Origin of the sequence: Paracoccus tibetensis (assembly GCF_900102505.1) — a bacterium.
Lineage (GTDB): Bacteria > Pseudomonadota > Alphaproteobacteria > Rhodobacterales > Rhodobacteraceae > Paracoccus > Paracoccus tibetensis.
In genome coordinates this window covers 1-41,590 of the sequence record NZ_FMVT01000019.1, presented here as the reverse complement: position 1 = coordinate 41,590, position 41,590 = coordinate 1, and the positions used below count along the sequence as shown (strand labels likewise).

The following is a 41,590-nucleotide window of genomic DNA, read 5'->3' as shown; positions in this document are numbered from 1 at the left end:
CATCCGGAGCCGCTTCGCCGGCCACCCCCACCATAGCTCCTTGGCCCCTCATGCACTAAGACTGAAACCGGACCACTTCATTGGGGCAGGTCAGTGAACGGGCTCTGTTATAGGGCCTGCGTTATTCCCTGCCGGCAACACATTTCACTTAGACGACGACAGCCGATGTGCAGGAGGCATCATTATTTACATTCGTGTATCGCAGGCTCCCTAGATATCAATAGGTTGGAGTACATGACAATTTTCCCGCCCCTAAGAGCGGAATTATATTGTCGGTGGAACTTTAGGCTGCCACTATTGAGCAATCGGCTTGATGCGGGGGCGCTTCATGTCGCGCTATATCGCTTTTCTGAGTTACTCTTCGGTTGATCGGCGGGCGGGAGAGCTTATGCACTCCGAGCTAGAAAAATTTCGTACGCCGGCCCCATTAATAGGTCGCGAGACCCCCTCGGGACGTCTAGGGCAAAAGCTCGGTCCTATTTTTCGCGACCGGAGCGATCTTGCGGCCTCCGGCGACCTCGGTCGAGCTATCCATGAAGAATTGTCCGCAGCGCGATTTCTGATCGTCCTGTGCACTCCTGCGGCTGCTGCCTCACGATGGGTAAATGCTGAGATTGAGGCGTTTCATCAACTCGGGCGTTCGGATACAATTTTGCCGATTTTGGCGCGTGGTCTCCCACGGCGCTTTGATCCTGTGAGTTGTCCAGAGGGCGCTTTTCCTCCAGCGCTTCTAGCAGTAAGGGCCGAAGAACCCTTCGCACCGGACATGCGAGCCGTCGAGGATGGCGGTGATGGCCTCGAGATGGCGCGCCTTAAAGTCATTGCTGCCATTACTCGCATCCCTCTGGCGGAACTAACGCAGCGGCATGTTGCTGCCGAGCGCGTGCGGCGGAGGCGGGCTACAGCAGTCGCCGCCGCGATGGTCGTCTTAGCTCTAGGCACGAGCGTCGCGGGAACCGTAGCTTGGCGACAATCAGAGCGGGCGAATGCAAGGCTGATTGAAGCGATTGAAACTGCTGCAAGACAGGTCGAAACTGCGGCCCAGTTCCGTGACCGCTTTGGCGTTTCCACAACTATTCTCGCCGAACTTTATGAAGGGGCGACGCGCGACTTCGGTTCACTTGTGACTGAAGCAGCCGAGGCGCCACGGCTTCGCCTCGCCCAGCTTCGGCTGAACCTCGAGTTGGCTGCATTCGCTCGTCGCGCTGAAGGAGGAGCTAAAGGCTCATCGAAATACTTAGTTGAAGCTCAAGCGTTGCTGGAAATGCTCAGGGCGCCCCCGCCATTGTCAGTGCGCGTCGGGCTAGTAGACGGAGTCGGAGCTGACGAGCTTGCGGTTGGTATGTCCTCGTACCTAAAAGCAATAAGCCTAGAACGTCTGCGCTTGGGGGATGCCGTCGGAGCCGTAGCGGCGGCCGAGGGTGCAAACGCGATAGCCGGCCTTCCATCCACCGCGCAGCTGAGCGCACTCTGCCACCTATCCGAGATCCGCTACAGAACGGACGATCTGGAGGGCGCCGAACTCGACAAGCGAGCATGCGTGGACTCTGCTCGGACCCGCTCCGAGACTACGCGAAACCCGTTCTACATGAAAACTCTTGTCGCAGAACTGGCTGACTATGCCAAAGTCCTCCGCGCGCTGCTGCGTTATACGGAAAGCTTCGAGGCACAGGCCGAGGCGGCAAAACACGCCGCTGCTTTGGAGTCTCGTGCAGGCAGTGATCTTTCGGCCGCAGCTATAATCCACCACGCCCACCTTCTCTATGGTGACGCACTGACAGCGGCAGGCCGGCTAGACGATGCGCAGAGGAGCTTCCAAGCGGCTTTGTCTATCGCGATCCGTGGCTCGTCTGGAAATCCGACCCGCACGGACTGGAAGCGCAACCATGCTCTTGCACTGGAACGTCTAGCGAGCGCGTCACTACAGAGCCTTTGCACCTTGGGTGCGGCGGAGCGATCCTTGCAGTTCGCTACTGCACAGCAGCAGATTGCAGAATCGATCTCCTTGATCGAAACGCTGCTGTACGTCGACCCTCTAAATTCTGTTTGGCTAAGAGATCTTGCTGCCGGGCTCCAAGTCCAGGCGGAACTTCTTTCTAGTGGTTCGGCGGCAGCGGGGCAGTGGCCGACAACAGCCGAAGCGGCGCTAGACGCCGCTAAGGAGGCAGTCGCAACGCGCGAAGCACTCTGGAAAGCCTCCTCTGGCGAAGTCCACCTCCAGAATCTGGCCGCTGCGCAGGCGACACTGGCGCTGATCTCGGCTCGGTCAGGAGCTGCGGCGACCGAGACCTACTTTGACAAAGCGCGAGAGGCTTACGACACTCTGCTCGCTACGAAGAACCGCGATCTTTGGCAGGCCGAGAGGCTTATGCTTGCAGCATACCATGCAAAATTCTTAGCCGAAACCGCCCGATCTGATGAGGCCCTAGCGGTACTCGCGAACGCGAAAGCTGAAGCCGAAGCGCTTGCCAAGCGCCACCCAGACGCACCGGTGTTTACAGATCTTGTCGTGCGCCTGCCGACAATGCTTGCCCCCCCTCATTTGGGAGAACCTCCATGCTGAAATATCTCTGCTTCACAGTAATGGTCCTGCCTAGCGTCACAGTTGCCGAACACGAGCGAGGTCCTAGACAAGTTCACGATACGAACTTTGACACACGGCAAGAGGCACTAGAGACACTCCTGCCCAATGATGTGCGCGGACCTGGAGAGGACGCCACGCAAACAGGTTGCGCTATCGGAGTTACACCTGGCGATCTGACTGGGCGCAGCTTTCTGACTGGTAAGATGGTTACCGGCCCGATTGGTCGCAACCTCTCTCGCCACTGCGCCAATGGGAATAATCAAGCAAGCGGAGTCGCACTCGGTGGTGGCCTCGGCTCATCACAACCTTTCCGGACAGTCGGTATCCCGGAACTAGACCGCGCTCAAGACGATGCTGGTGACGAGTCAGAGAACGGCCTAAATTTTCTCGGGAACGCTGACGGCAATGTTGCTCTTCGTTTTGCGAGTAGAGGGTCACAGTTCTATTTTGAAACTTTTCGTGGCGATTTTACACTTGCTGGCACCAGATACGGTTTGCCAGCTGACGCTGACGGCACCGGTCTAGCACTAGGCACTGCTTCAACGAACGACGGCGGCACTGGAACCCTAGGTGCTGTGTTCACTTACACCAACTACAAAGGTAACTTTGCATCTAATTTAGATGTTAATGCAACTTTTGATGAGAACCCGATCTTGGATGAATTAGCCAAACGCTACAACACTTCCTTCGCTAAGATCTGCGGCATCCGAGGTGGCGGCACTTTCGACAGTCGGAAAGTCGCTTTGCGAGTAAACGGGCGCGAGGAACTCGGCCGTGGTGTCTTGGTCGACTACGGAATAGGCGCGAGCCGCACGCGAGACAACTTCGCCATCCAGAACTGCATTGTAAGCGCGTTGGTTGGCCCTCAGCTGAGCTTGAACGAGGTGTTTGCTGGCACTCTTAGAGGCAACCCGGTCACACTCACAGCGGACGCATTCGTAACGGTCGAGCAACGTCTCGAGTTCGGCGCCGCAAGCATTATACCCTCCGCTGGACTTTCGCTCGTTTCGATGCGACGCAAAGGCTTCTCCGAAGCCGAGCAGCCTGCCGGCACCATGATTAACTTTCCTGGCGTATCTGAACAAGTCCGACCTACGCAACCCCTCGGCACCGCGCTTATCTTTGATGACAGCCAGACAAGTCGCGCCGAACTGCGTTTTGGACTCGACTATGAAGTCCCATTCCAAGTCGCATCAGCAGTGGGCAGTCTGCGCCTTGGCGGCGGCGTGACGCGCCTCTTTGGTGACGGGCAAGAACGTGTGACAGCGCGCTTTCTAGAGGACGGGCGAGACAATCCTTTAAGATTCTCATTCCTCGGCCGTCCTGTCGACCGGACTTGGGGTGACGTATCCGTTGGTGTCTCGTTGCCTTTAGGTGATCGTGGCCGGATCTCTGTCGGCGCGGAGACCATGGTGGGTAATGCGTTCATCGACCACACAACAATCCACGCCGGCCTCGCCGTAGCATTCTGACCTTGACCCTAACCATTTCCGGCTGCTGCTCGCTTCCCCAATATTTCCTCAAGACGTGCGATGGCCGCCTTAGTCGCTTCAGTTTTCTCAAGCCACTGCCGATGCTCGTTTGAAATATGCTCATCCACCGCCATGACAAATTCTAACACGGCCTGCGCCCCGCCCTCCTGCGCCGCGTCCCGCACATCGTCAAGCTTCCGTGAGAGCTCCACCAGATTTGCATAGGTTCGAATATAACGCTCGGAGTTGCGGTGATCCTGAGTAAGTTGCTCTCGTCCAATAGCGAACGCACCCAGAGCGGCACCGTTTACTGTGAGCGCCCCCATGACGTGCTGAGCATATTCAGATGTAAGCCCCACAACGCTCGTCAGAGCCGCGAGCCCTGCCCCGACGGCTCCCAAAGCTACGGTTTTCTGTCCGGACCGCTCGTGCTGCCGGGCGCGTTTCAGGAAGTAGGCCTTTTGAACATCGAAATGGTACCGGCGGAAATACTCAAGCGCCAGAAGTGCAACAGGGGCAGGCTGTGCCACCGCCCTCTTCACCACTTCTTCAAAGTAGGCGGTGCGGTGAGACTCCGCTGCAGCTCGTTTCGCCATCCAAGACTCCAAAAGCCGCCCATGGCGAAGAACGTATAGCGATACAGCACCTGTCATCGCCGCGCTGGACGCAATAGCCCCGAGAAGCATATCGCCGTTTTGCAGTAGCCCCGCCTGCAGCCATCGGGCGTCGTTCACTGCCAGCGCCCAAGACATGGCAGCAGCGGTTGCGCATGACGTGATAAGTGCGGCAAGATTTGCAGTGCACATCCAGATTTTGTATCGTGCGGCCGCCTCCACCGCATCACGGTCGAATTCGGAGTAAGTGCGGGCCACCGCTTGCACTCCCGCTCGCTCAAGTAGGGCAGAAAGCTGTGGTGCATGGTCCTGAAACATCGATGAGTGCGCCTCGAGATCGAGCGTGTGACTTTGCCCTCCGACAATCTCGATCAAGTCACGAGCAGTTCGCCAGTCCATGCCCCTTCCTCATCACCATGTTCCGCCCACGCTTCAGCAATAATAGGTAGACGCGCCGGTCGATATCCTATGGAGACTAACATATTAAATGGCTTTGACCACCTCGTGGCTGGGCGTGTCGCTAACTGGATGATTGGCTCCGTGCTGTGGCAACGGCGCAGAAAAGATGCTATGATCAAGCGTCGAGGCGACTTCCCGCTTGTTGTTCAGGGTTGTTGATGATGTCGAAAGTTCTGTTACCGATCGAGTATGACGACCTATTAGTTCGCCTAGCGGATCCTGACAGCAACCTTGACCACTATCTGGGCTATATGATCGAGGTGTCCGTCCCTGACCGAATGGGGCCCGAGTTGCAACCAAATCCCAGTTTAGTCACCGACATCCCCCCTCGCATCGAAGGGGGCGTGGGTATGGGCCTCGCCAACGCCGTCATGCGCACCCGCCGACACCGTTTGTACCGGCGCCGGATCTCGAACGGCTGGCGCGGCCACCGCATCGTCTCGGAGGGCGATAGCTGGTTCCAGTACCCGACCTCGCTCCTCGACATCATCGATCACTTGATGGTGGATCACGCCATCCTGAGCCTTGACGCTGCAGGCGACCGGCTGGTGGATATACTCGATCAGCGGGAGATCCTGCTCAACCTGAAAGCGGAGCGCGCCTCCGCCCTTCTTCTCTCGGCAGGCGGGAACGACCTGTTCGACAACGGCCAGCTCGGGCGCCTGGTCGAGGCTCCCTTTCCGGGTGCAACCGGCGAAGCACTTGTCGGTCCGGTACTGGATACGTTTCTCAGCCGGATGAGCGCCCGCTACCTCGAGCTTTTCCGTAGCGTCCATCGTGCGTTTCCGAATGTGCTTATCCTCATCCATGGATACGGGCCCGCCTTTCCTCGTGGCGGTGCATGGATCGGCCGGCCTCTGAGCGCCCGAGGCGTCCCAGCGGAGGTCCAGCACGATGTTGTGAAGACGATCCTGCGGAAGTTCAACGGGATGCTCGCCACCCTTGCGCGGCGCTCCGAATTCCACGGCAAGCTCGTCCATATCGACCTGACCGGGATCGGCACCCGTCCGGGCGATTGGCATGACGAGATCCACCTCAACGCCGCCAACGCGGCGCGCGCGGCGGATCGCTTTCGCAAAGCACTTGCTGAGCGGCTTGGCGGTCCCGCGCCCGAGGATGGCATGCCGCCTTCGGCCGAGCCATCTCCGGCAGAGGCACTCGCCGAAGAAGGAGAGCCTCCTACACTAGAGCGTCTCGCCGCCGCCGTGCAGGCGGAGCGCCTGTCGGCTCTCGACGAGCGGACGCTCCTGCGCGAGCTAGACCTGCGGGTGGAGCTTCTGGAGCTAGACCCAACACTGGCCGACGAGGCCGAGATCGCCCCTCTCGTCATCGGCCGTCCCGCTCCCGAGCTTGGAATCGCTTCTCTGCACGCCGCTACGCGCCGGCTGATCAAGTGGTGGGAAAGCGAGCTTCGTGCGCTGGTCTGCGATGGCGCCGGTGGCCCTGACAATGCTGTGGAGGCAGCTGTCCTTGAGGCGCTGGCAAAGTCTCGCTCGCATCTTTCGGGCGCCCTTGCACGCTGGCTTGTCACTGGCCCACTCGCCCTGCCGGCCGTGTTGGCGAGCGCATTGGCCGCCTGGCTCGCCACGCGGTTCCTCGACGCGGGGCGCAACGCCTATTGCGCCGCCCGCCACCCAGGCCCTGCAGCTCCGGCGCTTGACCGCCGCTCGCTGCCTGACGTTCCGACTACAATGGGCGAAATGCGCGCGCGGTTCGACACGCCGGGCGGCGCGGCAGACTTCAGCGCCGACGGCAGAAGTGCAATGCTAGACCGGCTTGACGAGGACCTCGCCCACAAGGTGGTCGAGCCGCCAAACGTCCCGGTGGACGCGGACGCCGCGTCAAAGTTCCGCCTGCGCGTCAAGCGGATTATCGAGCTCCTGGGCGGCGAGCCAGATGACACTCGTGCTGACGATAACACCTTTGGGCTGGTCGAGTCCTTGATCATTGCCGACGGAACACGGCCTGCGCTTTATGTCCGGGACGGGTTTGTCGACCTGACGGATGAGCGGCTTACCCGCGGCGGCTGGCTCGACCGCGTCCGCGAGAGCGAAACCCATATCCGACGCCTCGTCGCCGCCTCGGGCCGCATCGTGCGCGGCTCGGACCGGTCCGCCAATGCCGTCTACGGCTCTGCGTGGATGCTTCCGGACGGCCGCGTCGCCACCGCTCGCCACGTGATCGAGTCCCGCGACTTCGCCGAGGAAATCAACGGCACCTGGGTGATCAAGGACCCGTCCTTCGCCGTCGACTTCGGTGTGGAACTTGGTGCGGGCACCGACCCCGACCGCGTGTTCCGGATTGCCGCCGTTGACTGGGCAGGTCCCGACGCGATTGCGGGCCAGGTCAATCTCGGCCATCTCGACATCGCCATCCTGACGCTGGAAGAGAAGCCGGAGAAACCGTTCCCCGAGCACCTTCCCCTGGCAGATCACACCGCTTCAGACGCGGTGGTGGCAGAAGACTGGTTCTTCAACGTTGGCCACCCGGCCCAGCCTTGGGGATCCTGGCTCGTGGATGGGGAGGACGGGAATGATGCGACCATTTCAAGGGAGCTTCTCTTTGCCCTGATCGGTGATCGCTTCGGCGTAAAGCGCCTTTCGCCGGGCCGGATAGACTTTGCGCCGGGCAGGTTTCCCGGCGACGCGCATGCTCATGCCATCACGCATGATGCGACGACCCTGGGCGGCTCGTCCGGCTCGGGGATCATGGCCGTCACACCCGAGGGTCCGGTCATGTCCGGCCTGCACTTTGCAGGCTATTTTGGGACGAGAAACTACGCGCATTGGGTGCCTGCGGTGGCACACCTGCACCGCTGATCGGAGAGCAACGGAAAGAACGCACCGCGACACCCGGTTCCTGGCAATGCCAGTTTCAGCAAGGGGAGTGACACATGCTATTCTCGCTCGGACATGGACAGCACATTATCCTGCCACCCACAGGCGGCGTCGAGAACGCCGTGCCGCCTCCGGGGACGGTGCCACTTTCGGCGGTTGCGCCCGGGGCGAAGGTGGATCCTCTCGACAGCGGCGGCATTGAAGATGGTCTCGGGAGCGCCGGTGCCCGGACCTTCGGCTACCTCTTCCCCGACGCGGACGGCGTGCCCGACGACGGTACTGCAACCGTCGACGCGCTGAAGGCGCTCGCGAAGGCGATGACCGAGGCCGCCGGAGACCCCGACACGGAGGATTCCTCCATCCCGCCCTTCATCACTTATTTCGGCCAGTTCATCGACCATGACATCACCGCAAATACCGACCGCGATGCGCCGCAGCCGAACCCGATCTCGGTCATCACCGGCGACACAGTTCCGCCCCTGTCCCGTGACCAAGTTGTCGACAACATCATCAACCTCCGCAACGGCACGCTGCGGCTGGACAGCCTCTACGGCGAGGGGCCGAACGACACGGCCTTTACCGCGAAGCTGCGTGACGCGATGCGCGACCCCGCCGACCGCTCGAAGATGCGGCTCGGCACAGTCCTTCCCGTCGGGCCGACGGTCGATCTTCCGGCCGATGGTCTGCAGGACCTGCCCCGGCTCGGCGATGTCGTGGCTGACCCGCAGTCGGGGCTGACGCTCGCGGATCTGCAGGAGCTGGACCCCGGCCCGTTCAAGGACGGGTTCTTCAAGGACGGCGCGGTCAATGCACCGCGTGCGCTGATCGGCGACGGCCGGAACGACGAAAACCTGATCGTCGCACAGACGCACCTCGCGTTCCTGCGGTTGCACAATGCCATCGCCAGCGACCTTGCGGGCGACATTCCCGACGCGGAGGCCCGCTTTCAGGAGGCGAAGCGGCGGACAACGCTGATCTACCAGTGGATGGTGGTGAACCTCTACCTGCCCGCGATCTGCCAGCCGGGGGTAGTCGATCAGGTGAAGGCCGACGGCGCGCTCCTTTACAAAAAATTCCGGGAACGCGTCGCGGCCCAAGGCGAGCTGCCGCTGCCGCTGGAGTTCTCGGTGGCCGCCTTCCGGTTCGGACACTCGATGATCCGCGCGGTCTATGACCACAACCGCAACTTCGAGGCAGCCACGTTCAAGGAGCTCTTCTCCTTCACCGGTGGCGACAAGCTGGGGGTGACGGCGATCGGACAGGGCTTCGACCGCCTTCCGTCGAACTGGCCTATCGACTGGTCCCGCTTCATCGGGGAAGACCCCGTCCAGCCGAAACGCATGGCACGGAGGATAGACACGAAGTTGGCGCCGCCGCTTTCGGACATGTTCAAGGAAAGCAGCGCCGGGGGGGAGCTTCAGCGCATCCTGCGCAACCTCGCAGAACGGAACCTCCGCCGTGGCCACCGGCTGAACATCCCGTCGGGCCAGGCCTGCGTCGCCGCGATCAACGCCTTCGACCAAGCCCGCAGCGGTGCGCAACAGGCTGACGGCTGCAAGATGGTCTACAGGTCGGGATATGCCGATCACACGCCGCCTTTGAAGGGGAATGGCCTCACGCCGCTTCCGGTGGAAATCCTGGATGAGGGTGAGGCGGGCACGGCCCTCTCCGATGGCGGCATGCTCGAGGCGACGCCGCTCTGGTTCTACTGCTTGCGCGAAGCAGAGGTGACGCAAGGTGACACCCTCGGCCCCCTCGGCAGCCGGATCGTGGCGGAGACGCTTGTCGGCCTCATCGTAGAGGACGACCAGTCCTACTGGCACCAAGGCGCGGGCGGCGGAAGCTGGACCCCCGACGAGGTGCCTGTGGGCGGGGTCGCGGTGACGGATGTTTCTGCGATGCTGCGTGTCGCCGGTCTGCTCTGACGGTCTTCAGCGACTGGCAGGTCCGCCCTTTGGCGGGCCGCCTCGAACCCGAGGAAGGACTCATGCCAACGTACCGGCGTCTCCATGCCGCGGGTGAGGCGCGGAGCCTGAACGTTTCGGCGGACCTGCGCGATCTCCGCGACCGCCCCTACGTCCCTTCCCTACAGCCGCTCCGGCTTGTGGTCATACCTGACGCAGCCGACCTTAACATTCGCGACCAGCACGATGATCCTGCCTGCACAGGCTTTGCGCTAGCTGCGGTCATCGACCAGCAATGCAGGCAAATGTTCGGGCTTCCGCCGCGCTGCGTCAGCGCACGGATGCTTTACGAGATGGCGCGCCTGCACGACGACCTGCCCGATGACCTCGCGCCTGGCTCGACCCTTCGCGGTGCGCTCAAGGGCTTCTTCCACAATGGCGTCTATTCACTCGATCCGGACCTCCATGCGATGGAATACCCTGCGCCTGGCCAACCGCCTTGGAACCTCACAGCAGACATGGCGCGCCGCGCGCGAGAGATCACGCTCGGCGCCTACTACCGCCTCAACCACGAGATCAGCGACTACCACGCCGCCTTGGGCGAAGCCGGCGCGCTGATCGTCTCGGCGCGCATCCACGACGGTTGGGCTACACCCGGCGCCGAAATCCCGCTCTCGGGCCGCATCCTCGGTCGCCACGCCTTCGCGATCGTCGGCTATGATCAGAAGGGCTTCATTATCCAAAATTCTTGGGGCACCAGTTGGGGCGGTTACATCGACGCCGAGACGCGAAAGCTTCCGGGACTTGCCCGTTGGCGCTACGAGGACTGGTTCGAGAATGTCGAGGATGCTTGGGTCCTTCGGCTCGCGGTTTCCGCCCCCGACGCCTTCAACATAAGGTTCGCCCGGAACCACGCCGCAGCGCGCGACCCTGCCGCCGCAAGCGACACCCGCCCTCGTCGCCAGAATGTTATCGGCTACTATCTCCACCTTGACGACGGCAACCTCGTCTCGTCCGGCCGCTACGGCCAGACATGGAACACCGTGACCGAGACCGCTCGTATTTTGGCCACGGGCCGCAACGAGCCTTCAAAGCCACCATGCGAGCATTTCGTGGTGATCGCCCATGGCGCGCTGACGGATGCCGACGGGGTGGCACGCCGGATCACGGCCTGGCGCAAGACCTTCCAGGCGTTCGGCATCTATCCGGTGCACGTGATGTGGGAGACCGGCTTCAACAGTGACGTCGTCGACGTCCTCCGCGAGCTGCTCCTCAAGACGCGGGCGCGGGTTGGCTCGGATGCTGCCCATACTGACGGCCAGCTGGAGGCGATGGCTCGGCCACTCGGTCGTCGGCTTTGGCGCGACCTCAAGACAAGCGCTGCGCTTGCCTTCGATCCCGCGACCGAGGGAGGAAGTGCGCTGCGCCTGCTGATGGACAGCGCCGCTGCCCCGCCGCATCCCATGAATATCCATTTCGTGGGAACCAGCGCTGGCTCATTGCTCCTTGAGGGTGTGCTGAAGGCCGCTGAAGATGGCGGGCACAAGTTGGCCAGTGCTGCGCTAATGGCGCCCGCCTGTAGCTTGGCACATTACGATAAGGCCATCCGGCCACGTCTCGGCACCACGCTTGCGCAGCTGCGACAATACATCCTTACCGAAGCGCGCGAGAGGACCGACCGGCTCGACATCTATGGCCGATCACTCCTTTACCTTGTCTCAGCCGCGCTCGAGGCCACGCCTGCAACCCCACTTCTTGGTCTCGCGCGCGACCTTGATGCTCAGGATGAGGGGGCAATGGCCGCTTGGCCGGCCGCACATGAGGTGATCCGCGCAGGTCTTGCATCGGCCCGTTGCGACAGCCGCTCGCATGCAGGATTTGACCATGATCGCTGGACGATGAATGACGCGCTTTCCCAAATTGTTGGCCGGGCCGTCGCAGAAGCCGAAGGATTTTCAGATGCTGACCTGGCGGGTTACTGAGAACAGCTGCACCCACGGACAACGCTTCACGACAGAAGGAAGGATTTGCCAACTCGATGTCTTGTGGGGCGCTCAGCGACCGAGCTGCTCCTGGAGAGCGTCTATCCTGCTTTGCTGGAGCGTCAGCATCTGCCGAAGCTGAACAAACTCATCTGCGAGGGCAGTCGCGTCGATTGGAAGCGCAGCCATCGGCTGCGCTTCTTTATTTGCGGGCAGGCTCCGTCTGCCGCTGCTTGTCCCGATTAGGACTCTTTCTCGGTGAATTAACCTGCGCTTACGGAAAAACACACGCGCCGTTAACCATAGCTGTCTAAGCTTAGACCTGATCGCGATCCAATAAACTTATCAACTTATCGAAACCTGATGTGAAACTGAATGGAGACCTTCCTGACGCGGGAAGAAGTGGCAAAGCACTTGCTCGAATAGCGTCATCTGAGGGGCTTCAAACCGATGGTTTGGGGCCTCTTTGGTGTGGGGCGGTGCTGCGTGACTGCTCGATGCAACACCTCTACCCCCACAACCCCCGCCAGACCTCCGCCCCCCAAAAGACACCCGTTCGGCCGCACAATACCATCTCTTCCAGGATCAGCTGCCTGCGGTTTCTTCAAGCCGCTCGGCCACCAGCTGACACAGCGGCGTAACCATGGCCCGCAGCGCACCCATAGCCTCGGTCTGACACATCTCTGCCAGCGTCAGGATCTGATCGGCCGTGAGCCGGTCCAGCTGGTCGAGGAACGTGGGGGCAAAACTCTGCTGAGTCATAGAACGTCCTTTCGAAGCTGCAGGGGCGAGAGGATCTGGAAAGCCACCAGCGGCGACGCTTTACCGGCTTCCGTGCTACCGGCAACGTTTCCTGATTGGCAAGTCTTATCTCTAAAGTTGAATGCTGCCGATCTGGTGGCGCACCTATCCTGTTACACAGGGAGAGGCAGCCGCACGTTGAGGAGGAGGGGCAGAAATGCCCTCAGCAGATGCTCTCGCAGGGAATGCCGTCATTGTCGCGATCGAGGCGGCCGCCCCAGGAGCAGTTCGCCAGATACCACCGCGCTTCCTGGCAGCTTCCGATCTGAGAACATGTTCGCCGCGGGCTACAGGAATATGAACGCTGGACAAGCCTCTGCAGGATTTCAGGTGTTCCGGAGGAGGACTCGGACGTGCGAGACCCCTTGCGCCAATCCCACGGCATGTCGAACTTCGTTCGCCAGATCCCATTGCGCGCGTCACGTGCTCGCGCCTCATCGGCGACGTAGTCGGAGGAGTACTGACGGTAGGCGACAGCCAGCCCTTCACTGACCATCCACCTGTTCAGATACTCGCTGCCGCTGAAGCAACGTCCGATGATGCGGCCATAGCGGTCCATGTCGAGATGCTCACAAAGCACAGAAGTCCGACCGATCTTGTCTGCCAGTGCCAAGGCCGCGGCTTGTCCGCACCGCCAAGCTGACCCGTTGCTTTCGGTGCAGGCTTGCCTGCTTTCTGGAGCGTCTATGCCGTGCAGGCGGATGCGAGAGCCATGGATTTCCAACGTATCGCCGTCGATCACTGACGCGACGCCTTGGGTGATGGTGCCTTCACGCTCAACGGCTGCAGTCGGCGCGTAGGTGGCCAGCAACAAGGCAACGGCAAGAGAAATGAACTTCATGAATCATCTCGCGGTTGAAGACGTTCCAGCAGCGTACATGAAACTCCTGAATATCCTACTTCCGTGACGCAAAAAGTTCAAATGACGTGGGCATGACCAAGGGCGCCTGCCCCACGTCGAGGTTCCTTTACTGGACGCCACGGCGCTCTTGGGTATGCCGAACGCGGATGCTTTGGCGCCTAGGGAATTGCGCGTTGGCATTCACGGTTCGCATCCAGTCGATTTGCGCACCACACTTCAGGATTGCGCTCAAGGTCAACTTAATGCCGTTGTGGGAGACGATCATCCCGGGCGTTACTGTGCCGCGAGATCAGCGTCATCAGCTTTCGCTCCACCCAGAAGCTATGTGTCCGAGACGCCGGCGACATCCTCGCTTGATGTCATCGGCCACATTCAACACTCGGAAGCGCCACCTGCAGGAGAATTAGTAATGGACAGCATCCTGCGACCACTGCGCATTGACTTGTCATTCGATCAGGATCGGTACCCGCGTCGTTAGAGCTTTGCGGCAGGCGCGCTGCCGGAGTGCCTGCCTTTCACTGCCCTCAAATAGCGTTCGAAGGGGTCCCGGCCGAGCGGCCTCGGCACGACGCTTACCATCATAGCGCATCCACGACGGTCTCTAACCGGTGACTGGCGGCCGGCTCTCGCTCATTTCTGTCATGCTAGCGGGGGCTTCTGCGGCACGCCTTCATGTGCCGGCCGGTCACGACCCGAAGAATGGATTTCCACCTCCACCACGAAGGGCTGATCAGCCAGAACCGGGTACCGCTGGACATGCTGCTCCTGTTCCCGCAGATGCGGGCGAGCTGATGTCATGCATGCGACTTCAAAGCACGCGCAGCATGGGCTATCGCCACATGCGGCGTCATCGCTTCCAATTGTGCGGCGGAACGGAGGCGCGATGGTCGCCTCGACTTGCCTTCTCTGGCTGCATAAACATTCACATTGCATGCAATGATATGAGCAATGAGGACCGGCTGCCGATGACGATAACACTGCCAGCCTCTGCCGGAGCCTTCAGTGCTGCAGAACTCATCCAGAAGCATGCTTGGGACAACTCGCCCCTCGGCCATCTTGTCTCTTGGCCGCAGGCGCTCCGCACCGTCGTCGACCTGATGTTGAGTTCAAGCTTTCCCATGTTCACAATGTGGGGCCGGGCCCGGACTTTTCTCTACAACGACGCCTATACCGAGATCCTCGGCGACAAGCACCCAGCAGCCTGGGCCAAGCCGATGGACGCCGTGTGGCCCGAGATCTGGGCCGCTGTCGGCCCGATGATCGAGGCTGCCTTGCGCGGCGAGACGATCTTTCACGAGAACCTCGAGCTGATCCTGAACCGCAGCGGCCAAGCCGAGCCTGCATGGTTCACCTTCTCCTACTCTCCACTCAGAACCGATGACGGCAGCATCGCAGGCGTCTTCTGCTCGGCAATGGAGACGACGGCGCAGATCCGGGCCGAACGGGCCCTGCGCGGCAGCGAGGCGCGGCTGCGGTTCCTCGACGACCTGAGCGCGGCGACGGGGCCGCTGAACGATCCCGATGCCGTGATGGCGACCACGACGCGGATGCTGGGCCAGCACCTGAATGCTTCGGTCTGCGCCTATGCCAGCATGAACGAGGATCAGGACGGCTTCATCATCCGTGGGGACTGGGCCGCGCCGGGGGCCACCAGCATCGTCGGGCAATACCGGCTGGCCGATTTCGGGCGCGCCGCGGTTTGCAACCTGACGGCGGGCCAGCCGCTGGTCGTCACTGACAATCTGCGCGAGTTGGCGCCGGAAGAGGCGGCGACCTTCCGCAACATCGGCATCGCTGCTACCATCTGTATGCCCCTGACCAAAGAGGGGCGTCTGACTGCCCTCATGGCGATCCACGACAACCGGCCGCGCAACTGGACTGCCGAGGACCTGGGCCTGATGCACGAGGTGACCGAGCGGTCCTGGGCGCATATCGAACGCGTCAGCGCTGTGGCTGACCTCAGGGCCAGCGAGGCTGCGCTGCGCCGACTGAACGCAGAGCTTGAGCGGCAGGTGGTGGCGCGCACGCTGGCACGCGGCACGACTTGGCAGATTACGCCCGATCTGATGGGCGCGCTGAACCCGGACGGGCGCTTGCAGGCCTTCAATCCGGCTTGGGCGGCCCTGCTCGGCTGGTCCGAGAGCGAGCTGGCCGCCATGTCCATCTGGGAGATGCTGCACCCCGATGATGTGGAGCGGACGCGCTCAAGCTTTGCGTTGACGCTGGCGGGGCAGCCCGTCTTCCAGTTCCAGAACCGCTACCGGGGCAAGGACGGACGCTACCATTGGCTTTCATGGGTTGGCGTGCCCGAGGACGGGCTGGTTTATTGCACCGGCCGGGATGTTACGGAGGAACGCGCCCGCGACGCCGAGCTGGCGGCCCGCACGGCCGAGCGGGACCGGCTGTGGGAACTCAGCCCTGACCTCTTGGCGGCGATCGACCAGTCAGGCCGGCTGCTGCGCATCAATCCGTCGTGGTCTCGCGTCCTGGGTCATGACGAGGAGTGGCTGCTGACCCATTCCTATGCCGACATCCTACACCCCGAGGACGCCGGCGACGTGGCCGCGCATCTGACCGAACTGAAAAGAACGCAGCGCCCGGTCCTGCTCGAGCATCGGCTGCGCGCCGCGGACGGCTCCTGGCGCAGCTTCGTCTGGACCCTTTCACCCGAGCCGGGCGGCGAGCGGCTCTACGGCGTCGGCAGAGACGTCACCGCAGAGCGGGCGCAGGCGCGGGCGCTCGCCGGCCGCACGGCCGAGCGCGACCAGTTGTGGACCCTGTCTTCGGATATGTTGGCTCATGCCGATTACAGCGGCAGCATGCTGGCCGCGAGCCCCGCCTGGACGCGCATTCTGGGCTTTTCCGAGGCCGAGGTGCTGACAACGCCCTACAAGGACCTCATCCACCCCGAGGATTGGGAGCAGACCTCGGGCGATCTGGCCGAGATGGGCGTGACCGGCCGCCCCGTGCAGTTCCGGAACCGTATCATGACCAAGAGCGGGGACTACAAGCATGTCGAATGGACTGTGGTGCCAGACCCTGGCGGCGCCAGCTTCATCGCGATCGGCCGCGACCTGACCGAGGCGAAGGCCCGCGAGCGTGATCTGCAGCAGGCTCAGGCCGCCCTGCGCCAGAGCCAGAAGCTTGAGGCTCTCGGCCAGCTGACCGGCGGCGTCGCGCATGACTTCAACAACCTGCTGACGGCGGTGATGTCGAACCTCGAACTGCTGGACAAGCGCGTTACCGGAGACGAGCGGGCGCAGCGGCTGATTCAGGGCGCCATTCAGGGAGCACAGCGTGGCGCCACGCTGACGCAGCGGATGCTGGCCTTTGCCCGGCGGCAGGAACTGACGGTCGAGGCGCATGATCTCGGCCGGCTGGTGGAACGCGCCGAAGACTTGCTGCGCCGCTCGATCGGCGACGGGGTCGAGTTGCGTTTCCAGATCGAAACCGCACTGCCTCTGGCGCTGGTGGACGACAACCAGCTGGACCTCGCGCTGCTCAACCTCGCGCTGAACGCGCGCGACGCGATGCCGAATGGTGGCGTCATCACGGTCGGAGTTGCCCAGCGAGTGGTAGGCGAGCCGCAGGCGCAGGGGCAAACCTATGTCTGCCTCAGTGTGACCGATACCGGCGAGGGCATGGACGCTGAAACGGTGGACAAGGCGATCCAACCCTTCTTCACCACCAAGGGCGTCGGCAAGGGCAGCGGCCTTGGCCTGCCGATGATCCACGGTCTGGCGTTGCAACTGAATGGTAGGCTGCACCTGACAAGCCAGGTCGGCCAAGGCACCACCGCCGAACTGTGGCTGCCCGCTTTGGGGCCTGCCGATGCTGTGGCACCAACGATTGTCCCGCCCGCACCTGCCCCGGCGCAGGTCGAGGCCAGGCCCTTGCATATCTTGATGGTCGACGACGATCCGCTGATCTCGATGAGCACAGTCGACATGCTGGAAGACCTCGGCCACGACGTCACGCCCGCCTATTCGGGCGCAAAGGCGCTGGAGCTTCTGCAATCCGGGCCGCTCTTTGACCTGTTGATTACGGACTTTTCGATGCCGAAGATGAATGGCCGCCAACTGGCCGAAGCCGCGCGGCAGCTGAGGCCCGACTTGCCGATCCTGCTGGCCACTGGCTATGCCGAGCTTCCGGAAGAGGACGCGCTGCGGCTGCCGCGCCTGTCCAAGCCGTACCTCCAGCACGAGCTGCAGGCGGTCATCGCCACGGCCCTGAGCCATCGGTGGGGATAAGCAGTTCTGGATACAAGACATTAAGGCCTAAGGAGCCTTCGCCCGCTGACTTTGCTGCAGTGATCGAGAAGCAGAAATCGCCCCTTCGGCAAGCGAAATCTGCTCTCCATAACAATAACGATGAATCGCTTACTACTTCTGGCGAAGAGGATGTGCTTGAGGAATGCAACGCTGGTCTCGGGAGCTGGATCGCGCCTCAGGAGCAAGATCTATTGCGCGAAGATCGCCTCAGCCTGTTTCACCTGATCGAGCATGGCTATGGCCTTGAAGCTCATATCGCGCCCGTGCTGCGGAAGAAGACTGTGACGCGTCGAAAGGCTCGTCTGATCCGGACTTGGAACGACTTTGCGGATGCTATTGCGGAATATGCAGAGACGGTCGACAAGGATCTTGAGAAGGTCTTCTGGCCTGCCACCTGAAAACGTGGTCCTCCCTGAGGTATGGCTTTCGAGCCATTTGGAGGATGCAGGAATGCCCCAGAAGAAGCACAGGCCGGAGGAGATCGTCGCCAAGCTCCGGCAGGTCGACGTGTTGGTGTCGCAAGGCCATTCAGTCGCCGAAGCCGTGCGCTCGATCAGCGTGACGCGGTTCACCTACTATCGGTGGCGCAAGGAGTCCGGCGGGCTGAAGCCTACCAGGTGAAGCGCTTGAAGGAGCTCGAGAAGGATCGAGCCAGCGGTTCGCCATCGGTCCGAGAACCGCTGGCGAGGGAGCGGCTTCGGAAGGCCGTCTCTGACCTGACGCTCGAGAAGCTCATCCTGCGCGAGGCGCCATTGGGAAACTTCTAAGCCCCGCCCGCCGTCGTGCTTGCATCGAGCATGTCAGGCAGAGGTTCCGTGTCTCGGAGCGGTTCGCCTGCCGTGTGCTTGGCCATCACCGCTCCACCCAGAGAAAGATGCCGCGCGGACGCCTCGACGAGGAGGCGCTTACCGCCGACATCATCGCGCTCGCCTCGCAATACGGGCGCTACGGCTATCGGCGGATCACGGCCCTGCTGCGTGAAGCAGGCTGGATCGTGAACGTGGAACGGGTGGAGCGGATCTGGCGGCGGGACTGAGGAGGATCAGGAAAGGCCCCGGTGGGGCGTTTCCCCAACGAAGCTGAAGGTCCCGCAGAAGCAACCAAAGAAAGGTCACCTCTGGCTCAATGACGGGTCGTGCATCCGTCTGCGGCCGGAGCGTCCAAACCACGTCTGGTCCTATGACTTCGTCGAGAGCCGGACCCACGACGGAAGGAAGTTCCGCATGCTCAACCTGATCGATGAGTTCACCCGAGAGTGCCTGGCAATCCGGATCAACCGGAAGCTTCGGTCAACGGACGTCATTGACCTGCTGTCCGACCAGTTCATCCTTCGTGGCGTCCCGGATCACGTCAGGTCGGACAACGGCCCAGAGTTCGTAGCCAAGGCGGTGCGGGAGTGGATCGCGGCCGTCGGCGCGAAGACCCCCTACATCGAGCCAGGGTCTCCTTAGGAGAACGGCTACTGCGAGAGCTTCAACTCCAAGCTCCGCGACGACCTCATCAACGGCGAGATTTTCTACAGCCCTGTCGAGGCGAAGATCATCCTCGAGAGTTGGCGCCGCCATTACAACACCAAGCGCCCGCATTCGTCACTGGGCTATCGCCCGCCAACTCCCGAGGTCATCCAGTGGCCGGCTTCGCCATCCGGAGGCGCTTCGCCGGCCACCCCGGCCGTAGCACCAAGTCCCGTCATGAACTAAGACTGAAACCGGACCACTCGGTCGGGGCAGGCCACTTCCGCAAAGTGCCTCAGCCGAAACAAGCGCGCGCCGACGCGATGGAGGAGGAGCAGCGCGCTGCCCTTCAGCGTATCCGTGACAGTGTGAAGCGCACGCCCGCCGACTGGGGGCTCGCCGGAGGCTGAATGATGGAGACCCGCCCTCACCGCGCGGAGATCGCCGTTGCCTGTTCCTGCCCCCGGGTGCCTCCGGGTCCTTCTAGAGCCCTTTCTCATGCGGTGGGCTTTGTCGCGCATGTTTTCCAGTTTGGGTGCAGAAATCGGGGTGCGCACCAAGGTGCGCGGACTAGGACTTCGACAAGAGTGAGCTAGGAATGGCGAGAAAGCTGCTGTGGCGGCCAGCCTGCCGATGGCGCGGGTTGCGGGCGATCCGTGGTCCCGTCCCGTACAAGCGCCTCCCGGGGCCGTTCGCGGAGGTAGCAACGATCTTCAGTAAGAGCATCCAATCATCCTCCCAAAGCGTTGTGCTCCGTGAGCAACGCAGGGGCTGCGTCAGAAACCCCCGCAGCGTGTCCACTCTTCGGCCCCTTGAACGTCCACGAACAGGACGTAGACCGAGGTGGTAGCGGTGATGAACAGATTGTGCCCGCCGAAGCACAGGTTCGACACCGTCTCGGGGATCAGGATCTTGCCCATCAAGCCGCCGTCCGGGGCAAAGCAGTGGACGCCGTCGCCGGCCGAGGTCCACAGGTTGCCTTCGGCATCGCAGCGCATTCCGTCCGGCAGCCCGTTATCCAGCACTGCGAAGTCGTCCACGAAAGTCACGGCCTCACCCTCGACCTGGTAGCGGCGGATGACAGGCGGAACCGCCGGATCGTGGCTGGAGCCGCTTTCTGCAACATAGAGCAGCCGCTCGTCCGGCGAGAAGCAAAGGCCGTTCGGCTGCGCGAAATCCGTGATCATAGCGCGAGGGGAACCGCCCTCGGGCGGCAGGCGGTAGACGTTGCGGGCAGGCTGCTCGGGCTGGGCGCGGTGGCCTTCGAAGTTCGAGATGATGCCGTAGGTCGGATCGGTGAACCAGATCGTCCCGTCGCGGCTGACCGCCACGTCGTTTGGCGAGTTCAGCCGGCGCCCCTCATGCGTGCTCGCCAGCACCGTCAGGCGGCCGTCATGCTCGGTCCGCACGACGTCGCGCGTGCCGTGCCGACAGCCGACAAGCCGCCCCTGCCGGTCGCGCGTGTTGCCGTTGTTGAACGCCGTCCGCTCGCGGAAGATCGACAGGCCGGAACGCTCGGACCACTGGTACAGCATCTGAGAAGGAATCTCGGAGAAGATCAGGCAGTCACGGTCGCCGAACCAGACCGGCCCCTCGGTCCAGGTGAGGCCGGTGCAGAGGCGGCGCAGTTGGGCCGTCGGGTGGACCAACCGCCGGAAGCGGTCGTCGCGGATGTCGAGATGGGCGGGGCTTGGGATCATCGCAAGGCCCTTCTTGTGCTGGCGGCAATGACGATGCCGATGATGATGAGCCCGGTCAGTACCATCCGCAGCCCGGCACTCGCGCCGTAGGAGTTGAGCATCGACACGACGAGGAACATGAACAGCGAGGCGCCCCAGATGCCGGGCACGTTGGACGCGCCGCCCGCGACCGAGGTGCCGCCGATGACCACGACGGCAATCGACATCAGCAGGTATTCCTGTCCCATGTTCAGCGCCGCCCCACCGGAAAAGCTGGCGAGCAGAAAGCCGGCGACGGCGGCGAAAAGCGAGACGGTGACGTAGCAGGCAGCGCGCACGGCCTCGACCGGGATGCCGGCGAGGCGCGCGGCGCGCAGGTTCTGGCCCGAGGCCAGCAGCCAGCGGCCCCAAACCGATCGCTCGAGCATGATCCACAGCGCGATAGACAGCGCCAGCGCCACAAGCGCCACGTTCGGCACCCCGAGGCTGCGGCCGGTCGCGAACTCGGCCAGGGCCGCAGGCGGGCGGATGCGCAGGCCGCGGTTGGACCAGATCGCCAGCGACTGGTAGACCAGCGACGCCGCCAGCGTCGCGATGATCGGCGGCAGGCGCAGCAGGTAGATCAGCGCGAAGTTCGCAAGGCCGGTCGCCAGCCCCACCAGCAGCGCGACGCCCAGCCCCATCGCGACGGTGCCCGGCTCGGACCCCATGGCCTTCAGCGCCAGCGTGCTGGCCAGGGTCATGGTGGCAGGGATCGACAGATCGACATTGCCCGGCCCGAGGCTGATCACCAACATCTGCCCCAGCCCCACGATGGCCGCAAAGGCTCCGAAGCTGAGCGCGGCATAGGCGAGGCCGCCGGCGCCGCGTCCCTCGGTCAGGCCCACGATCAGCGCAAAGGACGCCGCCGCGGCGAGCCAGGACCAGAGCCAGGGTTTTTGTAGAAGCGTCATCGGCATTCCCTTCACGCTCGCGCACTTCGGCGGGTGAAAAGTAGCCGCGCCGCCAGCACGAGGATCAGGACCGCCCCCTGCGCGCCGATCTGCCAGTCGGGCGACAGCCGCAGGAAGTTCAGGAACGAGGCCGCCAGCGTCAGCGTCAGTGCCCCGATGACAGCGCCTGCGGGGCTGACGCGGCCGCCAGTGAACTCTCCTCCGCCCAGGATCACGCCGGCGATGGACAGCAGCGTGTAGCGCAGCGCGATGTTGGCGTCGGCCGAGGTGGTCAGCCCGACCAGCGCCATCCCCGCCAGCACGCCGAATAGCCCGGCAAGCCCATAAGCCAGCGCCTTCAGCCGCAGCACCGACCAGCCTGCCCGCTGGACGGAGCGCGCGTTGCCGCCGACCCCGCGCAAGACCGTCCCGATCCCCGAGCGCACGATCAGCAGATGCGTCACGACGGCGATGAGGATCGAGGCCGCGACGGCCATCGGGACCGAAGGCGGCTTCAGCGTCATCAGCATGCGCAGCCAGTCCGGGCTGGTGCCGCCAGGGCTTGGCAGGATGGTCAGCGCCAGTCCGCCCCACACGAAGGACATGCCGAGCGTCACCACAATGGCGGGCAGGTCTAGCGCGTGGATCACCGCCCCAAGCGCCGCGTAGGCCAGCACCAGCGCCAGCAGGATCAGCATCCCGGTCAACGGCGCGTCGGTCAGGAAGGTCGCGGCGACGCAGGCCACCAGCGACACGAAGGCGCCAAGCGACAGGTCGATGTCGTTGACCATGATGATCATCATCTGCGCGATGGTCGCCAGCGCGATGGGGACCGCCAGGTTGAACAGCAGGTTCAGCCCGAAATAGCTCATCGCGCGGGGCTGCAGCCAGAAGGTCGCGGCCAGCAGCACGGCCAGCGAAACGACGGGCAGCATCAGGCGGTAGATGTCGCGGGTCATGCTACGCCTCTTCCATCTGGAACGAGGCCTGAAGGATGCGCTCTTCGGTGATGTCGGCGCCGGTCAGCTCGGCCGAGATCCTGCCGTTGCGGAACACGACGACGCGGTCGCACTGGCACACCTCTTCCGTCTCGGTCGAGTACCACAGGAAGGTGCGGCCCTTCGCGGCTTCGCTGCGGATCATGGCATAGACGTCCTGCTTGGTGCCGACATCGACGCCACGCATGGGATCGTCCATAACCACGACTGGGGCGTCCGAGGCCAGGGCGCGGGCGAAGAGGACCTTCTGCTGGTTGCCGCCAGACAGTGACAGGATCGGGTTGGACAAGTCCGCCGTGCGGATGCCGATGCGGCGCTGCCAGTCGGCGGCGATGTGGCCCTCCTTCGCCGGGTCGACGATGGCGCGCCGCGCGATCCGCGGCAGGATCGAGACCGAGGCATTCCGCAGGATCGACCACAGCGGAAATATCCCGTCGCGTCCCCTGTCGCCTGCCACGAACACCATCCGCCCGCCCGCGCTGCGCCAGGACGAGGTCGCGCCAAGATAAAGCCGCGCCAACGCCTCGGCCTGTCCGTGCCCGGCAAGGCCGGACAGGCCGACGATCTCGCCCCTGCAAGCCGTCAGCCCCTCGGGCGTGGCAACGATCTGCGGACCGAAGGCGCGGGCGGCCTGCACAGCCGCGCCCTCTGGCGCGACATGGCCCATCGCGTCGACCAGCCCCTGCCGCGTGAACTCGGTCGCTGGACGTTCGGCGACCACCTTGCCATCCTTCATGACGAGGATGCGGCTGGCGACGTCGAAGATCTCGCCCAGCATGTGCGAGATGAAGATCACCGCGCCGCCAGCGGCGCAGAAGCGCCGCACATAGTCCAGCAGTTGCTGCGCGATCGCGGCATCCAGAGACGAGGTCGGCTCGTCCAGGATCACCAGGCTGGCCGCGGCGTCGCGCGGCGCAAAGCCGATGGCGATCTCTGCCATCTGGCGCTCGGCGATGCTGAGCGTGTCGACGGTCGCGTCGGCGTCGATGCGGTGGCCGGGAAACACCATGTCCAGCGCCTCCCGCACCTGCTGGCGCGCCGCCCGGCGCCAGTTGAGGCCGCCAAGGCCCCGATGCGCGATGCGCAGGTTCTCGGCCACGGTCAGGTTCGGGCAGAGCGACAGCTCCTGGAAGATCGAGCGCACGCAGGCCGCCGCTGCCGCGGTTGCGCCGGACAGCGGGAAATCGATCCGCCCCGCCGAGGGCGGAAGTGTGCCGTTGATCACGTTGACCAGCGTGGACTTGCCCGCGCCGTTATGGCCGACCAGCCCCAGGCAGTCACCGGGGCGGATCGACAGCGTCACCCCATCGAGCGCCCTGACCGGCCCGAAATGCTTGGCGGCATCGGTCAGGGCGACGATCGCGGTCGCATCGGAAGCAGGCTGTGTCATGCGTCCGGTTGCCGTCCTACTGGGCTTCGGCGATCACGGCCTGCGCGTCTTCCAGCGAATAGACCGTGTTGGCGACCGAGCCTTCGGGCGTCGCGGCCAGCGCCTCGTCCAGCGTGTCCTGCGTGACGCGAAGGAACGGCACGGTCAGGTCCTTCGGCACCTCTTGCCCGTCCAGGATCTGCTGCGCCACCCAGAACGCCAACGAGGCGACACCGGGGGCGATGGACAGGGACATCGTCTCGTAGCCGTTGGCGTCGCGCTGCTCGGCCCACCAGGCCATTTCGTCCTGGCGGTTCCCGAGGATGATCAGCGGCGTGTCACGACCGGCTGCCCGAAACGCCTCGGCTGCACCATAGCCGTCGCCGCCTTGCGTCACGACCCCGACGATTTCGGGCAAAGACGGCAGGATGCCTGCGACCGCGCGCTGCGCGACCTCTTGCGCCCAGTCGCCGTTAACCGTCCCGGCGATGGTGAACTGGCTGTGCGCCTCGACCCCCTCGTGGATGCCGGCATGGATCTCGTCATCGACGAAGACGCCAGCGAGGCCGCGGATTTCCAAGAGGTTGCCGCCGTCGGGCAGCCGCTCGGCCAGATAGTCGACCTGCTCCCGGCCCATCGCCCGAAAATCCACGGCAATGCGCCAGGCGCAGGGGGCGGTCACGATGCCGTCGAAGCTGACGACGATGACGCCGGCGTTGCACGCCTCCTCGACCGCGCCGTTGAGGGCCGTGGGCGAGGCCGCGTTCAGGATGATCGCGTCATAGCCCTGCAGGATCATGTTCTGGATCTGGGCGGCCTGTTCGGTTGCCTGGTTCTCGGATGTCGTGTAGGGATCGGCAGCCGCGACGATGCCATCGGCGACGGCCTTGTCGGCCACCTCCTGGAATGTCTGCAGCATCGCCTGCCGCCACGAGTTGCCGGCGTAGTTGTTCGACAGCGCGATCCGCTTGTCGGATGTCTCCGCAAGGGCCGTGCCGGCCAGCGCCGCCACACCCGCTGCACTGAGCAGAAGCGTCCGTGTGATCATGTCATCCTCCCTCGCCCGTCCTCCACGGGCAAATCGATGCTGCGGCAGAGCGGTGCGGCCGTAAAGGACTTCTCCCGCAAAAAACTTGCGGGTTCCCGCAAGCGGATTGCGGGGAATGGTGTGTGCAACGCCGCGCAAAAGGATCATCCTGCAAAGACGCGCATGGGGAAGCGCCGAGGAGAGGCCGATGAGCAACCTGCTACCGGGCAGTGCGCCTGCCGCGCCGGTGCGGCACCGGGCGACGGCGGCCGCCACCGATGCCGCCTTCCGCCGCATCGTCGCCCATCTGGCGGACGAGGTCGAGATCCGTGCCGCCCTGCGGGCCATTGCGGCCGAGATCGGCGAGCTGATCCCCTTCACCCATGCCGACATCTGCCTGCTGGACCGGCCGGGCTGGGTGGTCAGCCACGAGATCGGCATCCACACCCGCTGGTCGCGCCGCCGCACACGCGTCAACGCCTCGCCCGTGCGGGACGTCCTGCTCAAGCGCTGCCCGATGATGCTGACCGCAAATGCCATGCACGATCCGCGCCACGTGTTTCCCGGCGCCTCGTGCGGGCCGATCCTGGACCACCATCTGCGCGCCCGCATCAACGTTCCGCTGCGGGTCATGGGCGAGGTGACCGGGACCCTGAACATCTCGCACGAGATCGAGGGCTACTACGACGCCGCCGATGTCGAACTTGCCGGCCACCTCGCCAACATTCTCGCCCCCAGCTTTCACGCCCTGCACACGGCCGAGCACGCCCGCCAGGTGGCCCGGATGCGGACCCGCGCTCAGGAGCGAACCGAGAGCCTGAGAGCCGGCGCACTGGAGTTGACGCAGGCTCTGGAACGAGAGCGTCAGCGCATCGGCATGGACCTGCACGACCAGACGCTTGCGGACCTGACCCGGCTGCTGCGCGAGCTGACCCATGAACCGCCACTGGACCGCGGGCGACTTGCGCGCAACCTCTCCGAGACGATCGCGGATCTGCGCAGCCTGATTGACACAGCCGTTCCAACGTTGCTTGACCTGTTCGGTTTCAGCCACGCCATCCGCGTCTATCTGGAGCGTGCCGTCGAGGGGGACGGCATTACCGTGGACGTTCTCGACAAGACTGGAGGAAAGGTGGACCGGCTTCAACCGACGGCGCGAACCGCGCTGTTCCGCATTGCGCAGGAAGCGATCAACAATGCGGCCAAGCATGCCCATGCGCGGCTCATCCGCGTCATAGTAACAGCCGAAACAGGCGGCGAGCTGCGCGTGGTCATCCAGGACAACGGATGCGGCCTGCCGTCCCAGCTGGGGCGGCGCTCGGGCCTGTCCCATCTGCGGACGCGCGCGGACCTGATCGGCGCGGAACTGGAGGTCGTCTCGGACGACGGGACTTGCGTGACCGTCACCTTGCCGGCGGCGCTGTCATGAGGGTGCTTGTGGTCGAGGATGACCAGTTCCACGCGTCGTATCTCCAGGACGTCATCGCCGAGGCTCTGCCCGAGGTGACCGAGACGATCCATGCGAGCGACGGCTTCACCGGGCAGGAAGAGGCTCGCGCCGGTGCCATCGATGCGATCGTCATGGACCTGCAGATGGACCGCCGCAACGGGGTCGAGGCTGCCCGCACCATCTGGGCCGAGCGGCCCGGAACGCGCATCCTGTTCTGGTCGAACTACGCGGATGAAGCCTACCTCCGCGGCGTCTCGGCGATCGTGCCGCCTGCCAGCGCTTATGGATACGTTCTGAAGACGGCGACCCGCGCCCGGCTGAAGCTTGCCCTGCGGACGGTGCTTGTCGAGGGCCAGATCGTCGTGGATCGTGAGGTCCACCGGCTGCAGCGGAAGGGTCCCGGGGCGTCGGGCGCGCTGAACGAAAGCGAATACGCCGTGCTGTTGGACCTGGCGCTTGGCCTGCAGGATCGCCAGATCGCCGAGCGCCGCGGAATGTCTCTGCGGACGTTGCAGAACCGGCTCGGCTCGCTATACGAGAAGCTGGGCGTCGAGGACAGTCACGAAGGCCGCCCGCTCAATAAGCGCGTGAAGGCCTTGGAGCGCGCTGTCGTGATGCGGACGGTCAATGTGGAGACGCTTGAAGCGGCGCAGCGGGAATATGATGCATGGGTCACCACATGCGCCGATGCCAAAAGATAAGCTTCGCTCGGGTCTGCACGTGCATGGAGATATAGCTGAAGCACCCGCCGCCGCGATGCGTGTCTTTGCCAGCGTAAGCGCCTGCCGAGCGATACTTGGGCTGACGCTGTTTAGCACAGCCAGCGTGTGAGTGGCACCGTCACGTTATCTCAACGCAACCTGCTCAAGCAGGTGCTTAGTGCGTCGTCGGCCGACATGCCCTTAGTCTTCACCTGACGAATAACGCATCGGCGACGCTGGCCTTGTTTCGCCTGAGAACCAGCGCAGATCTGCATGGCAACTTCAATGCGGATACCGTGTCGATCCCTTACCTCGCCGGCACAGTCGCGGACATCCCACGCGGCATGGGCTCCTTGAACCGACAGAACTAGCAGAACTGTTGCAGCTCTCATGAGGGCGCTCCCCATTGCGCCTAAATAAAGTTGATCCCGCTGAGTCATCTTAGATCTTACCTAGTAGTGCGCGTTTTGTCATGCGCGTCACCATCGCTGTTCAGCCAAATGACCACGTCACATGGCTCCGGCAAGAGCCCCGGCGAGCAGCTTAGCAGTACTCCCTTATGGAACTCCAACATCCGTTGTCGTCTGTCCGTGTCCACGCTATCTGTGCGTGATGAGCAAAACCATAGATTGGCCTGCGATTGTAGCCCTGACCAGGGAGGAATTGCAGCATGGCTTCGAGACCTTCGAGGCTATCGACTTCAGCGAGCACGACGCTGCAGTAGTTGAACTGGAAGACAAGCTTGAAGAGTTGGAGAAGGCCCGCCCGAAGGAGCTGCGCCGTCGGATTATACGGAAAGCAGAATTCGATCGCTCGTACATTCGGCGGGCATTCAATGCTGGTTTGTCTCCGGATGGTCAAGCCGGGCATGCCGTTCCATACAATCGGATGCTGCTTGTATTGAGCCGACAAGCCCAGCGAGACCAGGTTGCTTATGACGCCTTGGCGCTACATGCGACTGTAATGATGGCCGATGGACGCCCTCTTGTTCCTGAACTCCGCATGTTTTTGATCGACGTGGCCCAAACTAAGCTTGTGCGACCCAGGCGGTCTCCCGGCTACAAGATCGACACGTACTATCGAAACCATGTCATCTATTGGGTGATCGTGGCGCTATGCGAAGAGCTCAATCTGACCGCGACACGCAACGACGAGGCGAGGAAGGGACAATTTAGCGCTTGTGATGCCGTGGCTGAGGCCATGGTTGCCATGCGCCGAACGCCTCAAAGCTACAAGCATGTTAAGGATATCTGGCTCTTGCTAAATTCAAAACAGGATCAGGCAGGGGCATAACTCGGCCTGTCGTGTCGGAAGTAATACGCCAATTACTTCCGACACGATCGCCAGGAGAGAGGTTGTCATCGTCCAGGGACATTCAGTGTCTATGGACGAGGTTCTCACATGATCGAAGAAATCTTCCGGCTTCCGCGCGTGCTGGCCGTAACCGGCATGGGCCGAAGCTGGATTTACTGTGCGGTTGCCGACGGCCGCTTTCCCGCTCCGGTGCGCTTGGGCGCGCGTGCCATCGGCTGGAAACGCAGCGATGTTCAGGCGTGGCTCGATAGCCGCCACCGGAAGGCTCTGTAATGTCGGCGCGTTCCTCTAACCGAAAGTCGCGCCGCGGCGACTACGTCAACAAAGAAGCGCAGTTTTGGGCCGAAAGCTTTCTGAAGATGCCCATGGGCCCGAAGTCCCTTCTATTGTTCCTTGCCCGGAAGGGCGACACCTACGGCTGCAGCTACTACAAGCAAGAGGACCTTGCCGACCACATAGGATGTTCGCCCCGGAGCGTGCAGGACCATCTGGGCAGGCTAAAAGACTATGGGCTGATCCGAGTCATTGGCCGGTGTGAAACCCAGAAGCAGATCAGCAATGTCTACCATGTCATCGGCTGGGTCGGCCGGGAACAGCTACCGCCACTCGGTCACCCCAAGCTTGGCAAGTACATCAAGGAGATTTCACACGCAGAGCATCTCGAAGCGCTCCGCAGGCAAAATTCGCTCCATCAACCGGAAAAATCTGCTAACCATAATAATAACACCGAACTAATGACTACCTTGGGCGAAGAAAATGTCCTCGAGGCCTGCATCGCTGCGCTTGGAGCTTGGATCACGGCTCGGGAACAGGACCTGCTGCGTGACGATTACCTTATTCTTCTTCACCTGATCGAGCAGGGCTACAGCGTTGATGCCCATATCCTGCCGGTACTGCGGAGAAAGGCCGAGATGCGTCGCAAGGCTCGGCTCATCCGCACCTGGGACTATTTTGGAGATGCGATCGCCGAGTATGCCAGCAATGTCAGTGCGGAGCTCGAACAGGCTTTTCGCAAAGCGCCGCAAGCCAAGCCGGCATGCGCCGATCCGAAAGAGGAACAGGATCGCGCCGTCCTTCAGAAGATCTACGACAACCTGAAGCGCACGCCTCCGGGTGTGAACTCTGGTGAAGGGTCAGAGTGATGGCGATGCTTGTTTATACCGCGGCGCACCTCGTCAGCTCCTCGTGCGAGGGAGGGCCTTCGGGTCCTTCCGGCGCGCTTTCGTATGCGGTGGGCTTTGCCGCAGCAAATTTCCAGTTGCAGAAGAAAAATCGGGGTTTCCATTGGAAACCTCATCTGCTGATCAATCGGACGTTGCCCCCGCACGTGGCGCGTCTCCAAGGGGCGAGCCGCCTCGTGGCGACCTGCCCCTGCTTGAGGGGAGCCACGTAAGATGACCCGTGGCTCCAATCCTCTTCCGGCGGGCCGGATGACGGCCTCCGAGCGTCGGCGCGAGCTCTGCGCCCTCCTCGGGCTCGGCCTCCTGCGGCTTCGGATGCGCAACAGCGACTTTACGGAGACAGTTCGAAACAGCCGAGATCCGGCGACTACACATCCGGCTCGAGCAGAGCGGTAGTTCGGACGAGCGAAAGCAGAGAAGAAGCAATGACGAACGTTGATCCCATCCCCGCGCGCCTGGCCGCCCTGAAAGCGGCGTCGGCTCAAGAGCTGAAGAAACAGTGGCGGGAGCTCTTCGAGAGCGCGCCGCCGCCCTTCAACCGCCGCTACCTCGAGAGCCGGATTGCCTACCGCATCCAGGAGCTCGCCTATGGCGGGTTGAAGCCGGAGACCATCCGGCGACTGGAGCGGCTGGGCGAGGAGCAGGACGGCGGCGACCGCAAGAAGAGCCGCATCCGCGCCGATCTCATGCCCATCGCCGGCACCCGGCTGATCCGCGAGTGGCAGGGCACCGAGCATGTCGTCACCGTGACCACCGGCGGCTTCGAGTGGCAGGGGCGGCCCTACGCCTCCATCTCCGCTCTCGCCCGCGCCATCACCGGCACGCGCTGGAACGGCTGGGTGTTCTTCGGCCTCAAGAACCACCGGAGCCGGGCATGACGCGCGCAGGAGAGAAGACGAAGCCGCTGGTGCGCAAGCTGCGCTGCGCGGTCTACACCCGCAAATCCTCCGAAGAAGGGCTGGAGCAGGAGTTCAACTCGCTCCATGCCCAACGCGAAGCCTGCGAGGCGTACATCGCCTCCCAGCGCTCGGAGGGCTGGGTGCTGGTGCGCGATCAGTATGACGATGGCGGCATCTCCGGCGGCACGCTGGAGCGCCCTGCCCTGCAGCGGCTGCTGGCCGACATCGAGGACGGGCTCGTGGATGTGGTGGTCGTCTACAAGATCGACCGCCTCTCGCGCTCGCTGATGGACTTCTCGAAGCTGGTGGAGGTCTTCGACCGCAACGGCGTCACCTTCGTCAGCGTGACCCAGTCGTTCAACACCACCACCTCCATGGGCCGGCTCACGCTGAACATCCTCCTGTCCTTCGCGCAGTTCGAGCGCGAGGTGACGGCCGAGCGCATCCGGGACAAGTTCCGCGCTAGCCGCATGAAGGGGATGTGGATGGGGGGCAACCCTCCGCTCGGCTACGAGGTCAAGGACCGCAAGCTGGTGGTGCGCACTGAGGACGCCGCGCACGTCCGCTGGATCTTCGCCCGCTTCCTCGAGCTCGGCTCCTGCACCGAACTGGCTCGCGAGGTCGAGGGCCGCGGCATCCGGACCTCGCGCGGCAACCGCATCGACAAGAAGGCCATCTACCGGGTGCTGTCGAACCGCGTCTACCTCGGCGAGGCGGTGCACAAGGGCGACAGCTACCCCGGCGAGCACGCGGCGATCATCGATCAGGATCAGTGGGACAAGGTCCACGCCATCCTCACTGAGAGCCCCCGCACCCGCGCCGCCCGCACCCGGGCGCAGACGCCGGCGCTTCTGAAGGGGTTGATCTTCGGACCCGACGGCGCTGCCTTCTCGCCCAGCCACACCCGCAAGGGCGGCAGGCTCTACCGCTACTATGTCAGCCAGACGGTGCTGAAGCAGGGCGCCGGCGCCTGCCCTGTTGGGCGCGTGCCCGCCGGCGACATCGAGGCCGCTGTCATCGACCAGCTGCGCGCTGTGTTCCGTCAGCCCGAGATCATCGCTGGCACCTGGAAGGCGGCAAGGGAGCAGACGGAGGATCAGGAGCAGAACAGCGGCATCAGCGAAGCTGATGTCCGGGTGGCGCTGGGCCAGCTTGATCCGCTGTGGGAGGAGCTCTTTCCGGCTGAGCAGGCTCGCATCGCCGCACTGCTGGTCGAGCGGGTCGACATCGGCGCCGGCGGCCTGAAGGTGCGGCTGCGGATCGACGGGCTCACGGGCCTCGCACAGGAGATGCTGGCCGGCGCCATGGAGCGTGCCGCATGATCCCGGCGCCCCTGCCCGAGAGCATGACCCTGCATGTGCCCTTCCGGGTGGTGAAGCGCGGCGGGCGCAAGGAGATCCACCTGCCGGTGGATGCGCCGCAGAGCCGCCGTAGCGATAGCTCGCTCGTCAAGGCGCTAGGCCGGGCCTTCCGTTGGAAGCGGATGCTGGATGCGGGCGAGTTTGCCACCATCGGCGAGCTGGCCGAGCACGAGCACATCGCCCACTCCTACATGACCCGGGTGCTGCGGCTGACGCTGCTGGCGCCGGACATCGTCGAAGCGATCCTCGACGGCAGGCAGAGGTCGGAATTGACTCTTCCGCGCCTGCTGAAGCCACTCCCAGCGGAATGGGGCGCTCAGCGCCGGCACTGCAGCACTCCGCCGTAGAAGCGAAGCCAACGCTTCTCCCAAACCTCGCCTGACGAAAGACGACAACCCGCTCAGGCATCCCAAGATCTTTGAGGCTGATCGGCAACGTCCAATAGACGATCGGTGTCTGCCGGCTTCGTGGATGTTCCCCAGCAAAACCTTCAAGAAGGAGAAGGACCATGAAGAAAGATGGTGGCTACGTCTGGATCGACCCGGACCTCATGCAGCAGCTGATCGAAACACGTGATCCGCTGTATGCTGTCGGGTTCATTGTCCTCGCATCGTACGTGGATGACCGAGGTCGCGTGTCCTGCAAGAAGGCAATTGATGGCCTAGTCGCAGCCTTCAGCGAGATCGACGAGATGCAGGCCAAAGCACTACTGGCCCGCTTTGTTGAAGCAGGTTTGGCGACCGTAGATGATCAGACGATCATCCTCCCGGGGTGCGGGACTGCGTTCATCCCGAACCAGAAGCACAAGGCGCCCGGCTCGAGCAGCCGTAAGTAACATTTCGACCCCAGCGACCGACGTCGTACAGCTCGGATCATCCAGCTCTATCAGCCGCGCTTCTCTGCGCGGCTGATGTCCGTTCAGTCTGTTCCTCCAATTCCGACGCCAACAGATGACATCTTCGCCGTCCGGCGGACGGTGCTGATGCCGAGTAGACAATGCTGGCGCGGAGAGCTTCAGTTGGCCAGCGATCAGCTCTGCTGTGGCGTCAGCAGGTACTTTGCCCCAGTCGACTTGCGCATGTAAGACGCTACAGTCTCCGGCTCGAGCGCCTGCTCAAGCGTGATCCGGGCGGTGTAGTGGCTCGCGAAGGTGGTGGTCATCTCCTCCACCACACGCTGGCGCATCCGCTGAACGACGGCCGGATCCAGACGCTGCAGGACATGGAACAGCAGCCAGCCGCCGACACTCCAGCTGAAGCCGAAGCCGCGGCGCAGCACCGAGGGGCCGGTATCCAGTGCGCCGTAGATGTAGCCCTGCTTCAGCACCGCCGAGCCGTAGCGGTCATAGCCGGTCATGCTGCGCGCGGCGACCGCCTCCATCGCGTTCAGGATGGTGCTCGTCATCTCACCGCCGCCGATGGCATCGAAGGAGAGCGTGGCACCGGTGGCGGCGATTGCCTCCGTCAGATCCTGGCGGAAGCTGTTGGCGCTGCTGTCGACGACGTGGGTGGCGCCGAGGTCACGCAGCAAAGCGACCTGCTCCGGGCTGCGGACGATGTTCACGAGGCCGATGCCGTCCGCTTGGCAGATCCGCACCAGCATCTGCCCGAGGTTCGAAGCCGCGGGTGCGTGAGTGATTGCCGTGTGCCCCTCGGCCCGCATGGTCTCGATGAAGCCAAGCGCGGTCAGCGGGTTGATGAAGAGCGCGGCGCCTTCCTCAGCCGAGGCGCCTTCGGGCAGAACCAGACAATCCTGTACCGCGATCAGGCGGAGACGCGCATACATGGCCCCGCCGAACATCGCGACCCGCTTTCCTAGCAGATGCTGTTGGTCCGGCCCTGCCTCGATGACAGTCCCTGCCCCTTCGTTGCCCACGGGCAGCGACTGGCCGATCCGCCCCTGCATCGCAGGCATGGAGCGATCCGGAACGCGCGCCGTCAGCACCTGGCCCTCAAGCGCAAGCGTCTCCATGTCGGCCGCGCCGAACATCAGGCCGAGATCCGAGGGGTTGATCGGCGATGCCTCAACCCGCACCAGCAGCTGCCCCGGTCCCGGCTCGGGCAGAACAACCGGCTCCAAGTTGAGCCGCAGCGTGCCATCTGCCGTGATGGTCGACCTCAGTTCCAGGCTCTCGCGATCCATGTGCCCTCCAGTGCGGTTGCTGTGCGTAGTGAGATCATTCCGCAGGTGCGGGTTGACAGCAACCACCCCGGGCTCCTGCGTCGCTTGGGCGCGATGCGGCAGCACTTCCGTGACAAGAGAGGCGCCAAGGGCCTGCTGCGCCGCAGACTGAGGTAGCGGGGTCACCCACACTTGATGCAAGGGCAGGAACATCGCCCGATCTGGGCCTTGCTCTGCCGAACTGGTGCCTCGGGACATGATCGCACTGCCTCTGGGCCCGCCGCAGCGCTTTGCCGTGGTCGCATCGCCGGGCTGGGTCGCGGCTTAAGGCACGCCGCGAACCCCTGCAGACCTGCCCCTGAAAGACTGCCTCCGCGTGCGCCTGCTGAATTGCTCTCTCTTCCGCTGGACCCTCGAGCGGGCCGGAGAGGTCTCGCAGCTCGACGTCCAAGGCCGCCTGACCCTGGACCAGGCCGCCATCGCCCGCACCGCTGTCCTGAACGGCACCGGGATCGGCTTTTTCATCGAGAAGGACGTGGCTGAAGACATCGCCGCCGGGCGGCTGATCCGCCTGCTGGACAAATGGACCCCGCCTCGACCGGGGTTCAGCCTGTTTTATCCAGGCAGGTGCAACGCATCGGCGGGCTTTACGGCATTCCTCGCGATGGCAAGAGACACGGCTGCCAAGGAGGCGGCGATCTGCAGATGAACGAGAAAACGGCCGCTGCTGACCGGGAGGTGGCTGACGCCGCAGAGGCGCGGATTGCTAGGGCGGTTGCTCGTGTTTGCCGCGGCATACGGGAACTGTGCCGCAGGTGGCACCGTTTTCTCAGGATGATGAACGTGCCCGTAGCCAATGCTTCCCGATATTGAGCCGCTGCGTATATTGCAGTTCGAGCTCGCCCGGCTTGCGGGCGGCTTTGTGGCCCTCCTGCCGAACCTCCTCGCCGCACTCATCGTCTTGGCCCTGACTTGGGCCTTGGCACGCTATGCTTGGCGGGGCGAGGCCCGGCTCCTTCGGCGCTGGCACCAGCGCCCGGCGCTGATCGCCGCGGCACGGACGCTGACGCGAAGCCTTGTCTGGATCGGCGGCTTGATCGTCGCCGCGGTGCTGGTCTTCCCGGGAATGTCGGCGACAAACGTTGTCGCGGGCCTCGGGGTTGGCTCGCTAGTGGTCGGGCTTGCCTTCAAAGACATCTTCGAAAACTACCTCGCTGGCCTCCTTATCCTGCTGCGGAGGCCAATGAGGATTGGTGACGACATCCTGTGCGAGGGGATCGAAGGTCAGGTAGAGCGAATTACCATCCGCGACACCTACCTCCGGCGGCGCTCGGGCGAACTCGTGCTCGTGCCCAACGCTTTCATCTACCGCAATCCCACCACCGTGCTGACGGACCAGCCGCTGCGCCGGATCACGCTGGAGGTGGGGGTCGCCTATGGCACGGACCTGGAGCATGCCCGCTTAGCTTTATCCGGTGCGCTTGAGGGGCGCGATACGGTGGATGCGTCAAAGATGACAGAAGTCTTCTGTCAAGGCTTTGGCGACTCCTCGATCGACTTCGTGCTGCGCTGGTGGACTGGATCGACGCCGGTGGAGGAATTGCGCTCGCGCGACGAGGTGGCCCGGGCGGTGAAGTGCGCGCTTGACGCGGCCGACATCGAGATCCCGTTCCCGCAGCGGACACTGAGTTTCCTAGACCCGGTCCCGCTTGAACGGCCAGTAGCGGGTAGGTGATACCCCTCCACCCGCTACTACGCCCGCAAGGCCGTGCGGGCACCTGTTCATCCTGTAAAGTGCCGCCCTTTCCAGACGCTCGTAGGCTCAAGTCCCGCCTAGCAGCATACTCCGAAGCGAACGTGCAAGTAGGCTGCAGCACGTAGTGCTATGATGATGGTGGCGAGTGACATGCACACCGACGCACCACTGGCGTGGCTCCATCCCACGCAGAAGTTTGAGCCTCTGGCACACCCGGCGCAGTTCGATCACAGCTTCGGCCGCGCTTCGTAACGGTGTCTAAGGTGCAACTTCATCGCCTCAGGAACGCAGCTCCAGTCCCAGGACAACCTCCTTCCGGGGCCGCAGGGTTATCCTGTGCATGGGTTCAGGTGGCGTCTTGTCGTGCAGGCGGAAGCGGAGGGCCGCAAGCATCGTCCCGAGCCCAGCAACCATCTCGATCATCGCGAAGCTGGCGCCGAGGCAGATCCGGGGGCCTGCACCGAATGGCATGAAGGCGCAGCGCTGCCTCGGGGTCTGATATCCGCCTGCGAAGCGCTCTGGATCGAAACTTTCGGGGGATGACCAAAGCGCCTCGTGCCGGTGGATGGCATAGATGGGGATGAACACGAGCGTCGTTTGCTCGATGCTGTGTCCGCCGATCTGGCACGGGTGGAGCGGGCGGCGGCTCAATATGGGAACGGGCGGCAAGAGGCGCATCGTTTCCTCGATGAACTGGGTCACGTCCGGCAACGCCTCGAGATGCGGCGCCTCGACTGGACCATCACCAATGACGTTCCGGACGTGATCCGCCAGCGCGTCCTGCAGCTCGGGCTGCGCGGCAAGGCAGTAGAGCGCCCAAGTCAGCGCATTGGCCGATGTCTCATGGCCTGCAGCGATCAGCGTGAGGAACGTGTTGACGAGCTCTTCATCGCTCAGCGCACGGCCCGTCTCCGGATCGCGCGCGTCCATCAGGACCTGCGCGAGGTCAGGCGGAACTTTGCGCCCCTGCCGCCGCCGAGCCACAAAGCTCCACACCAGCTGCCGCGCTTCCGCCGCCGCTTGTTCCATGGTGAGCTTGCCCGGGTGTGGCGTCCACTTGGGTAGGCCAAGTGCCTCGTAGGTGATCGGCCAGCTGGAGGGGCGGAGGTATCTTGCGATCGCGCCCGACACCCGGTCCGCGTCGCCTTGGTCGAAGTTCGAAAAGAACGCGCGGCAGATGACGGCAATCGTGGCCGCTGTCATGGCGTTGTCGATCCGGTGCGGTCCCGGGTTCAGCGCCCAGCGCTCAACCAGCTCCTCGAACGGGCTGCGCATGACCGGCAGATGGCTCGACAGCGTTGCAGCACGAAAGGCAGGAGCCGCCAGCCGCCGCTGCCGGCGCCAGACGTCGCCCTCTGCCGTAAGAATGCCATTCCCCAGGATCGGGTTGAGCAGGCTGTTGTCGATGCGGGACTTGGCGAAGTCCTCATGTTTCCGCACAAGAATTTCTTCAACCAGCGCCGGATCGCTTGGGTAGAACATTGCCTGCCGCCCGACCTGAAGGCTGGCATGCGCTTCTCGGTAAGCCGCCGGCGGAACTGTCGCCACCGGGTTCCGCACCATGACGCGCAAGAGGGACCAGGTCGAGAGAGGCCATTGCGCCATCTCGATCTTTGGAGGCTTGAAAGCCCCCGGCCCAGACGAGGCTTCTCCATCCATGGCTTGCTCCCCAGAGGGGTTGAGCAAGTATAGCACTTGGCCGCACAGTCCGCATGTTCCTTTTGCGGAGCTCTGGATGTGCAGGTTTGCAGGTTCGCTGACATCAACCCCTGCATCGACAGACGCCAATCTGGACAGTCTCGCAGCGGGAGGGCACTGGTTTCAGCAGCCCTCACGGCGCCACAGCGAGGTGTAGGCGAACCTTGCTCCGGGCCGGGACATGCTCGATCGGATTTTGAAACAGCATCGGCCCATTGCGGCCGCTCGACGCTTGACGGATGCCACCGTGCAGCTTCTCCAAACCGGACGTTCGTGCTTGGCGCAGCAAAAATCTGAGAGCCACTGTCTTCTCTGCGGGACATCGCGGTGATTGCCTTGCCGCTCAGAGTGACCTGCCACTAATCTCTCATCCAGAAGCAAGCGAAGCCATGTGGCTATTGCCCGCCTACCGATCCTGGACCATCTGAAGCGGGAGTTTTCAGCCTTGCTGATCGTAGCGGGCTGATAACGTCGTCAAAAAGTGCAGTGTGCCCGGGCGTTGTAGTCGATCATCGCTGCAGTGTCTGCGCCCATCTGCAAGCTTTCCAGCCGCAGCCGTTCGACACAAACAGACGTGAGGGCACGATCATCGATAAGCCAGTTGATCCTGCTATGGATGTCTGCATCGAAGGCGCGCCACCAAGGAGATCGGGGCTGGGCAAAACCCGGCCCCTTTGGCGCCTCGACCCGCCACGGGAACAGGGAGGCGCATGCAGATGTTCGCGGCCTAGTTGGCACGATGGCCGACACGTAGAATAATCGAAACCTTGGGGGCGACGATCCTAAGCAGGAACGACCACAGATATCATTCCCGATTTTTAGCGCTTTTCGCAGCCTGCGTAGGCGGGCGGTGGTGCCGGTGATGTGGAGGAAATCACCGTCACGCGGTCCATGGCGGGGTGTTGCGCAGTCAATCCGGCGATCATGCGGCACAGCCGGTCCAAGGTGGCTGTCGTTTCGAGCAGGTCTGCGTTCCGGGCACGCTCCTGAGCATCCTTGGTCTGCAAAACGAGGTGAAATAGATCGTCCATCTGATGCTTTCTGCATGTCGTGGAAGGTGTCTAGGCACAAGATATCGATCATTGTCAGCACGTGTCCTTAACGTAGGTTTATCTCGCCGCCGCAAAAATGTTGGATGTCATGCCACCAGACATCCATGGGGCGACATGTCCGCGGCAATTGTGCGGGTGACGAGAGAATTACAATGGACAATCTACTGACTCGCAAACTGGAAATCTTCGCGCCCTTGCCCGATGCCGACCGGCGCCTTCTCGACCACACGGTCCGAATGGCCCGTCTCGTGGACGGGCGTGCGGACCTGATCCGCGAGGGCGACGACCCCTTGCACGTGCGTCTGATCCTTGAGGGTTTCGCCTGCCGCTATAAGCTGCTGCCCGACGGCCGCCGTCAAATCATGGCGTTCCTGGTCCCGGGCGATTTCTGCGATCTGCACATCTTCATCCTGCGCACCATGGACCACAACATCGGCACGCTGTCGCCATGCCGCGTGGTGGACATTCCCCGGACGCGAATCCTGGAAATGACCGAGCGGCCGGCCTTGGCGCGGGCTTTGTGGTGGTGCTCGCTGGTGGACGAGGCAACGCTGCGCGAATGGCTGGTCAACATCGGGGCGCGTTCGGCCGAGCAGCGCATCGCCCACCTCCTCTGCGAGCTGCTGATGCGTCTGGAAACGGTGGGGTTGGCAAGCAACGGTAGCTATGATCTGCCCATCACGCAGGCCGAGATCGCCGACACCATGGCCCTGTCGACCATCCATGTGAACCGGGTTCTTCAACGCCTGCGGGCCGAGAACCTGATCACGTTCAAGAACGGCGCGCTGGTGATTCCGGATGTTCCGCGTCTCAAGGCCTTCTCCGGGTTCAATCCCAACTACCTGCACCTGACGGAACGAAACGGCAGCAAGGAGCCGAGGCGCTAGCATGCTCCGTCAGCCGCCGGTGCGACCGGGCATGGTCTAGAAAGCCGCGTGAGGCGGCGACCGCTCCTCGGCAAGGACATGAAGCACGAACAGTATCTGGGCCTGATCGTTCTCGACCTCGAGGCGCCATCTGCCGCGGTCCCAAAACCGCGCGCCCATGTCGCGCAGCACCTCACCGGTCAGATAGATGGCCTGAGACTGCGCCACGTAGATGTCAGGCAATTCGGTGCCCTCTTCGTCACGCATATCGCGGCCGTCGATGATATGAAAGAAATAGCGTGGCATGAACAGGCTCCGGCTCGGAGGCGGGAGCACACACGGTCTCTCGGCCGACAGCGCCTCTGATCGCGGCTGCCGATGCGTTCAACATAAGCATGATGGGCGCGGATAGTGAGGCGTCGCGGCCCATGATCGTCTCGTGACGATAATCCAGGTTAATCGCGATCTCGAGATCGGCATGTAGATCTTGTTTTCCGATGCGTGCGGGGGGGGAACCATGACGGTCCTGCAAGACCCATAGTGGCCGGATACGGCGCTGATCTTGAAATGCCGCCTCGGGGGCGTGACGCCGCTTCCTGCGATGCAAGACGTCACAGGGTCATCGTCCTCGAGCAGCAACGCGTCGTCGCCCTCGATATCGCGCAGGCGTTCGAGGCGGCCGGAGCCGAGGTGGTGGGCATCGCGTCGACGGTGGAGTGTGCCATCGCTCTAATCGCGGCTGCCGGCGTGGTGGATGGCGCCATCCTTGATCTGGATTTTCGCATCGAGGCCACCTGTCTTGTGGCCGACGAACTCAAGCGGCGCGGAATACCCTTCGTGCTGCTTACAGGTATGGCCGCAGAGGAGATGCCGGATCGCTTCGCCGATGCGCAGCGGTGTCACAAGCCCTTCAACGTGGACGGGATGGTGGCGCTGCTGTTGCCGGGGAACGGCGAGATGCGCGGAGATAACCGTGCGTCCCTGACCAGCCGCAACGGTGCCTCATATCGGCTCTGATGCACAGAGCCCGTGTGATGGCTGGTCAACATAAGCAAACCGCCCCCCTCGGCCGACAAGATCAGGAACTGGCCGGCCTAAGACGAAGCGCTCAGTCGCCGAGGTTTGTTGACGATCTGGTTTGCTCCCGCGGTCGGCTGGGCAACCACGCCAACCGGCAGACCTAGCTGCCAGCAGAGCGCCAGCGAAAGCCTTGCACCACGTCGCCGCCTGCTATGCGGGACGAAACTGCCGTTGACCACTCCTTGCTATGGCTTGGCGATCATGGGGAGGATCAAGCCCCATCTTGTCTCCTGAGCAGATCCTGTTAGGGCAAATCCGAGCTTCTTGTAGACAGCTATGGCTCGCTCATTTCTAGGGTGCGGATCAGTCGCCACCACTGGTGCGCAATCTACAAAGAGCTTCTGAACTCGCTGTCGTATAAACGCTGTTCCATGCCCGCGCCCCACCATCTCGAGTTCTCCAATAGACTGATCGATCCCCTGTGATCCTTCTGGAAGATCGGCAAAATGATGATCCGGCCACCCATGGACAGTATAGTCTTGCATGAAGTCGAAGGGTTGCCCGCCGGTTGAAACGACGCATCGCAATACCCGAGGATCACCCAAATCTACATCAACATCTGCTTCATCCTCGCCCCACCACTCCCGAACATGCGGCTGAGTGCGCCATGCCTTTAGCGGAGCAAGATCAGCCACGGTGGCCTTCCGAAAACTATAAACAGCCGACTTGGTCATCCGCACACTGTAGCAGGTTGTCAGCGGCAACTGTGGGCTCTCCATGTCGATCTGCCGCCCTTGGTCAAAAACGGCGCGAGTCAGCCTCTGACCCGCACACTGGCCTGCCCCCTGAAAAGTGGTCCTCCCTGAAGTAGGCTTTCGAGCCAGATGGAGGACAAGCAATGCCCCAGAAGAAGCACAAGCCCGAAG

General features: G+C 63.1%; 32 protein-coding genes and 2 pseudogenes. 21 read left to right on the top strand and 13 right to left on the bottom strand.

Going from position 1 to position 41,590, the window contains the following annotated elements:
* The first annotated feature begins 328 nt into the window (after positions 1 to 328).
* On the top strand, positions 329 to 2,563 hold the full coding sequence (locus BLP73_RS17845; protein WP_175453424.1) for a toll/interleukin-1 receptor domain-containing protein: 2,235 nt from the start codon (positions 329 to 331) through the stop codon (positions 2,561 to 2,563).
* Positions 2,557 to 4,056 (top strand): autotransporter outer membrane beta-barrel domain-containing protein, encoded by a 1,500-nt coding sequence (locus BLP73_RS19190; RefSeq protein ID WP_139166029.1) that lies wholly within the window; start codon positions 2,557 to 2,559, stop codon positions 4,054 to 4,056. Before BLP73_RS17845 ends, BLP73_RS19190 begins: the two co-directional genes overlap by 7 nt.
* Before the next feature lie 8 nt (positions 4,057 to 4,064).
* On the opposite strand, the gene BLP73_RS17840 is transcribed toward BLP73_RS19190, so the two are convergent.
* Positions 4,065 to 5,069: a hypothetical protein gene (locus BLP73_RS17840; protein WP_090748041.1), complete on the bottom strand. Its 1,005-nt coding sequence runs from the start codon at positions 5,067 to 5,069 to the stop codon at positions 4,065 to 4,067.
* Between the two features lie 221 nt (positions 5,070 to 5,290).
* Between BLP73_RS17840 and BLP73_RS17835 the strand changes: the two genes are divergently transcribed.
* From BLP73_RS17835 to BLP73_RS17825, 3 genes are all read left to right on the top strand, one after another.
* Entirely contained in the window at positions 5,291 to 7,948 is a 2,658-nt protein-coding gene (locus tag BLP73_RS17835) for a trypsin-like serine peptidase (RefSeq protein ID WP_139166028.1), read from the top strand.
* Positions 7,949 to 8,022: 74 nt separating this feature from the next.
* A complete protein-coding gene (locus BLP73_RS17830) occupies positions 8,023 to 9,891 on the top strand; it encodes a peroxidase family protein (RefSeq protein WP_090748035.1) in 1,869 nt (622 codons plus the stop codon).
* A 62-nt stretch (positions 9,892 to 9,953) separates the two neighbouring features.
* Entirely contained in the window at positions 9,954 to 11,852 is a 1,899-nt protein-coding gene (locus BLP73_RS17825; RefSeq protein WP_090748033.1) for a C1 family peptidase, read from the top strand.
* Positions 11,853 to 12,437: 585 nt separating this feature from the next.
* Here BLP73_RS17825 and BLP73_RS19515 read toward each other — a convergent pair.
* On the bottom strand, positions 12,438 to 12,614 hold the full coding sequence (locus BLP73_RS19515; RefSeq protein ID WP_175453423.1) for a hypothetical protein: 177 nt from the start codon (positions 12,612 to 12,614) through the stop codon (positions 12,438 to 12,440).
* Positions 12,615 to 12,816: 202 nt separating this feature from the next.
* Positions 12,817 to 13,494, bottom strand: a complete 678-nt coding sequence (locus BLP73_RS17820; RefSeq protein ID WP_139166026.1) for a thermonuclease family protein — start codon at positions 13,492 to 13,494, stop codon at positions 12,817 to 12,819.
* Between the two features lie 1,139 nt (positions 13,495 to 14,633).
* On the opposite strand from BLP73_RS17820, the gene BLP73_RS17815 reads away from it, so the two are divergent.
* The 3 genes and pseudogenes from BLP73_RS17815 (at position 14,634) to BLP73_RS17805 (ending at position 19,486) form a co-directional block, all read left to right on the top strand.
* Positions 14,634 to 17,765 (top strand): PAS domain S-box protein, encoded by a 3,132-nt coding sequence (locus BLP73_RS17815; protein WP_175453422.1) that lies wholly within the window; start codon positions 14,634 to 14,636, stop codon positions 17,763 to 17,765.
* A 59-nt stretch (positions 17,766 to 17,824) separates the two neighbouring features.
* A complete protein-coding gene (locus BLP73_RS19185) occupies positions 17,825 to 18,184 on the top strand; it encodes a hypothetical protein (RefSeq protein WP_139166024.1) in 360 nt (119 codons plus the stop codon).
* A gap of 52 nt (positions 18,185 to 18,236) precedes the next feature.
* Positions 18,237 to 19,486: pseudogene (locus BLP73_RS17805) on the top strand (IS3 family transposase).
* Between the two features lie 530 nt (positions 19,487 to 20,016).
* On the opposite strand, the gene BLP73_RS17800 reads toward BLP73_RS17805, so the two are convergent.
* From BLP73_RS17800 to BLP73_RS17780, 5 genes are read right to left on the bottom strand one after another with little or no spacing between them, the layout of a single operon-like run.
* Positions 20,017 to 20,940 carry an SMP-30/gluconolactonase/LRE family protein gene (locus tag BLP73_RS17800; RefSeq protein WP_090748023.1) on the bottom strand — a complete coding sequence of 308 codons (924 nt, stop codon included), beginning with the start codon at positions 20,938 to 20,940 and terminating at the stop codon, positions 20,017 to 20,019.
* Positions 20,937 to 21,872: an ABC transporter permease gene (locus BLP73_RS17795; RefSeq protein WP_090748020.1), complete on the bottom strand. Its 936-nt coding sequence runs from the start codon at positions 21,870 to 21,872 to the stop codon at positions 20,937 to 20,939. The genes BLP73_RS17800 and BLP73_RS17795 overlap by 4 nt, the downstream gene beginning before the upstream one ends.
* Before the next feature lie 11 nt (positions 21,873 to 21,883).
* Entirely contained in the window at positions 21,884 to 22,810 is a 927-nt protein-coding gene (locus BLP73_RS17790) for an ABC transporter permease (protein WP_090748017.1), read from the bottom strand.
* Position 22,811: 1 nt separating this feature from the next.
* A complete protein-coding gene (locus tag BLP73_RS17785) occupies positions 22,812 to 24,239 on the bottom strand; it encodes a sugar ABC transporter ATP-binding protein (RefSeq protein ID WP_090748013.1) in 1,428 nt (475 codons plus the stop codon).
* Between the two features lie 16 nt (positions 24,240 to 24,255).
* Positions 24,256 to 25,266: an ABC transporter substrate-binding protein gene (locus tag BLP73_RS17780; RefSeq protein ID WP_090748010.1), complete on the bottom strand. Its 1,011-nt coding sequence runs from the start codon at positions 25,264 to 25,266 to the stop codon at positions 24,256 to 24,258.
* Between the two features lie 187 nt (positions 25,267 to 25,453).
* On the opposite strand from BLP73_RS17780, the gene BLP73_RS17775 reads away from it, so the two are divergent.
* The 9 genes from BLP73_RS17775 (at position 25,454) to BLP73_RS17735 (ending at position 32,986) form a co-directional block, all read left to right on the top strand.
* Positions 25,454 to 26,674 carry a GAF domain-containing sensor histidine kinase gene (locus tag BLP73_RS17775; RefSeq protein ID WP_090748007.1) on the top strand — a complete coding sequence of 407 codons (1,221 nt, stop codon included), beginning with the start codon at positions 25,454 to 25,456 and terminating at the stop codon, positions 26,672 to 26,674.
* Positions 26,671 to 27,396, top strand: coding sequence for a response regulator transcription factor (locus BLP73_RS17770; protein WP_090748003.1), 726 nt, complete (start codon positions 26,671 to 26,673; stop codon positions 27,394 to 27,396). The genes BLP73_RS17775 and BLP73_RS17770 overlap by 4 nt, the downstream gene beginning before the upstream one ends.
* 612 nt (positions 27,397 to 28,008) lie before the next feature.
* Complete coding sequence (locus tag BLP73_RS17765; protein ID WP_139166023.1) at positions 28,009 to 28,689, top strand: hypothetical protein; 681 nt, start codon at positions 28,009 to 28,011, stop codon at positions 28,687 to 28,689.
* Between the two features lie 108 nt (positions 28,690 to 28,797).
* On the top strand, positions 28,798 to 28,983 hold the full coding sequence (locus tag BLP73_RS17760; protein ID WP_090747997.1) for a helix-turn-helix transcriptional regulator: 186 nt from the start codon (positions 28,798 to 28,800) through the stop codon (positions 28,981 to 28,983).
* A complete protein-coding gene (locus BLP73_RS17755) occupies positions 28,983 to 29,852 on the top strand; it encodes a helix-turn-helix domain-containing protein (protein WP_090747995.1) in 870 nt (289 codons plus the stop codon). Before BLP73_RS17760 ends, BLP73_RS17755 begins: the two co-directional genes overlap by 1 nt.
* Positions 29,853 to 30,316: 464 nt before the next feature.
* Positions 30,317 to 30,769: a DUF2924 domain-containing protein gene (locus BLP73_RS17750; protein WP_090747992.1), complete on the top strand. Its 453-nt coding sequence runs from the start codon at positions 30,317 to 30,319 to the stop codon at positions 30,767 to 30,769.
* Complete coding sequence (locus tag BLP73_RS17745) at positions 30,766 to 32,112, top strand: recombinase family protein (RefSeq protein ID WP_090747986.1); 1,347 nt, start codon at positions 30,766 to 30,768, stop codon at positions 32,110 to 32,112. The genes BLP73_RS17750 and BLP73_RS17745 overlap by 4 nt, the downstream gene beginning before the upstream one ends.
* Positions 32,109 to 32,498: a hypothetical protein gene (locus BLP73_RS17740; protein WP_175453421.1), complete on the top strand. Its 390-nt coding sequence runs from the start codon at positions 32,109 to 32,111 to the stop codon at positions 32,496 to 32,498. The genes BLP73_RS17745 and BLP73_RS17740 overlap by 4 nt, the downstream gene beginning before the upstream one ends.
* Before the next feature lie 161 nt (positions 32,499 to 32,659).
* The gene (locus BLP73_RS17735) at positions 32,660 to 32,986 is read left to right on the top strand and encodes a hypothetical protein (RefSeq protein ID WP_090747983.1); all 327 of its coding nucleotides are present in this window, start codon (positions 32,660 to 32,662) and stop codon (positions 32,984 to 32,986) included.
* Between the two features lie 194 nt (positions 32,987 to 33,180).
* Here the strand turns inward: BLP73_RS17735 and BLP73_RS17730 are convergent, their stop codons facing one another.
* The gene (locus tag BLP73_RS17730; RefSeq protein ID WP_090747980.1) at positions 33,181 to 34,293 is read right to left on the bottom strand and encodes a zinc-binding dehydrogenase; all 1,113 of its coding nucleotides are present in this window, start codon (positions 34,291 to 34,293) and stop codon (positions 33,181 to 33,183) included.
* A 322-nt stretch (positions 34,294 to 34,615) separates the two neighbouring features.
* Here BLP73_RS17730 and BLP73_RS17725 point away from each other — a divergent pair.
* Positions 34,616 to 34,981: pseudogene (locus BLP73_RS17725) on the top strand (LysR substrate-binding domain-containing protein); the annotation flags it as partial.
* A gap of 147 nt (positions 34,982 to 35,128) precedes the next feature.
* Positions 35,129 to 36,007: a mechanosensitive ion channel family protein gene (locus tag BLP73_RS17720; RefSeq protein ID WP_090747978.1), complete on the top strand. Its 879-nt coding sequence runs from the start codon at positions 35,129 to 35,131 to the stop codon at positions 36,005 to 36,007.
* A 300-nt stretch (positions 36,008 to 36,307) separates the two neighbouring features.
* Here the strand turns inward: BLP73_RS17720 and BLP73_RS17715 are convergent, their stop codons facing one another.
* On the bottom strand, positions 36,308 to 37,687 hold the full coding sequence (locus tag BLP73_RS17715; RefSeq protein ID WP_139166022.1) for a cytochrome P450: 1,380 nt from the start codon (positions 37,685 to 37,687) through the stop codon (positions 36,308 to 36,310).
* A gap of 857 nt (positions 37,688 to 38,544) precedes the next feature.
* A complete protein-coding gene (locus tag BLP73_RS17710) occupies positions 38,545 to 38,757 on the bottom strand; it encodes a hypothetical protein (RefSeq protein ID WP_090747970.1) in 213 nt (70 codons plus the stop codon).
* Between the two features lie 173 nt (positions 38,758 to 38,930).
* Here BLP73_RS17710 and BLP73_RS17705 point away from each other — a divergent pair, with 173 nt between their 5' ends.
* Positions 38,931 to 39,665: a Crp/Fnr family transcriptional regulator gene (locus tag BLP73_RS17705; protein ID WP_090747967.1), complete on the top strand. Its 735-nt coding sequence runs from the start codon at positions 38,931 to 38,933 to the stop codon at positions 39,663 to 39,665.
* Between the two features lie 36 nt (positions 39,666 to 39,701).
* Here the strand turns inward: BLP73_RS17705 and BLP73_RS17700 are convergent, their stop codons facing one another.
* Positions 39,702 to 39,950: a DUF6894 family protein gene (locus tag BLP73_RS17700; protein ID WP_090747965.1), complete on the bottom strand. Its 249-nt coding sequence runs from the start codon at positions 39,948 to 39,950 to the stop codon at positions 39,702 to 39,704.
* 234 nt (positions 39,951 to 40,184) lie between these two features.
* Here BLP73_RS17700 and BLP73_RS17695 point away from each other — a divergent pair, with 234 nt between their 5' ends.
* Positions 40,185 to 40,661, top strand: a complete 477-nt coding sequence (locus BLP73_RS17695) for a response regulator (protein WP_139166021.1) — start codon at positions 40,185 to 40,187, stop codon at positions 40,659 to 40,661.
* Positions 40,662 to 40,909: 248 nt separating this feature from the next.
* On the opposite strand, the gene BLP73_RS17690 is transcribed toward BLP73_RS17695, so the two are convergent.
* Positions 40,910 to 41,443 carry a GNAT family N-acetyltransferase gene (locus BLP73_RS17690; RefSeq protein ID WP_245686746.1) on the bottom strand — a complete coding sequence of 178 codons (534 nt, stop codon included), beginning with the start codon at positions 41,441 to 41,443 and terminating at the stop codon, positions 40,910 to 40,912.
* Positions 41,444 to 41,590 lie beyond the last annotated feature (147 nt).

Coding starts and splice junctions, on each gene's coding strand:
- BLP73_RS17690 (WP_245686746.1), bottom strand. CDS start 41,443: ATGGAGAGCCCACAGTTGCCGCTGACAACCTGCTACAGTGTGCGGATG.
- BLP73_RS17795 (WP_090748020.1), bottom strand. CDS start 21,872: ATGACGCTTCTACAAAAACCCTGGCTCTGGTCCTGGCTCGCCGCGGCG.
- BLP73_RS17760 (WP_090747997.1), top strand. CDS start 28,798: ATGATCGAAGAAATCTTCCGGCTTCCGCGCGTGCTGGCCGTAACCGGC.
- BLP73_RS17830 (WP_090748035.1), top strand. CDS start 8,023: ATGCTATTCTCGCTCGGACATGGACAGCACATTATCCTGCCACCCACA.
- BLP73_RS17720 (WP_090747978.1), top strand. CDS start 35,129: ATGCTTCCCGATATTGAGCCGCTGCGTATATTGCAGTTCGAGCTCGCC.
- BLP73_RS17705 (WP_090747967.1), top strand. CDS start 38,931: ATGGACAATCTACTGACTCGCAAACTGGAAATCTTCGCGCCCTTGCCC.
- BLP73_RS17745 (WP_090747986.1), top strand. CDS start 30,766: ATGACGCGCGCAGGAGAGAAGACGAAGCCGCTGGTGCGCAAGCTGCGC.
- BLP73_RS17740 (WP_175453421.1), top strand. CDS start 32,109: ATGATCCCGGCGCCCCTGCCCGAGAGCATGACCCTGCATGTGCCCTTC.
- BLP73_RS17840 (WP_090748041.1), bottom strand. CDS start 5,069: ATGGACTGGCGAACTGCTCGTGACTTGATCGAGATTGTCGGAGGGCAA.
- BLP73_RS17780 (WP_090748010.1), bottom strand. CDS start 25,266: ATGATCACACGGACGCTTCTGCTCAGTGCAGCGGGTGTGGCGGCGCTG.
- BLP73_RS17735 (WP_090747983.1), top strand. CDS start 32,660: ATGAAGAAAGATGGTGGCTACGTCTGGATCGACCCGGACCTCATGCAG.
- BLP73_RS17845 (WP_175453424.1), top strand. CDS start 329: ATGTCGCGCTATATCGCTTTTCTGAGTTACTCTTCGGTTGATCGGCGG.
- BLP73_RS17825 (WP_090748033.1), top strand. CDS start 9,954: ATGCCAACGTACCGGCGTCTCCATGCCGCGGGTGAGGCGCGGAGCCTG.
- BLP73_RS17765 (WP_139166023.1), top strand. CDS start 28,009: ATGAGCAAAACCATAGATTGGCCTGCGATTGTAGCCCTGACCAGGGAG.
- BLP73_RS17715 (WP_139166022.1), bottom strand. CDS start 37,687: ATGGATGGAGAAGCCTCGTCTGGGCCGGGGGCTTTCAAGCCTCCAAAG.
- BLP73_RS19515 (WP_175453423.1), bottom strand. CDS start 12,614: ATGACTCAGCAGAGTTTTGCCCCCACGTTCCTCGACCAGCTGGACCGG.
- BLP73_RS17820 (WP_139166026.1), bottom strand. CDS start 13,494: ATGAAGTTCATTTCTCTTGCCGTTGCCTTGTTGCTGGCCACCTACGCG.
- BLP73_RS17800 (WP_090748023.1), bottom strand. CDS start 20,940: ATGATCCCAAGCCCCGCCCATCTCGACATCCGCGACGACCGCTTCCGG.
- BLP73_RS17750 (WP_090747992.1), top strand. CDS start 30,317: ATGACGAACGTTGATCCCATCCCCGCGCGCCTGGCCGCCCTGAAAGCG.
- BLP73_RS17790 (WP_090748017.1), bottom strand. CDS start 22,810: ATGACCCGCGACATCTACCGCCTGATGCTGCCCGTCGTTTCGCTGGCC.
- BLP73_RS17700 (WP_090747965.1), bottom strand. CDS start 39,950: ATGCCACGCTATTTCTTTCATATCATCGACGGCCGCGATATGCGTGAC.
- BLP73_RS17710 (WP_090747970.1), bottom strand. CDS start 38,757: ATGGACGATCTATTTCACCTCGTTTTGCAGACCAAGGATGCTCAGGAG.
- BLP73_RS17755 (WP_090747995.1), top strand. CDS start 28,983: ATGTCGGCGCGTTCCTCTAACCGAAAGTCGCGCCGCGGCGACTACGTC.
- BLP73_RS17835 (WP_139166028.1), top strand. CDS start 5,291: ATGTCGAAAGTTCTGTTACCGATCGAGTATGACGACCTATTAGTTCGC.
- BLP73_RS19190 (WP_139166029.1), top strand. CDS start 2,557: ATGCTGAAATATCTCTGCTTCACAGTAATGGTCCTGCCTAGCGTCACA.
- BLP73_RS17775 (WP_090748007.1), top strand. CDS start 25,454: ATGAGCAACCTGCTACCGGGCAGTGCGCCTGCCGCGCCGGTGCGGCAC.
- BLP73_RS17785 (WP_090748013.1), bottom strand. CDS start 24,239: ATGACACAGCCTGCTTCCGATGCGACCGCGATCGTCGCCCTGACCGAT.
- BLP73_RS17770 (WP_090748003.1), top strand. CDS start 26,671: ATGAGGGTGCTTGTGGTCGAGGATGACCAGTTCCACGCGTCGTATCTC.
- BLP73_RS17730 (WP_090747980.1), bottom strand. CDS start 34,293: ATGGATCGCGAGAGCCTGGAACTGAGGTCGACCATCACGGCAGATGGC.
- BLP73_RS17815 (WP_175453422.1), top strand. CDS start 14,634: ATGTTCACAATGTGGGGCCGGGCCCGGACTTTTCTCTACAACGACGCC.